This is a genomic window from Nocardia pseudovaccinii, assembly GCF_050942345.1.
Classification (GTDB): domain Bacteria; phylum Actinomycetota; class Actinomycetes; order Mycobacteriales; family Mycobacteriaceae; genus Nocardia; species Nocardia pseudovaccinii.
Genome location: NZ_CP192074.1, coordinates 4,007,843 through 4,064,947, shown reverse-complemented (window position 1 = coordinate 4,064,947; position 57,105 = coordinate 4,007,843). Strand labels below are relative to the sequence as shown.

Sequence of the window (57,105 nt, the reverse complement as noted above, 5' to 3'; positions counted from 1 at the left end):
GAAACCTGGACCCAGAGCGAATACGGCAAGGACGCGAAGGTAGACAAGATCTCCGGACTCGGCGACGAGGCGTACGTGATCACCGGTAAGCACAAGTCGGACGATCCGACGGCCGATGTCTCACTGGCCGTGCGCGACGGCTGGGCCACCTACCACATCAGCTGGTCGCAGTATTCGTCCAGTTCGTCGAAGTCGTCGGGCAAGATCCTCAGCGCGTCCGAGGTCACCGACCTGCTGAAGAAGACGGCCACCTCGACCATGAGCAAGCTGCGCAAATAGGCGGCGTCCGGTCGGTGCGGGACCGCCCGCGCCGGCCGGTCCGCATTCGAATGCGACAATGGCTGGGTCAACCTCCCAGTTCACGAAGGATAAATTCGCATTCCGATGGTCGAGAACACCGCGTCGACGTCTACCGCACCAGCGCCGAGCGGCACCGCCATCGACCCCGATGAGCTGGCAATCTGCCTGCGGGTGCTGGAGCAGGCCGGGCAGTTGGACAAGGACGATCCGGCGTCGGTCACGGTGCAGCGCGCCGTCGGCCATATGTTCAAGAAGTTGAAGCAGCGCAGGCGAACCGTGGCCAGGGATGCGGTCGCCGAGGCGGACCGGGCGGTGGTCGCGGCGACCGCGACCGGATCGCCGAATCGGATCGATGACGAAACCGCGGGCATTCCGCTGACCTCGAATGCGGCGGGTGCGAGCGCGGGCACGCTGCTGCGGCCGCGGCCCTGCTATATCTGCAAGCAGCGCTACACCCGGGTCGATGCGTTCTATCACCAGCTCTGCCCGGACTGCGCGGCAGGCAGCCACGCGAAACGAGACGCCCGTACCGATCTCACCGGACGGCGCGCCCTGCTGACCGGCGGTCGCGCCAAGATCGGCATGTATATCGCGCTGCGGCTACTGCGCGACGGCGCGCACACCACCATCACCACCCGGTTTCCGAACGATGCGATCCGCCGCTTCGCCGCCATGGACGACAGCGCCGACTGGCTGCACCGGCTGCGCATCGTCGGCATCGATCTACGGGATCCGGCCCAGGTCGTCGCGCTCGTCGATGATGTCGCGGCACAGGGACCGCTGGATATCCTGATCAACAATGCCGCCCAGACCGTGCGCCGCTCCCCCGGCGCGTACAGCGCGCTGGTCGAGGCCGAATCCGGTCCGCTGCCCGCGGGTGCGCTACCGGATGTGGTGACCTTCGGCAAGACCATGCAGGCGCACCCCACCGCACTCACCGCATCCCTGACCCCGACGTTGTCCTCGGCCGACGTGGCGGAGCTGGCACTGGTCGCGGGATCAGCCACGCCGGAACGCATTTCGCGCGGTATCGCCATCGACGCCGGTGGTCTGGTGCCGGATCTCGCCCACACCAACAGCTGGGTGCAGACCGTCGCCGAGGTGGACCCGACCGAGCTGCTCGAGGTCCAGCTGTGCAATTCGGTGGCGCCGTTCATTCTGGTTTCCCGGCTGCGCCCGGCCATGGCCGCTGCCGGGGCCCGCCGCAAATATGTTGTGAACGTCTCCGCGATGGAGGGCCAGTTCTCCCGTGCGTACAAGGGTGCGGGCCACCCCCATACGAATATGGCCAAGGCCGCGCTGAATATGTTGACCCGCACCAGTGCCCGCGAAATGTTCGAACAGGACGCCATCCTGATGACCGCCGTGGACACCGGCTGGATCACCGACGAGCGACCGCACTACACCAAACTCCGCCTCGCCGAAGAGGGCTTCCACGCGCCGCTGGACCTGGTGGACGGCGCGGCCCGCGTCTACGACCCGATCGTCCAAGGTGAAACCGGCACCGACCTCTACGGCTGCTTCCTCAAGGATTACCAACCCTCGCCCTGGTGATCCAACAGGCCGAGGCCGCACCCATCCAGCGCTACGCTGGGCATATGGTGTATCGGCTGCTGGCCGATGCCACCGCCGCGGTGCATTTCGTATTCGTGGCGTACGTGGTGGTCGGCGGGTTCGTGGCGTGGCGGTGGCCGCGCACCATCTGGCTGCATCTGATCGCATTCGGGTGGGGATTCAGCACGGTGCTGTTCGGATTCGATTGTCCGCTCACCTATTTGGAGAATTGGGCACGGCATCGGGCCGGGATGGCAGGGCTGCCGCCGAGCGGGTTCATCGACCATTATCTGACCGGGGTGATCTACCCACAGAGTGCGCTGGGATTGGTGCGCGGGCTGGTCGCGGTGTGCGTGGTGGTGTCGTGGGTGGGCTACGCGTGGAGGGTGCGGGCGATGAGGTCTGCGACCTCGGAGACCTTGTCGTCGAGGTAGAAGTGCCCGCCGGGGAAGACCGTGTGGTCGAACGAACCGGTGGTGTGTTCGCGCCATTCCTCGGCCTGCTCCGGCGTCATCGTCGGGTCCTCGGTGCTGACCAGGGCCGACACAGCGCAGGACAGCGGTGCGCCCTCGCGGTAGCGGTAGGTCTCGACGGCCTGGTAGTCGCCGCGCACCGCGGGCAAGACCAGTTCGGCGAGGCTCGGTTCGTCGCGCAGGATCTGGATGGACGCGGGATCGGTCGCCAAGCGCTCCAGATCACCGATCAGATCGTCGTCGGAGCCGAGATGCAGCCGACTCTGCTCGACGAAAGTCGGTGCGGGACGACCGGATACGAACAGCGCGATGAGCGGTTGCCCCTTGCGTTCCAGGCGGCGTGCGGTTTCGAAGGCAACGGTCGCACCCATGCTGTGACCGAACAGCGAAAGTTGTTCCACCGGGCCCTGATTCAGTACCTCGTCCACGATCCGGTCGACGAGGGTGTCCATATCGCCGATGGTGGGCTCACCGAGCCGGTCCTGCCGACCCGGGTACTGGACGGCGGCAACGGCAATGCCGTTGTCGAAGCGTTCGGCCAGTGCCCGATAAGCCGTGACCGCTCCCCCACCCGGCGGGAAACACAGCAGTTGATGGTTCGGCGCGAGATGTGCGCGCAACACCCGCAGCCAGTCCGTCGCCGCAATGGCCTTGCCCACGTCGCCCTCCTTCACCCGAGATACTCTCCGTACCAATCCAGGACCCGCTGCCACGCCTCCGCGGCGGCAGTCGGGTTGTAGCGCGGTCCGGTGTCGTTGAAGAAGGCGTGGTCCGCATTCGGTGCGACGTAGATCTCATGGGTGAGACCGGCCCGGTCCAGGGCCGCTTCCGCGGTGGGGCGCGAAGCGATCACCCGCTCGTCCTTGGCGGCGTAGATCCCCAGTACCGCCGCCTTCGAACCGGACAGATCCCCGTTCTCCGGGAATGGGCCGTAAAACGGTGTCGCCGCAGCGAGTGTCGGTGTACCCGTGGCAAGCAGCATCCACACCAGACCGCCGCCGAAGCAGAATCCGGTAGCGCCGATCTTCTTTCCCGGCACCCGCCGTTCCAACTCGGCGATACCGGCCTGCAGATCGCCGATGAACTGTTGCGGCGCGATCTTGCCGAGTTCGGCGGTGGCCGCCGCCGGGTCGGTGAAGGCGGCGGTGCCGCCGAGTTCGGACAGCAGGTCGACCGCGAGCGCGGAGTATCCGGCGCCCGCGAAACGTCCTGTCACCGAACGGATATGGTCGGTGAGCCCCTTGTTCTCATGGATGACCAGGACGCTACCGCGCGGCTGTAGCGCGGCCGCCCAAGCGGCTTGTAAGCGGCGACCGTCCGGTCCGGGAAAGGTGATCGCGGTGGCCGGGACCGCACCGTTGGTACCCGGCGGGGCCGACGACGCCGCGGGTTTCGAGCCCGTCGACGCGGTATTCGCCTGGTCGCCGCTATTGGAGCAGGCGGCGAGCAAGGCCACCGAGGCGGTGGCGCCGACCCCGAGCATTCCTAGTCGGCGCAGTGCTTCCCGGCGGCCGATCAATCCGTCGGCATGGTCGGTGGCTATCTCTTCGGCGATATAACGCTGCAGCGGCGTCATGGCCCCGACCCTACTACTGCGGCGCAACAACTACCCTCGATCTCGTGATTGCGCACGAACAGCTGGTCCGCGACTACGAGGCCGGAATCGGTGTACCGGCCTCCGGCACCATCCCCGCCGCAGATCCGGGCAGCTGTTTGGCTGCGACGCTGCCGGTTTGGGCGCTGGCCGCCGGATCGGTGGCCGCGGTGACGGCGGCGGCGAACCGAATCCGCGACGCACACCACCTGAATCCGGTGCTGCACCGGCTGGATCCGGTCCGGATCACCGCCGCCTTCTCCAGTGAACGCCTGCTGCGCGTCGGCGGAGCGCCCGCCAAGGTATTCGCCGATCTGTCGGGATTCTTTCCCACCTTCGACGGCTGGGTCCGCACCCACGCCAACTATCCGCATCATCGCGCGCGATTGCTCGCCTCGCTCGGACTGCCCGACGACGCCCCCGTCGATCTCGCGGTGGCGCAGATGGCGATGAGCCGGGCCCGCGATATCGAGGAACGTGCGGCCGCGCACGGCGCCATCGCGGTCCAGGTGCGGAGCGAGCAGGAGTGGGCGGACAGCCCACAGGGTGCGGCCGCCGCCTCCGGTCCGCTGGTGGCGATCGACACCCGGATCGACCGTGGCGAACTCGGCCTGCCGATCGGGGCCTCGCCATTGCAGCCGTTGCGCGGGGTCCGGGTACTCGATCTGACCCGGGTGATCGCCGGACCCGTCGCGACCAGAACCCTGGCGCTGCTCGGCGCCGAGGTGCTGCGGATCGACCCACCGCACCTACCCGAGATCCCATGGCAATACCACGACACCTGCCAGGGCAAGCGCTCCACACTGCTGGATCTGCACCGGCACCTGCCGCTGTTCAACGAGCTGCTCGCCGCCGCCGACGTACTGATCACCGGATATCGACCCGGCGTACTGGAAAACGCCGGGCTCACCGCCGCCCGTCGTCCCGGCCTCGTACACGGTCGGATATCGGCGTGGGGCGAATCCGGCCCGTGGGGTCGGCGGCGCGGTTTCGACAGCATCGTCCAGGCCGCGGCCGGTATTTCGATCGTCGAGGGCGCACCCGCGGTGCCAGGGACGCTGCCCGCGCAGGCGCTCGACCACGCCTCCGGCTATCTGCTCGCCGCCGGGGTGATCGATGCGCTGGTCGCCCGCGCACATGACGGTATCGGCCGCGATGTCCGAGTCGCGTTGGCGCGCACCGCATCCTGGCTCCTCGACGCGCCCGGACGCGCCCCGCGTCATCCGCAGGCCGCGCCGCCGAGTCCGATGGCGGCGGTCACCCACGGCAATGTCACCACCGCCGCACCGGTGCTCGCCGAGTATCCGGATTACGCGTGGCCCGCACCACGTTACGGCGCGGATCGACCGGTGTGGCCGCTGCACACCCGATAGCACGCACGCTGTTCGACGCGCTCAGGACTCACCGGCCAGGGCCGCAATCGCCTTGGCCAGTCGCGCGCCGTCGGGCAGGTTCTCGCCCCCGGTGATCGTCCACAGGATGCCGAGGCCCTGGGTCAGCACGAAATACAGCTCACCTATCGCCTGGGCGGTGTCCGCATCGAGGTCGGGACGGGATTCCCGGACCGCTCGACCGATGTCCTCGTATGCACCGTTGAGGCTTTCGTCCATGAACGTCCGCGATTCCGGTGTCCGCGCGACGCGCACCAGATTCTCCAGACTGGCCAGCATGCCGTCCCGGTTGTCCTCGAAGACCTGCGGCATCGCGTTCCACATCTGGGTGAACGCCTCGAGCGGCGACTGACCGCCGCCCGCGCGGATCAAAGCTTCCATCCGGTCGCCGATATCGTTGCCGAGCGCCTCTGCGAGCGCCTCGGTGATCAGCCGATCCTTCGACCCGAAGTGATAGCCGATCGCGGCCAGGCTGACACCCGCCGCCGCCGCGATATCGCGTGCGGTCGTCTTCGCCACGCCACGTTCGATGATGGCCTTACGCGCTCCCGCCAATAGGTCTTCTCGGTTTCCCATGATCCCAGCTTACACACGCCTGAGACATTTGTACTAGACATTCGTGCGAACTTCGTGTTAGACATACGTCTGACACATTCGTTCGAGAGATTGGCCCGGTCATGAGCACCACATCCCTCCACATCCTCATCAGCGGCGGCGGCATCGCAGGCAACGCACTCGCATTGCAATTGCTGCGGGCGGGCGTCCGAACCACCGTCGTCGAGCGCGCTCCGAAGCCACGCCCGGGTGGACAGGCCGTGGACCTGCGCGGCCCGAGCCGCGAGGTCGCCGAGCGGATGGGTCTCATGCCGGGCATCCGCAAGTACCAGCTCGACGAGCGCGGCATGGCCTACGTCGGCGAAAATGGCCGGGAGTTCGCCCGGATGCCCGCGGAGATGTTCGACGGCAAGGGCCCGGTGGCCGAAATCGAGATCACCCGAGGCGATTTGAATCAGGTACTGCTCACCGAACTGGCCAGCACGGCGGGCGAACTCGATTACCGCTACGGCGAGTGGATCGCGGCGTTGCGCCAGGACGATACGGGCGTCGAGGTCGACTTCGCATCGGGGCGGACCGAGCGGTTCGATCTGGTCGTCGGCGCGGACGGTGTGCATTCGGCGACCCGGCAGCTGGCCTTCGGACCGGAGGAGCAGTTCGTCACCTATCTCGGCGGCTACATGTCGTTCTTCACCATCCCGACACCCGCCGGAACCGAGCCGGGCTGGTTCAAGATGCATACGGTGCCCAGTGCCGCGGTCGCGATTCGACCCGATGCCGATCCGGCCACCTCGAAGGCGATCATCACCCTGCGCACCGAGGCCGATCCTGCACTGCGCCGCGATGTCGCCGCGCAGCAGCGGCTCATCCACGACATGCTGGCCGAGGCCGGATGGGAGGCCCCGGCCATCCTCGACGCGATGACCACCACCCCGGACTTCTACTTCGACATGCTGGCGCGCGTCGATATGCCGTCGCTGTCGACCGGACGGGTCACGCTGCTCGGCGACTCCGGCTTCTGTGGCTCCCCGATGACCGGTATGGGCACCGCGATGGCCATCGTCGGCGCCTACGTCTTGGCCGGTGAAATCGCCGTCGCCCCAAATGATCTCGCGACCGCACTGAACCGTTACGAGGAGATCGTCCAACCGTTCCTGGACAAGGCCAAGGAGCTGCCCGGTGGCGGCATCAAGATGATGCTGCCCACCTCGCGCCTCGGCACGCGGATGGCGCGCGCGAGTATGAAGGTGATGACCTCGCGGGTGATGCGCCCGGTCATGCTGCGGATGATGTCGAATACCGACGACTACGTGCTGCCCACCTACTGAGCCGCCCGGGGCCGCTCGCTAGGCTCGACTGGTGCGGCAGAAGATCGTCATGGATGTCGATACCGGGATCGATGATTCACTCGCGCTTCTCTACCTGCTCGCCTCCCCGGAGGCCGAGATCGTCGGAATCGCCGCCACCGCGGGCAACGTTCCCGCACCGCAGGTGGCGGCGAACAATCTCGCCTGGCTGGAGGTGTGCCGTGCACCCGATATCGAGGTCGCGCTCGGTGCCCCGGAACCGCTCGCGATCCCGCTGCGCACCACCGAGGACACGCATGGGCCGCAGGGTGTCGGATATGCGGAACTGCCGCAATCCGCGCAGCCGATCTCGGCCCGGTCGGCGGCCGAGATGTGGGTCGAGCTGGCGCGCGGGGCTCCCGGCGCGATCGTCGGGCTCTGCACGGGACCGCTGACGAATCTGGCGCTCGCCCTTCGCCTCGAACCACGGCTGCCGCTGCTGCTGCGGCGGCTGGTGATCATGGGCGGAGCCTTCAATCACCCGGGCAACACCACGCCGACCAACGAATGGAATGTGCATGTGGATCCGGAGGCGGCCAAGGAGGTCTTCGACGCCTTCTCCGCCGCCCCCGCCGATCGGCGGCCGATCGTGTGCGCGCTCGATATCACCGAGACCATCGAAATGCGGCCGAAGCATGTGGCGCAGCTCGCCGAACGCGCGGGGAGTCTGCCGGTGGAGCTCGTTTCGGAGACCGATCCGCCGGAGGCCAGGTCGGCGACGAGCAATCCGATCGTGCGTCACTTCACCGATGCGGTCCGGTTCTACTTCGATTTCCACAAACTCTACGACCAGGGCTATCTCGCGCATATGCACGATCCGTTCGCGGCGGCCGTCGCGCTGGATCCGACGCTCGCCGTAACGCGACCTGCCACAGTCGATGTCGAACTCGTCGGCGCCATCACCCGGGCCACCACGGTGGCGGACTGGGCGGGCATGTGGGGCCGAGAACCCAACGCCGACATCGTGGTCGGCACCGACCCCGATGTGTTCTTCGAGCGATTGATCACCCGGGTGGGCGACTTCGCGCGGTCGGTATACCCGCAGGAGGCTGCTCGATGATCGGTGACAGCGACGACAATACCTACCTGACCGCTTTCCACACCCGGCTGGAACTGCCCGGAATCATCGACGTCCATACGCATTTCATGCCGGAGCAGGTCATGGCCAAGGTGTGGGCGTACTTCGATTCGGCCGGTCCGCTGGTCGGCCGGGAGTGGCCGATCACCTACCGCGACGACGAACAGGTCCGTTTGAAGACTTTGCGCGGCTTCGGTGTTCGCGCGTTCACCTCGCTGGTGTATCCGCACAAGCCGGATATGGCGGCGTGGCTCAACGAATGGACCGCCGATTTCGCCGAACGCACCCCGGACTGCCTGCACACGGCGACGTTCTATCCCGAACATTACGCGGACAGTTATGTGGAGGCGGCGATCGAGCGCGGCGCCCGGGTGTTCAAGGTGCATGTGCAGGTCGGCGATTTTCATCCCGGTGATCCGTTGCTGAATCCGGTGTGGGGCATGATCGAGGACGCCGGGATACCGGTGCTGATCCACTGCGGCTCCGGACCCGCGCCCGGCGAGTACACCGGACCGGAACCCATTGCCGGTCTACTGCACCGCTATCCGCGCCTGCAGCTGATCATCGCGCATATGGGCACACCCGAGTACTCCGAATTCCTGGATCTGGCAGAGGAATACCCGGGTGTGCACCTGGACACGACGATGGTGTGGACCGATTTCACCGAGGCCACCGCACCCTTTCCGGCCGCCGAGCACGGCAGACTGCACTCGTTGCGTGACCGCATTCTGTTCGGTAGCGACTTTCCGAATATCCCTTACTCCTACGGGCATTCGATCAGTGCGCTGGAGCGCCTGGAGCTGGGTGATTCCTGGCTGCAGCAGGTCTGCTACCGAAATGCCGCACGGCTCTTCGACATCGCCTGACACTCACACCGATGCGACGGTGAATCTGGTTCGCCGGTGCGCGGGCCGCTCGGCCTCATCGAGTAGCGCTACCGCGAAATCCGCCATGGACATCGCCGAGACTCCGTCGGCATTCGTGAGCAGTTCGTCCGTGCCGAGCCGGTAGGCGCCGGTTCGCCGACCCGGCACCAGTTCGGCAGGCGGGCTCAGATACGTCCAGTCGGCGGCGGTTTCGGCACGGCAGATGGCGAGCTGGTCGGCGCAGGCGCGGGCGATGGCACGCAATTCGACCGGGAAATCCGGGCTTTCGTGCAACGTCAGCGCGTCGTCGCCGGGTATGAGCAGCGTGGCCGCGCCGCCGACCACCAGCAGCCGCACGCCGGTGCGCGCCGAGCCCGACAACAGCACCGAGGCGATGGCTGGCAGTTCGTGCTCGCGACCGGGTGCCGGGCGGGTCGCGGTGATCACGAGGTCCTGTCCGCCGCTCAGGGATATGACATCGTCGAGGTTCGCCGCATCACCCGAGCGCAACGTCGCCGCGGCGGCTACCGCACCGGCACGCGCGAGGTCGCGGACCACCGCGGTGACTTCGTGCCCACGGTCCAGTGCCTCGGCCACCACTCGGCTGCCCACGTCGCCCGCTGCTCCGAATACGGTGATACGCATGATGATTCGCCTTCCATCCGGATCTGGATCAATTACTCAGCCCTAGGAACATAGCTTAGCGTTAAGCAATTCCCGGCTATGAGATACCTCACTGCTGAGGTATTAGCTAGGCTGCGGGCGTGACAGATCATGTCGAACGGGTGCTCGATCAATGGCGCATACAGCGTCCCGACCTGGACGTCTCGCCGATGGCCGTCCTCGGCAGATTGACCAGGCTGTCCCAGGTGGTCGGCACCGAGCTACGCAAAACCTTCGCCGCGCACGGACTCGACGCCGCCTCCTTCGACGTGCTCGCCACCCTGCGTCGCAGCGATCCACCCCACCGCCTCACCCCCACCGAACTCATGCGTTCGGCGATGATCACCTCTGGAGGTGTCACCCAACGTCTGGACCGCCTGGAGGAACGCGGCCTCGTCACCCGCGCACGCAGCGAACACGATGGGCGCGGCGTGCACGTCACACTCACCGATGCTGGGCGCGAACTCATCGATGCGGCACTCCCCGACCACGTCGCCACCGAGGCCCGCCTGCTCGAACCCCTCACGCCCGCACAGCGCAAGCAACTCGCGACCGCTTTGCGCACCCTGCTCGAGGCCCACGGCGATTCGGTCTGACGCACTGGGCGACACCCCGCGGCGGGGTGTCACCACCTCAACTGTCGAAGGCGGCGAGGAGCTGCTCGGCGGCCAGTGCGGCGGTCGATGTTCCGTCGCGCACCTGCTTCTCCACTTGCGCGCGAATGGCTTTGACGTTCGGGTTCTCCGCGAGGCGGCGCAGCAGTTGGTCGTGCACCATGGTCCAGGTCCAGTCGACCTGTTGGCGGCGGCGCTTTTCGGCGAATTCACCGGCCTCGGTGAGCACCCGGCGGTGTTCGAGGACGGTGTCCCAGAACTTGTCCAGCCCATGGCCTTCCAGACCGCTCATGGTGAGCACCGGCGGGCGCCAGAGCGCGTCGTGCGGATGGATGAGGCGCAGCGCCCCGGCCAATTCGCGGGCGGCCGCCTTGGCCTCGATCTCGTGTTTGCCGTCGGCCTTGTTCACCGCGACCAAGTCGGCGAGTTCCAGGACACCTTTCTTGATGCCCTGCAACTGATCTCCGGTGCGGGCCAGGGTCAGAAAACAGAACACGTCGACCATATTGGCGACCGTCACCTCGGACTGGCCGACACCGACGGTCTCCACCAGGATCACGTCGTAGCCCGCGGCCTCGAGCACCACGATGGTCTCGCGGGTCGCCTTGGCGACACCGCCGAGGGTGCCCGCGGTCGGCGAGGGCCGGATATAGGCGTTGCGCTCCAACGACAGTCGTGCCATGCGGGTCTTGTCACCCAGGATGGAGCCGCCGGTGCGGGTGGAGGACGGGTCGACGGCCAGCACCGCGACCCGATGCCCCTTGCCGATCAGATCCATACCCAGCGCATCGATGAACGTCGACTTGCCGACGCCGGGAACACCGGTGATACCGACACGATTCGAGGTGACCGTATCGGTCGGCGGGGTCAGCTGCAGCAGTAGCTGCTGTGCGAGCTCCCGATGATCGGCCCTGGTCGACTCGACCAGGGTGATGGCCCGGGCAAGGGCGGCCCGCTCCTGAGAGCTGACCGCCTGCGCGAGTGCGTCGACATCTATGACGCGCTTCGCACCCGTCGCCCGACCACCACCGCTGCTCGAATCGCTGCGCGATGCTGGAGTCATTCGCCGCTGCCGCCGCCGATCTCGTGACCGAGTTCGCCCGCCAACTTCTTCAGCAGATCGATCGCGGCGTCCGCGATAACCGTGCCGGGCGGGAAGATCGCCGCCGCACCCGCCGCGTACAGCTCGTCGAAGTCACCGGGCGGGATGACGCCGCCGACGATGACCATGATGTCGGGTCGCCCGACATCGGCCAGTGCCTGCCGCAGGGCGGGCACCAGCGTGAGGTGGCCGGCCGCCAGCGAGGACACACCGACGACGTGCACGTCGTTATCGGCCGCCTGCTGCGCCACCTCTTCCGGGGTCTGGAACAGCGGGCCCACATCGACGTCGAAGCCCAGGTCGGCGAAGGCCGTGGCGATCACCTTCTGACCTCGGTCGTGCCCGTCCTGGCCCATCTTGGCGACCAGGATGCGCGGCCGACGGCCCTCCGCCTCGGCGAATTCCTCGACGAGTTCGATCGCCTTGCTGATATTTGTCACCTTCCCGGCCTCGTCGCGGTACACACCGGAGAGCGTACGGATCTCGGCCTGGTGGCGGCCGTACACCTTTTCCAGCGCATCGGAGATCTCACCGACGGTAGCCTTGGCGCGCGCGGCGTTGATGGCCAGCGCGAGCAGGTTGTTCTCCATGCCACCCTCGGAAGAGGCCGCCGCACGGGACAATTCGCCCAGCGCCCGTTCCACCTCGGCCGAATCGCGTTCGGCGCGAAGCCGGTTCAGTTTCTCGATCTGTTCGGCGCGCACCCGCGAATTCTCGACCTTGAGGACCTCGACCTGCTGGTCTTCTTCGACCTGGTACTTGTTCACACCGATCACGGGCTGCTGACCGGTATCGATGCGCGCCTGCGTGCGAGCGGCCGCCTCCTCGATGCGCAGCTTCGGGATGCCCTCACCGATCGCCTGCGCCATCCCGCCGTGCGCCTCGACCTCGGCGATATGCGCGCGGGCGCGGTTGGCCAGCTGGTGGGTGAGCCATTCCACGTAGTACGAACCACCCCAGGGGTCGATCGGGCGCGTGGTGTTGGACTCCTGCTGAATCAGCAGCTGGGTATTGCGGGCGATACGCGCGGAGAAGTCCGTCGGCAGGGCCAGCGCCTCGTCGAGAGCGTTGGTGTGCAGCGACTGGGTGTGGCCCTGGGTCGCGGCCATCGCCTCGATGCAGGTGCGCGCCACATTGTTGTAGGCGTCCTGCGCGGTCAGCGACCAACCCGAAGTCTGCGAATGCGTCCGCAACGAAAGCGATTTCGCGCTCTTTGGCTCGAACTTCGCGACCAGCTCACTCCAGAGCAGCCGTCCCGCACGGAGTTTGGCGACCTCCATGAAGAAGTTCATGCCGATGGCCCAGAAGAACGACAGTCGCGGCGCGAACTTGTCGACCTCCATGCCCGCGGCGATACCCGCGCGAATGTACTCGACACCGTCGGCGAGGGTGTAGGCCAATTCCAGATCGGCCGTGGCTCCGGCCTCCTGGATGTGGTAGCCGGAGATGGAGATCGAGTTGAACTTCGGCATCTTCGCGCTGGTGTAGGCGAAGATGTCGGAGATGATCCGCATCGAGGGCTTGGGCGGGTAGATGTAGGTATTGCGGACCATGAACTCTTTCAGAATGTCGTTCTGAATGGTTCCGGCCAGCTGTTCCGGTGCGACGCCCTGTTCCTCGGCCGCGACCACATAGAGCGCGAGGATCGGCAGCACCGCGCCGTTCATGGTCATCGACACCGAGACCTGATCCAGCGGGATGTGGTCGAAGAGCTGACGCATGTCGAGAATGGAATCGATGGCCACACCAGCCATCCCGACATCACCCTGGACGCGTGGGTGATCGGAGTCGTAGCCGCGGTGGGTGGCCAGGTCGAAGGCGACCGACAGACCCTTCTGGCCCGCCTGCAGATTGCGGCGATAGAAGGCATTCGAATCCGCGGCGGTGGAGAAGCCCGCGTACTGGCGAATGGTCCATGGCTGGTTCACGTACATCGTCGGGTACGGACCGCGCAGGAACGGCGCGATACCGGGCACGCTGTCGAGCGGATACCCTTCGGCCGCAATGGCATCGCGGTCGGCCTTGGTGAAAACCGGTGGCACGTCGATACCTTCGGGCGTCGACCACACCAACTGTTCGGGGGTGTAGTTGTTCGCCTCGGCGGCGGCGCGCACATAGGCGTCGACCTGTGCGGAGCCGACGTCGGCGGGTTCGGCCGGACGTTCGGACAGCGGCACCTCGGCGAAACTGCCGATACGGTGCTCGATGCCGCCCGGCTCGTCGATTTCGCCCGGCTTGTCGATATGACTCAATGTCATCAGGCTCCCACCTTCTCCAACAGGTCGGACAGTGCGGCCACCGCATCGATGCGGGCCGCGAGATAACCGTCGGGGCGCTGTGCGGCGCCGAGGTCGGCGACGGCCTTTTCCGCACCGGCCAGCAGCACCGTCTCGATACCGGCGGCACGCAACTGCTCGGCCGCCGGACCTGCCTGCTCTGAGTAACGCTTGTCCGAACCACACAATACGGCGATCGTGGCACCGGATTCGGTTGCCGCCGTACCGATTCCGGCCACATCCAGCGGACCGGGGTTGATCGACTCGATACCGCCCGAGGCCAGCAGGTTCGCAATGAAGGTGACCCGCACATTGTGCTCGGCCACCGTTCCCAGCGGCACCAGCAGCGCACGCGGTCGCGCACCCTTGGCGGCGAGGTAGGCATCCGAGCGATTGCGCAGCGCCTCGAAGGCGGCGCCGTAGCGAACTACCTGTCCGGGCCGGCGCGCGGCCTCGGACAGCGGCTGTTCGGCCAGGTTCGGGAATTCGTTGACACCGGTGACCGCCGTCTTGCGGTGTGCCACATCGGCGTCCCGGGCCGACCGGGTCGCGGCGATCCGCTCGGCGAGCAGGCCGGAGTCCAGTGCGGCCAGGTAACCGCCCGCGGCCTCGAGCTCCTGCATGAACTCCCATGCCTTGGCGGCGAGTGCGGCGGTGAGATCCTCGACGTACCAGGAACCGGCGCCCGGATCCTGCACATGACCGAGGTGCGACTCCTCGAGCAGCAGCAGCTGGGTATTGCGAGCCATGCGGTCGGCGAACGACTTCGAGACGCCGAGTTCGCCGGGCGGCAGTGCCGAATCGAAGGGCAGCACCGTGACCGCGTCCGCGCCACCGACTCCCGCGCCGAAGGCCGCGAGGGTGGTGCGCAGCATATTCACCCACGGGTCGCGCTGGGTCATCATCGCGGCGGAGGTCACCGCATGCTGCGGGGCGTCACCGAATGCGGGTGCGCCGCACACATGCGCGACGCGGGCCCAGAGCTGGCGGGCCGCACGGAATTTCGCGATGGTGGCGAACTGGTCGTCGGTCGCGGCGAAGCGGAACTCCAACTGCTCGAAGGCATCCGCGATGTCCTGACCGGCCTCGGCGAGTGCGCGCAGGTAGGCCAGACCGGCGGCCACCGCCGCACCGAGCTCCTGGGCGTCCGAAGCGCCCGCATCGTGAAAGACGGTGCCATCCACGGTGATAGCGCGCACGGTCTCCGGACGCTGCACCGCCTGACCGGCCAGGGCGATGGCCTCCGCCAGTTCGATATCGGCGGTTCCGGCGAAGCGACTGGTGAGCGGGGCCGCGCCCAATGCGACTCGAATTTCGGTCCGGTCCGCCACCTGGTAATCGTCGAGCTGCGCGAAGACCTGTTGTGCCGCTGCGGAAACCGCGTCCCCCGCGGCGAGTGTCAGCGGCGCCAGTTCGAACAGCAGACCCGACAGGGCCGCGGGCAGTTCGGCCACCGGCACACCGCGCTCGCCCGCGCCGAGCCACAGTGCACTGATCCCGTTCTCCAGTGCGGCCAGGATCTCGCGATTCGCCGCGGCGCCATCGGCCGCGCCGATGAAGGCGCTGACATACCAGCCGCGATGCACGTCCCTGGTGGCGTCGCGGCCACGGACGAACGGATATTCACCAGGCAGCGGCAGTTCGGGCCGCTCATCCCCGCGGGTGTACAGCGGGGCGATGGTCAGACCGTCGTAGGTCTGTTCCTCGAGCAGCTTTTCTGGCTCCTCCGGAAGTTCGGCGACGTCGACCCTGCGGGCCTTCGCCAGCACCCCCGCCACGCCCTTGCGCCATGCGGCGTAATCGGGCACCGGCTCTGAAGCAATCGGCATAGCTGCTGTTCCTCTTCTCCTCGGCGCACACCCTCGCGTGCGCCCGAAACCGTTGCATTCGCCCAGCTCAGCGAGCACATCGGTTAACGAGCATTCGTCCCGTTTCCTTCGATGCTAGCGGCAGCTCCACAGCCGGTTGACCGTGGCCGCCACTACCAACGGGTAACCTTGCGCGGTGCTCAGGCTCATCCGTGACCCACGCATCCTGACCCTGCTCGTCGGTGGCGTGGCGCTGTTCATCGCGGCCATGCTGGTCCCGCTACCGACACCGCAGCAGATGCAGGACTGGGCCACCTCGGTCGGCCCGATCTTCCCACTACTGTTCTTCGTGGTCCATGCGCTGGTCACGGTCGCTCCGATCCCACGGACCGTGCTGACGGTGAGCGCGGGCGTCCTGTTCGGCCCCGCGCTCGGCATCGTCCTGGCCGCCTCGGCGACCACCGTCAGCGCCGCACTGGCGATTCTGCTCGTCCGCGCGCTGGATCGCGATCGAGTGGCCGCCCACCTCACCCATCCGGCGGTCCGGTCCATCGATGAACGCCTCGAACGCCGCGGCTGGCTCGCCGTCGGCTCGCTGCGCCTGATCGCCTTCGCACCGTTCTCAGTGATCAACTACTGCTGCGCCCTCTCCTCGATCCGTTTCTGGCCATACCTGATCGCCACCGTCATCGGCATCCTTCCTGGGACCATCGGCACCGTCATCCTCGGCGATGCGCTCACCGGACGTACCCACCCCGGCATGCTCGTGGTCTCCGGGGCGCTCATCGCCATCGGCATCATCGGTCTGATCGTCGATGCACGCTGGTCACAAACCCGCGAACCGGATCTCGAGACCGCCCCGGTCACCGTGACCGACTGACGCCCGAGCGGCGTATGCAACGCCTTGCATCGATTCCGGTTTGCGGTTGCGCGCGGACGGCTAACCCGCAACAGCAACGACCGCTCGAAGGGAGGTGACGAACGATGGCGGTACACGCAGTCGAACCAGGGCCGAACGGCAACAACCACGACAACTGGAACCAAGACCCCCGCGAAGATCTAGCCGACGACGTCATCCGACCGTGGGGCCGATGACAACCTGAGCTATTCCACGGTCAACTCGATCGGGATGGCGAAGACATCGACCATCGCGCCATTGCGCAATACCGTCACCGGCATCGAGACCCCGATGGCGTCGCCGAAGAGTTGGCGTTGGATGCCCTGAGCGTCGGCCACTTCCGAGCGGGCGACGCTGAGCACGAGGTCGCCGCGGCGCAGCCCCGCGTGATCGGCGGGGCCGCCGCGGACGACTTCGACGATGCGGACACCGGCATGTTGGCCGGTCCGGGCGGCGACCGAGGCGGGCAATGGAGCCGGAACACCGACCAGGCCCAGGTAGGCGCGGCGCACCCGGCCGTCTTTCAGCAGGGTGCTGATGATGCGGCGAGTGGTGGCGTTGATCGGGATGGCCAGGCCGAGTCCGACGCCCGCGACCGCGGTATTGACACCGACCACCCGTCCCGATGAATCCGCAAGTGCGCCACCGGAATTGCCCGGATTCAGGGCGGCATCGGTTTGGATGACGTCCTCGATCACCCGACCGGCCCGGCGGGAAGCGACTGGAACAGCTCGCCCCAGCGCGCTCACCACGCCCGCGGTCACCGAACCCGCCAACCCCAGCGGACTCCCGACCGCCACCACCAATTGGCCGACCACCAGCTTGTCCGCATCGCCGAGCACCACCGCACCCGGTGCACCGGCGCGGGCGCGCAGCACCGCGAGATCGGAGAGCGGATCGATGCCGACGACGTCGATGCGCGATTCCACACCGTCCGCGAACACCACATCGCCGCTGCTCGCCGAGCCGACCACATGCGCGTTGGTCAGCAGGAATCCGTCATCGGTGAAGACCACCGCGGATCCACTCCCCCGCCGGGTTCGCACACTCGCCACATGCGGGGTGACCGACGCCGCGACGGCGATGACCGACCGCGAGTACGCGTCCATCGCCGAATCATCCAGATCCCGTTGCCGTGTGGTGTCTTCCGGACCCGGCAACGGGACCGACTCGTCGTCCACGCTGACCACCATCCTGCTCATCGGGCGCGCACTCGATATCTAGGCCGCCCTCTCCAGCATCCTCCGCGGCATCGTCCGCTGCAGCGTGTTCGCCACAGGCGCAACCGGATTCATCCGACGTTCACCAACGCCCGCCGAGGCAGCGCGGCCGCGCACAACCTTTACCCAAACCGTCTCAGACGGCATCGAGTGCGGGCGTCCGGGGCGCGACGGAGCGGGGGGTGCCAGTTGGTCGTCACCGCCACCTGCCCGAGGAAGCCCGCGATGCCACCGCGCCCGCACCTGCTCCGAGCGGCCGAGCGTCATCAGCCGCGCCCCGCCGCCGTGCAGCACCTGCCCGGCCCTCGCCGGCCGAGCTGATGCGCGCGAACCACGCGGTTGGTGGAGATTCGTTCGACTACGCGCCGGGCACGCGATCCAGGAAGCCGTGCACGCCGATGATCCGGCCGTCCTCGGCGAGAGTGATCACATCCGTCCCGGCGACCGGCGCGCTCCCGTCGGCCGAAACCAGCTCCCAGGAGAACCGGGCGGTGCTGTGGTGTCCGTCGACCGCACCGAGCTGCCGGAATTCGAATCCGGGGAACTGCTGGTGCACGCCCCCGATGGCCGCGGTCAGTTGCTCGTGTCCGGCGACATCGGCCAGCGGATCGGTGTAGAAACCGTCCTCGCGCCAGGCCGCGGCCACCGCCACGGCGCGCACCTCGTCATCGGCGGCATTCCATGCCGTGAAGTAGCGCCGCACCGCATCCTCGTACTGAGACATAGCGAATCATCCTCTGCTGGAAGGTATTTCGGTCCCGCCGGAAAGCTCCGGCGGATACCTCAACCTTGCCCGCTGCCGATCACGGAGTCGATTACGCGCGAGGTAAGGATCAGCGCGCGAACCACCGCGGCCACTGATGGCCGCGCTCCCACACCGTGTCTCCGGCGACCACGACCAGATCGCAGATCTCGGTGACCGCGCGCCGCGACGCCCAGATGTGTTCTCTGCTCGGCACGATGACCGCACGCGCACCGCAGCGCACGATGGCTGCGAGCAGCCGTGCGACCGGATCGCCCTGCGGCCCCACCTTCATCGAGACCAACTCGTACCCCATTCGAGCCGCGCAGCAGCGGGTCGCCCGCACATCGTGATCCACCATCGATCCCGAAATATCCCACCGCACGAACCCGATCGCCCACGGTTTGGTCGACACCCCGTTACCGAGTGCCCCCGTTTCGCTTGCCAACCGCCCGACAACCTCCCATGATTCCGACCCGCTCATGTCACCACACCTGTCTGCCAGCACCAACCAGAACGGTAGAAAAGCGGCCGGGCGCGGCACCATGGTTTTGCGGGGATTTGCGGAAGTTGTTGACCCATTTGACGCTGACCGGCGACGATGGTGAGCAGCCAGCGCAATACCCACGCGAGACGAGGCCACTCTGATGCGTATACAACTGCTCGGCGGACCCACCAACAACACCGGCTCGCCCCGGCTGTGGATCGATGAGGATCGACATCTATATCTCGTGCAGGGCTACCGGGTAGCCCATGACGCGAACCGCGTCGAAATACCGCATATGCTGCTCGGCTGGCTGCAGCCCGGCACCTACATCGGCGCTCCGCTGCTCGATTCCGGGCACGGTTCCTTCACCCTCGCCGGACAGCCGATCACCGATCCGGATGCCTTGGCGCACATGCGGATTCCCGAGCACGAAACCGCGGTCGCGGTCCCGGTCGGACAGAGCCCGTGGGAATGGTAATGCAATGCTCTTCTTCACCATCGAGGAAACCAACGATCTCATACGCGAGACCCGAAGCGACGCTTTCCATCTCGAGGTGTCCGATGATCACTCCCAGGTCTCCGACGAGACCGAACCGATGCGCCGCGTGCTCGCGGGCCTGCCGCCGTTCGAGGAGGACTCCTATCCGCCGTCGTGGCGGGCCTGGGAGGAGCTCACCAGCGAGGTCGCCGGACGCGGTGTGCCGATGCGGCGCGTTCGGGTGGTCTCGGAGCCGCTCACCGACTACGTGCGATTCCTGCACGCGCTCACCGATCGCAATCAGCGCTACGGCGAGGACATCCGCTGGCTGCCAAGGCATCTCGCCGATCCCTCGGAATACACCGATGACGAATGGTGGCTGCTCGACGAGACGGTCGCCTTTACGATCTTCACCAAGACCGGCGATCTGGCGGGGGCCGCGGTGACCACCGACCCCGTGCTGGTCGCACGCTGCACGACAGTACGAGATACACTGTGGAACAAAGCAATTCCGCACCACGACTATATGCCCGGCGGGCGGAGTGGATGACCGGTGTCGAGCAGTCCCGGCAAGCCTTCGGGGCACGCTTACGCGAACTGCGCAAGGCCGCACATCTGACCGGCGTGCAGCTCGCCGCCGACGCGGGCTGGCATTCGGCCAAGGTGTCGCGCATCGAACACGGTAAACAGACGCCGAGCGATAGCGATCTGGCCGAGTGGTGCCGGCTGTGCGGTGCCGAACTGCTGCTGCCGGATCTGCGTGCGGCACTGGCGAATATCGAGGCGCTCTGGCAGGAGTGGCGGCGCATCGCCGCGACCGGACATGCCCAGCAGCAGCGCCGCCGCATCGAGTTGGAGGCGCGCGCCACCACCATCCGCAATTTCGAGAACGCGGTCGTCCCGGGCTTGTTGCAGACCGAACCCTATGCCAGGGCCGTGCTGGAGACCTGTATCGATTTCGTCGGCGGTATCGACGATATCGATCGCGCGGTAGCGGCCCGGATCGCGCGCCAGCGGATTCTGCACCACGGCACCCATCGGATCAGCATCCTGCTGGCCGAACAGGCGCTCTACACCACGGTCGGCGACAACGAGGTGATGGCCGGTCAGCTCGAACGTCTCATCGATGTGATGCCGCTGCCCCGGCTCGCACTCGGCATCATTCCGCGGACGGCGGACTTCCTTTACACCACAACATGTTTCGTACTGCTCGATAAACGCATCGCGGAGGTCGAGACGATCTCGGCGGGTCTCACCATCACCCAGCCACGCGAACTCGCGTACTACGAGAAGACCTGGGCAGCGCTGCACCGGCAGGCCCGGTACGGCGAAGCCGCCCGAGCCATTATCACCGATGCGCTGAAGCTGCGGTTGACGCAGCTGTAGTTACAGTGCCGCACGGAGTTTCGCGGCATTCTCGTAATCGCGCTGCCACTCCGGGCCGGTCGGGGCGAGGATGACGCGTTCGACGCCGACGTCCCGGTGGGCGGCGAGCGATTCGACAGCGGCCGTATGATCAGCGGGCAATGCAGGCGCGACCACGGTAACCGCAGGCACCGGACGATCGAATTCTGTGGCCAGCGCCCGCAATTCGTCGAACCCTGCAGCCAACTGGTCCAGGCCCGGCTGCAGGGTGATCCAGCCCTCGGCGTATTCGGCCGCGCGCCGCCGCGCCCGAGTCCCATTGCCTGCCACCAGGACCGGCGGCATCGCCGATCCGGGTGCCAGCGCGACGTCGACGCCGTTGACGGTTGTGGTCGAGCCGGTGACGAGATCGGGCAGCACCCGCAGTGCCTCATCGGTGCGCCGCCCGCGGTTGTCGAATGTCGTACCGGCCGCGCGCCAACCGATATCGCCGTGCGCCGGATTTCCGGTCCCGACACCGAGCAGCAATCGGTTCTCCGAGACGTACTGCAGTGTGCTGATCTGCTTGGCCGCCCACGCCACCGGGCGCAGTGCGAGCAGCATGACGTTGTAGCCGATCCGGATCCGGTCGGTGACGGCCGCCGCGGTCGCGAGCGTTACGGTGCTGTCCAGCATGGGCGCGCTAGCGACGAGATGGTCGGTGGACCATACCGATTCGAGGTCGAGTTGTTCGGCGAGGCGGGCGGCGGCCCGCACATCGCCGAGGATCGGATGTGCCGGATCGGGAGTGGAGGTCGGGAGGATCACGCCGATATCGAAGGTCATGAGCACAACGTTAGGAATGAATCGTGAGCGTTCCAATGGCTCGATCGCTCATTCCCATGCCTGCAACGCTCACTCCGTCGCGGCCGCCTGCTCGGCGGGTTTGCGGTGCAAGCCCTTTCGGTCGTAATACTGGGTCACCACGGCACCGACGACCAGGCCGATACCCAGACCCAGCACCGCCATCCAGCCACCGCGCGCGAGTCCGGCGGCACCGTTGGCGTTGAAGTAGAGGATGGCACGCAACCCGAGGAAGACCTGATGCATGGGTTCGAAGGTGGCCAGCCACTCGAAATACGTCGGCGTCGCTTCGATGGGCACGCTACCGCCCGAGGAGGGCAGGCCGAGCACGATGAACAGGATCAGATTGACCAGCAGACCCGCGGTGCCGAGCGCGGCCAGCACCGACAGCGCGGTCACCCCGACCGCGATGATCGCCAGCACGCAGTACAGGAACAGCGCGAGCGGATGATCGAGCGGCACGTCCAATGCCGCTGCGACACCGAGGAATACCGCTGAGACGATCGGTGCGGTGACGATCAGGATCGCCCATTTCAACAGCAGGGTGCGGAAGCGGGAGATCGGTGCGGCCGGATAGTGCACGTACCACGGGCCGTATTCGGTAGGCGCGAAACCGAGGGCGGAATCGGTCATCGCGTGGATGATCATCGCACCGGTGAATCCGGCGAGCAGCACCATGATCGTGTAGAAGAACGCGGACAAACCCTGTCCGGTGCCCTCGGGCAGCGGCCGATACGGATCGACCACCACCTGGATCGGATGAGCGAGCATCAATTGGCTGGCACCGGCAAGCTGCGGCGCCGGGCCACCCCCGGCGGGCTGCAGCTGGGTCTGCACAGTGTCGGTGAGTTGTTTCCCGACTGTCTCGTCGACGCGAGTCAGCGCCTGATCGGCAATGCGCTGCATGACCCCGGTGGCGAAACTGCCCGCCCGAGGGTTCGTGTGCACCGTGATGATCGGCTGTTCGACCTTGCCCGGGACCACACCGGCCGCGCCGAGAATGGCCAGCCGCTTGGTGAAGTCACTGGGGATGACGATCGCACCGTAGACCTTGCCCTGGCTCAGTTGCCGTTGCGCCTCGGCGAATCCGACGACCCGCAGGTCGATCTTGTCGGTGGGCAGGCTCGCGACGAGTGCGTCGGTGATCTGATCGCCGACATTTGCGGGCTTGCCGCCCAGGGTATCGCCATCGTCCTGATTGACCAGTGCGACAGGGAAATCGTGCAGGTTCTTGGTCGGATCGACCACGTACGCCAGATACATCGTGCCCAGCAGTGACATGAGCAGGGTGACCACGGCGAGCGGGGCGATCCAAGCCCGTAGCCGCAGATGGCGGGCGGCCGTTCCGGCAATCGTCATGGGCGCACGGTAATCCGTCGCGGCGGTGTTGCGGTACCGATCCGGCGCGTATCGGTGGCTGCTCACACCCCGGCACCGACACCCATCACCGAGACCGCGATCACAGCCTCAGCGCAGCCAGCCCTTGCGCTTGATGTAGACCAGCGGGATCACCGCCGCCACCAGGGTCATCAGCGTGGTGGCGAGAAAGCCGTGCTCCCATTCCAATTCGGGCATCCAGGTGAAGTTCATGCCGTAGAAGGTCGCGATGAGGGTCGGGGGCAGGAATACCGCGGTGATGATGGTGAACACCTTGACGATCTGGTTCTGCTTCACGTCGAGCCAGGTCATCACCGACTGCTGCAGATAACGCACCTTGTCGTGTTCGAAGCCCGCGTGCTGTTTCACGCCATCGATATCGGCGATCAGGATGGCGATCAAGCTCTCGAGATCGCCGGTAGGCGTATCGGCCATGAGATGTCGTGCGGCGCGGGCCAATTGGAGTTGGGTCTCCTGCACCCGCGAGACGATCTCCTCGGCGGCGTTCATCCGCGACATGGTGCCGCGCATATCCGCGACGCCGATTTCGCGGCCGCGGCGGTCGTAGCCATTGGTGGCCATCTCGATATCGTCGTTCATCGCCTCCAGCGCGTCGCTGGCGCAGTGGATGACCCGCTCCGATGCCTCGTTCAACGCCCAGAGCAGCGCGTACATCACCCCGTGCGAGGATACGGTGAGACCCGGATTGCGGCGCATCTTCGCGACGGCCTTGTCGAACGGCGTGAAATGCGCATCCGGTTGCAGGGTGACGAGGAAATCGCTGCCCAGTGCGAAGACGATGGTGTCGCGTTCGATGGCGTCGCCGCGTTTGTAGGTCAGGACAACAGGCAGATAAATGAAGCTGTCGGTCTCGAAGACCCGATTCCGCGCGGCGGCGAAGTCGACGCCGAGGCGTTCGCGCAGCACCGCGGCCGCATCGGCGTCGCTCGTCGCGAGCGGAATCCAGTGCTGCTGTAGTACTTCGGTATCGAAGCGATCGGCCGCGGCGGCGGTGACCGTGGTCATCGGCTACTGCCCGTAGGACGAATGCGCCGGCGATACCGACGACGAACCGACCGGTTGCTGCGGATGAGCATAGTGCATCGTCAGTAGTCCCGCGCTGATCAACAGGTACAAACCAATGGTGAACCAGATCGCTTGTCGCTCGAGATTCGGTGCGCGGTGCGGAGATTCGACCTTGTTGAACAGTGTCGCCATGGCAGGCTCCAATGCTTCCGTACGTCCAGTGGCCGCGCTCGCCACGATGCACTGGCGAACGCCATTGGCGGGGCACCCCGCTTCATCGGTTGATCTCGGCGCACGAATTGCGCCATCAATCATTAGAAACCCGCCGCAGCAGTCCGTCAATCAGTTGCGCAAGTATGCGCAATCGGCGATATCGGGTGACCGAGCCTGGTCACATACGCTCGGGTGCGGCGATGCCGAGTAGCCCGAGTCCGTGCGCGAGCGTCCGTGCGGTCGAATCGCACAGTGCGAGACGGTTTTCCCGTACCCGATCGGGCGCGGTGAGGACCGGGCAGGTCTCGTAGAAGGCCGTGAAGTCGCGCGCGAGGTCGTAGAGGTATCCGCACAGTCGATGGGGTTCGAGGGTAGCGGCGACCTCGGTTACCACGGTGCTGTAGGCGTCGAGTTCGAGTGCCAGGGCCCGTTCGGCGGGTTCGAGTGCGATCGCCGGATCGATTCGCACGGCGCGATCTCGAGCTTTGCGCATGATGGAACGGATTCTGGCGTGCGCGTATTGCAGATAGACGCTGGTGTTGCCGTTCAAGGCGACCATGCGGTCCAGATCGAAGGTGTAGTCCTTGACCCGAGAGGTGGACAGGTCGGCGTATTTGACCGCACCGATCCCGGTCGGTTCGGCGATCGCGTCGAGTTCGGCGGCGGCCAGGTCCGGATTCCGTTCGGCGACAACGGCTCTGGCCTTCGTGACAGCGTCGTTCAGCAGGTCCGTCAGTCGGACTGTACCGCCCGCCCGGGTTTTGAAGGGCCGCCCATCCGGGCCGAGTACGGTGCCGTAGGCGATGTGTTCGGCCTCGATGACATCGGTCGACCAACCGGCCCGCCGGGCGGCTTCGAAGACGAGCCGAAAGTGCAGGGCCTGACGGGAATCGGTGACATACAGCAGCCGCTCGGCGCGCAGGGTCCGCACCCGGTACCGGATGGTGGCCAAATCCGTTGTGTCGTAACCGTATCCGCCGTCGCGCTTGCGCACCATCAGCGGGACCGGTTGGCCGTCAGGGCCATCGACCTCTCGAGAGAAGACGACCAGGGCGCCGTCGCTCTCGACGGCGATCCCCTTGTCGACCAACTCGGCGATGGTGTCGGCCAGCATCGGGTTGTAGAACGACTCGCCGACATAATCGTCGGCCGTCAGCAGCACACCGAGCCGATCGTAGATTTCACCGAACGCCCGCTCCGATTCGGCGACGATCTCCCGCCACCGCCGCAGGGTGGGCGCATCGCCGGATTGCAGCGCCACCACCCGAGCCCTGGCCCGCTGCGCGAACGCCGGATCACCGTCGAATTCCGTCCGCGCCGCCCTGTACAAGCCATCCAATGCCGAAACCACCGACGCATCGCCGCTCAGCTCATTGTGCCGCCAGAGCAGCCCCGGATGCTCATCCAGATATTGGATCAGCATCCCGAACTGAGTCCCCCAGTCCCCCAAGTGATTCTGCCGAATCACCGCGGCCCCGAGAAAGGCCAGCACCCGTGCGATGCAGTCGCCGATGATCGTTGTCCGCAGATGCCCGACATGCATTTCCTTGGCGATATTGGGTGCCGAATAGTCGATCACGGTCCGGCGCCCACGCTCGAAATCCGGTACACCCAACCGATCATCAGCGAGTCGAGCCGAAACCTGTTCCCACACAGCATGATCCGAGACCGCAATGTTGAGGAATCCCGGACCCGAAACCGTCACCGCGTCGAACAGGCCATCGCCCGTATCCAATGCCGTGACCAATTCCGCGGCGAACTCAGCGGGCCGCACCCCCACCCGCTTCGCGACCGCAAGCGCGACATTCGACTGGAAATCGGCACGCTCTGAGCGTCGCACCACCGGATCCGCGCCCACCAGGTCCGGACGAGCCCGACCGATCGCGGCGTCTACGGCCACGGCAACCCTATCGAGCAACGGCAATACCCCGGAATCAGCCACGCGCAATCCCTCCTGTCCTTGTGGACCGTGAGTATTGCAGCGCACCCGATGCCAGGCCGAACCATTTTCCGCGCGGCGCTGACAAGGTCACAGCGCCGAGACCGCCCTGTCCGCGGACCGGCCGGTAGCCTCGACGGGTGGCCAGGGCTCGGTGTTCGAGGAAGGGAGCGGCTGTGACCGCATTCCGTGTGCGTAGCGGACTGGCCGTGCTCGCGGCCACCGGACTGCTGACCGGCTGTTCAGATAAGGCCGCGCCGGACGCCCATCCCACCGCCACCCCGACTGCCAACTCGTTGGCGAACTGCGCGCCGCTGACCGAAGAGCAGATCAGCCGTACCGCGCAGGCCGACACCCTCACCACCCGCCACCGCCCGCCGGTCTGCGTCTGGCAGGCGCAACGCGGCGCTGACGAATCCGACCTGACTTTCACCTTCACCGACCGCGAATCGCTCCAGCAGACATGGCAGCGGGCCGAGAACGACGGGTTCCAGACCGAACATCTGACGATCACCGAACAGATCTTCGGCGCGACCGTCACCGCGACCGGTTTCTACATCCGCAATCCGCAGGATCCCGGTGACTGCGCGGTCGCAGCCGCGGACAACGGCACCATCGTCTGGCGCGTCCGAAACCATTCCCACACGACAACACCCGACCCCTGCGCCATCGCACTCCAATTGGCAACGCTGACCATCGATCTCGCGCCCTAGGCATCGAACAAAGCACCCCGGACCTCGCCGAGATCCGGGGTGCCTGTGGTCTTACCGACTACTGCGACGGCGGCTGCCAGGGCTGCCCCTGCGGCCCGTCCGGGCGGTACGGCGGCTGATGCGGCGGAATCTGCTTGGGCGGGGGCTCCTGCTGCGCGGGCATGACCGGCTGGTGCGGGGACGGTTGGGTCCGGGTCACCGGGGTCGCCACGCCCTCCACCGAAGCGCGGGCGTCGGCCTCCGCGGCGCGAACCGCCTGTTCGATGGCCGGATCCCGGGCCGTATCGAACCAGCCCTCGACATCGGAATCGTCCTCCGGCTTGCTCTCCACATCGTCGACCGGGGTGGGTTCGTAGCGGAATACGCCGTCCTCGCCCTTGGTCGCGAAGTTCTGGGCGAAGCCCTCGAGCGCCTTGCCGAAATCGCTCGGGACCAGCCACACCTTGTTCGCGTCACCGCGGGCGACCATCGGCAGCGTCTGCATGTATTGGTAGGCGAGCAGTTCCGGCGTCGGCTTACCGGATTTGATTGCGGCGAACACCTTTTCGATGGCCTTTGCCTGGCCCTGCGCCTGCAGGTAGGCCGCGGCCCGTTCACCCTGGGCGCGCAGAATCCGGCTCTGCCGTTCACCTTCGGCCGCCAGAATCGAGGACTGCTTGGCGCCCTCGGCGGAGAGAATCTGCGCCTGCTTGGCGCCCTCGGCCGTCTTGATCTGCGATTCGCGGGTGCCCTCCGCGGTGAGGATCATGGCGCGCTTCTCGCGGTCGGCCTTCATCTGCTTCTCCATCGACTCCTGGATCGATGGCGGCGGATCAATGCTCTTGAGTTCGACTCGCGCGACGCGCAGCCCCCAGCGGCCCGTGGCCTCGTCGAGCACCCCGCGTAGCTGACCGTTGATCTGGTCGCGGGAGGTCAGCGTCTGCTCCAGGGTCATGCCGCCGACCACATTGCGCAGGGTGGTCACGGTGAGTTGCTCGACGGCCGCGATGTAGTTGCTGATCTCGTACACCGCCGCCTGTGGGCTCGTCACCTGGAAGTACACGACGGTGTCGATGTGCAGAGTCAGGTTGTCCTCGGTGATCACCGGCTGGGGCGGGAAGGACACCACCCGCTCGCGCAGATCGACCTTCGCGCGGATCCGGTCGGCGAAGGGCACCAGGAACGTCAGCTGGCCCGAGACTGTGCGCGAATATCGGCCTAATCGCTCGATAACGGCCGCCTCCGCCTGTGGCACCAGGGCGATCGATTTGAAGACCACTACCACGACCAACAGCACCAGCACGGCGGCAACGATGAGCACAGCCATTTACGGCTCCTTCCAGACGACGGCGGTCGCGCCATCGATCTTCATGACGTACACCGTGGTTCCCTTCGGATACTCGACCGTCGAATCGAACGGCCGCGCGGTCCACTCTTCGCCACCGATTTTGACCAGGCCGCTGTGTTCGGCGACCGACTCCAGCACCAGCGCCTGCTTACCGGGCAGCGCGTCGACATTCGTCGGGATCGGCGGCGGAGTTCCGAAGCGGCGCCGCAGAACTGGCCGCACCCCGAGCAGCAGCACCAGCGCCAGCACCGCGAAGATAACGGCGTCGGCGACCAGCCCGGTATCGGCCACCGCACCGACTCCTGCGGTGCCGAGCGCGGCGACGCCCAACATCAGCAGCGTGAGGTCCCCGGTGAGCATCTCCGCCGCCGCGAGCAGCAGGCCCGCGACCAGCCAAACGATTGCGGCCACAGCCCCACTGTAGTGGCCCGAACCACTTCTGTGGCGCGACAAACCCGAGATCATCGACGGCGGTTCGACGCGCCCCATGCCGTACTGCTCAGCCATCGAAACCGAAACGACTGTGCGCCTATTGATTTCGATCGAAACGGGGCGCGGCGGCGATCCCCTGAACCAATCCGGTTCCGCATCCGTAATCGCAACAACATCGCGTACGAAGGACGAGGAACCTGGCATGTTTCGGAGATCACGCACCGTCATTTCGGCTGCCTGCATCGCGGTAGTCGGTCTGCTGGCCGGGTGCGGCATCGCCGGTATACCGGTCGCGGCCGAACCCGATGTTCGCAAGTTGGAGATCGGCGACTATCCGGTCGACAAATACCACTACGACCAGGACGCGCACGGCAACGGCGCACTGCTGGAAGGCATTCGGATGGCCGAGGCGGTGGTACCGACGAACCGTATCGATCCGAAATTGACCTTCGGTGTGCTCGGTGGCGTCGTATCCGATAACCAGGAGGCGGCCGACTATTACACCGGCAGCGCGTCGATACCGGTGCTCGAGCGCCACAAAATGCTGGCGGCCTACGGCGCTGTCGGTGCCGACCGCCCCTATGAGCCGTTCCAGATCGATCAGCGCGGCCCCGGCCCAGACGTCACCATCATCTCGCAGCTGCTGATGCGCTTCCCGAACGCGACCGAGGCCGAACAGGCGGCACGCGATCTCGAAGCCGCCGATTTCGCGGTCGCACCCGATCAGAACAAGCGGCTCGAGCTGGACAAATATCCCAATGCCCACACGCACTGGCGGTCCGATGTCGCCAATATCGGGTCCTTCATCGCCGATAAGGAATTCGTCCTGCAGGTATTCATCCAGCGGCCCAGGGCCGATGAACGCGATCTGCTGGGCTGGCTCGGCAACACCTTCGACGCCGAACTCGCCGTCGTCGACAAATTCCGGGCCACCCCCGTGGACCAGCTCGACGACTTGAAGGTCGATCCGGATGGGCTGCTGGCCCGGGCTGTCGTCCGCGACCGCCGCAACCACACGCTCGACCTGCGCGAATTCAGTGTGTACGGCCCGGCCATCGTCGTGCACACCGCCACGAATCAGGCCACCTCGCAGCGGATGATCGACGAAACCGGGCTGGACGCCTGGGCGATCGCGGACGACACCATCGTCTATCGAGTGCGCGACGAGGCCTCGGGGCCGCGTCTGGTCAACGAGCTCATCGCGCGTTCCGGTGACGAATACGATCCGATCGATGCGCCCAAGGATGTGCCCGGCGCGATCTGCCAGCGACTCAATCGGCGCGGCGATACCGATAAGCAGTACAAGCACAGCTGCTACGTCACCTATAAGCGCTATGTCGCGAACGTCAACGGCGATAACGAAGCCGACGTTCGCCAGAAAGTGGCGGCGCAATACGCGCTGTTCGCCAATAGTCTGTGACCGGCACACCAACTCGCTTGCGCCGCAACCCGAACCGGCGGTGCTATTTTCGGGCGGGTGAGCGGGCGTGACATGTATGGCGGCGACATCTTCTCCGGGCATTCGCGATCGAAGAAGCGGACCGTGCCGACGGTCGTCGCCGACCGCGACCTCGTGGTGGAGGATGCGGCGACCGGATTCTGCGGTGCCGTGGTCGGATTCGACCGCAGCTACGACGGCGAATTCGTCAAGTTGGAAGATGCGCGCGGTGCCGTGCGGCTGTTCGCATTGCGCGAGGCCGCATTCCTGATCGATGGTGCGCCCGTCACGCTGGTCCGGCCCAAGGCCGCGGCCCCGAAGAAGCCGACCCGGTCGGCATCCGGTTCGACCCGGGTGGAGGGGCTGCGCGCACAGGTCGCGAAGACGAGCCGGATCTGGGTGGAGGGCGTCCACGATGCCGCATTGGTGGAGCGGGTCTGGGGACACGATCTGCGGGTCGAAGGCGTGGTCGTCGAACATCTCGAGGGTTTGGACAATCTGGCCGAGCGGCTGACCGAATTCGCGCCCGGACCGGGTCGGCGGGTCGGTGTGCTGGTCGACCATCTGGTCACCGGTTCCAAGGAAACCCGGCTGACCACCGGCCTCGGTAAGTATGTGCTGGTCACCGGGCATCCCTATATCGATGTCTGGCAGGCTGTGCGTCCTGCGGCGGTCGGTATCGCGGCGTGGCCGCAGGTGCCCCACGGCGAGGATTGGAAGACCGGCATCTGCCGTCGGCTCGGCTGGGGCACACCGCAGGAGGGGTGGCGGCGGGTCTACAACGCGGTCGAATCCTTCCGCGATCTGGAATCCCCCCTGATCGGCGCGGTGGAGCGGCTCATCGACTTCGTCACCGAGCCGGAGTGACCTCTATATCGGGTCCATTCGCTGAAATCATGTCCCACTCCGCGGAATTCGGCCCGCGCGCCGACGGCGGCCGCGCGCCCGCCGTTGTGGTACTCGCGGTACCGGACGGCGGATCGATGCGCGCAGCTCACCGGGGTATCCGGCATGGACGCCCCCGAGTCGCGACCCTCCTTTATGCTCGATAATTATGTGCTCTCCTAGTGCCACGCTGACGGTGTGGGCCGGCTCCTGGCTGGCCGGTTGCAGCGCGCCCGACGACATCCTCGAGGCGCTGTACGCCTGGGCGCCGCGGCACACCATCGCCGCGGGCGATCCGTTGACCGGCGGCCGCGACGACCTGCCGTGGTCTTCTCGCGACAATCTGTCCGGCACCGGAGTCATGGCGCTGCTCAAGGTGATTCGCGAGGCGATGGCACAACCCGGTGCACAGCTGCGCTTGGTGCTGCCGGTGCCCGGCGATGTGCGCGGACTGCCGACCGGAACGGCCTTCGCCGCTGATGCGATCGAGGCGGGCGAGGGAATGTTGTTCGGGGTGCCGGGCGAGGAGGGCACCGGATTGATCCCGCAGTGGCCCGATGACGACACGCTGCAGTGGACCGTCTACAGCACCCCGATTCCGGCCGCGCCGGGCCAGGATATGTCGCTCGGCGAGGCGGAATACACGATGCGTGAAGCGGTACGCGATGCCGCCGACGCCCTGATGCGCCTGCACACCACCGCCGCGGGCGCGACCGTCGACTCCGACCCCCGCGAACTCATCGAGGCCGAGCTCGCGGATTACTCCCGCCACGACTATCCGGATTCGATCCCGTTGCGCGCCAGGCGAATTCTCGACAGCGCCGATCATGTCGCCGCCATCCTCACTGTCGCACAACGCGAACCGGCCTCCTCCCCGACTTCCGCCACCGCCATCGGCGCGCAGGAAGACCTCCTACGCCCACTGTGGGACGCGATCCGCGCAGCGCGGTTGGTGGCGGTACACGCCGCGGCTCGCGGCAATTCGTAAGGCACCGGCGCAAGGCGGCCACCGGTCCCGTAGGCGCGAGAACACCGGCATCCTCTGGTTGAATAGACCGAGCGATCGCCTGAATCATCCGGGAGGCGGCATGTTTCGCATATCTCGCATTGCCGCGGCGGTAACCGCCGCATTCATCGTCGCTCTCGGCGCCCCTGCCGTTCCCGCCACGGCGATCGTGGGTGGAAATACCACCGAGGCGAGCGCCTACTCGTGGCTCGCCGCCGTCGGCAGCCCGTTTTTCGTCTTCCGACCATCCGGGCAGTTCTGCGGCGGTGCGCTCATCGCACCCGATCGGGTTGTGACAGCTGCGCACTGCGTCGATGTGGCGCGGCTGCTGCCGCAGGCGATCACCGTCACCTTCGGCCGCGCCGACCTGCGCTCGCACGACGGAGTCACCGTGGGAGTCAAGGAGATTCGCATCCACCCGGATTTCCGGGAATCCGATTTCGAGGGCGAGACCGTGCACCACAATGATCTCGCGATCCTCATCCTCGACGAGCCGAGACCAGGCCAGTTCCTGGAAATCGCCGCGCCACAGGGTGATCCGCGCGCATACGGCGACACCGGCACCATCGTCGGCTGGGGCGCGACCTCCGAGAGCGACACCTCGAATACGCTCCTGCGCTCCGCACCCGTCCCGATCGTCTCCAACGCCACGTGCGCTGCCGCCTATGGCTCCGCCTTCGACCCCGCCGATATGCTCTGCGCCGGATCCCCCGACGCCGATACCGCCGAATACGACAGCGGCGATCCACTTCTCGTCGCGGGCCGCCTGCTCGGCCTCACCTCTTGGGGCAAGGGCAGCGCCCGCCCGGGGTTCCCCGGTGTCTACGCCTACCTCACGACCCTCAGCTTCTGATCGACAACACCGCGACGGGACTGGTCTGACGGGTCCCGACGTCAGGCTGGACCGCCATGTACATCGGGGTATTTGTGCTGACGGGTTGCTGACGGCCGGAATTGCGAGGTAGCCGAACATTGCCGGGACACCGCGGACCAGTCGTATACTCGCGTCATGGCGGATGACCAGTCCTCCATCGGATCCCCCGAGACGCCGGTTCTTGTGGTGCAGACTCGGGAACGCGTCTATCGGCTACGCGCTGGGACGGTATACAACGTCGGTCGCGATCCGACATCCGACATTATCGTGACCGATCCGCGCGCATCTTCGGTGCACGCCGTGCTGGAGCGGGGTGCGGACGGTTGGGAAATCGAGGACGCGGGCAGCCTCAACGGCACCTTTTTCGAAGGTCACCGCGTCGAACGGATGCTGATCGACCATGACGAGACGTTCCAGCTCGGTCACGCCGTGGATGGCGAGCAGTTGGCCTGTTCCCTAGAGGGGCAAGAAGGACAAACCGGCCAAAAGTCCGATGACGATATCGGGGTAGACACGATGATCGTCTCCGATCCGGGCTACGACCTCGCGGATGAGGCAACGATCACGAGGTTCCACGCGGGTCGGTCCAGGCGAGTTTCGCGAACGTCACCTTCGGTGGCACGCCCCAGCGCGATCGTCCAGATCACCTCGCCCACGCTTCGGATCGGACGCGCGGCAGACAACGACATCGTCGCGCACGACCTCATGCTCTCCCGCCATCACGCGGAGCTGCGCACGATCGGCGACGGCAGATACCGGATCGTCGACCTCGACAGCCACAACGGCACCTACGTCAACGGCCATCGGATCGACGCCGCGGACCTGTCCGAATCCGATCTGATCGGTATGGGCCACACCACGTTCCGGCTGGTGGGCAACGAACTGCGCGAGTTCGTCGACACTGGTGACGTATCGGTCTCGGTGCAGAGCCTCACTGTGCGGACTCCCGAGGGCAAGGTGCTCCTCGACGGGGTCAGCTTCCCCATTCCGCAACGCTCACTTGTCGGGGTCATCGGGCCAAGTGGAGCGGGCAAGTCGACACTGCTCGGCGCGGTCACCGGGTTGCGGCCCGCGACGGAGGGGACGGTCCGCTACGACGGACGCGACCTGTACACCGACTACGACGAACTCCGGCACCGCATCGGACTCGTCCCGCAGGAGGACATCCTGCACAACCAGCTTCCGACCCGGCGCGCACTGCTTTACGCGGCCGAGCTGCGCTTCCCCGGCGATACGCGCGCCGAGGAGCGCGAACAGCGGGTCGACGAGGTCCTCGACGAGCTCGGTTTGACGCGGCACGCCGATACTCGCATCGATCGGCTCTCGGGCGGGCAGCGCAAACGGGTCAGCGTGGCACTGGAGTTGCTGACCAAACCGTCCCTGTTGTTCCTCGACGAACCGACCTCCGGCCTCGACCCGGGCCTGGACAAGACGGTCATGGAAATGCTGTCGGAACTGGCCCACGACGGACGGACCGTCATCGTCGTCACCCACAGCGTGGCGAATCTCGGTTCCTGCGACCGCCTGCTGGTCCTGGTGCCCGGCGGTCGGCTGGCCTATTACGGGCCGCCCGCCGAGGGGCTGCAGCAGTTCGCGCAGCGCAGCTGGGCCGAGGTGTTCCAGGCGTTCGACCGCGAGGAAGACCGCGACTGGGCAGATGAGTTCCGTACTTCGCCACGCTTCGAGAACTACGTGGCGGTCGGGCTGACCGGCGACGTCGGCCCAACGGAAGTACACACACCCGCGCCGCCGCCCGCGCAGCAGTCCAAGTTCAGCCAGCTCAGCACCCTGTGCCGGCGATATCTGGCAGTGATCGCCTCGGACCGCAGCTATCTGGCCCTCCTTGGGGTGATGCCCCTGCTACTCGGTGGCTTGATCGCTGCGATCCCGTCGGGCCAGGGATTCGCCGGGGCGCCGGGATCCAATATCGATGCCGCGACCAAGCTGATGGTTTTGGCATTCGGTGCGTGCTTCGTCGGCACCGGCAACTCGATTCGCGAGATCGTCAAGGAACAGACGATCTACCGCAGAGAACGCGCGGCAGGCCTGTCGGCCGGAGTCTATTTGATGTCGAAACTGCTGGTCCTGGGCGTGATCACCGCCTTGCAGTCGGCGGTGCTCGTACTGATCGGCCTCATCGGTGTGGATATGCCGTCCAAGGGGCTCTTCACATCTGTCGAGCTGGAGCTGATCCTGGCGATGGCGCTGCTCGGCATCGCATCGCTGGCATTGGGCTTGCTGGTGTCGGTCTCGGTGAACACCTCGGAGAAGACACTGCCGCTGCTGATTGTGCTGTCGATGGCACAGCTGGTGCTCACCGGCGGGCTGGTGCGGCTACCCGGCACCTTCGGCCTGGAGCAACTGGCCTACCTAGCGCCGGCCCGATGGGGGTTCGCCGCCGGAGCCGCCACCATCGACCTGGACACCCTCTCACCGCACTCGGGCGCGGCCGACCCGCTGTGGAAACACAGCATCGGCACGTGGCTGCTCGATATGGGAGTCGTCGCCGGACTGGGGGCAGTCTTCCTAGCGCTGGCCTGGTACCGCCTGTATCAGCTGCGTCCACGGCGCCGCGGTGCGCGTCGCGCGAGGATTTGACGGCGGACGCCCACTTCGAAAGCTACGTTGCCGCGGCAGGGCGTCGCGGTGGCGTGCAGCAGTCGATTGCGCAGGGGGCACCGTTCACGGTGCACCCATAACCCGGAATGTCGCCGAGACGGCGCGGCGGGATACCGGTCAGGCGCTCGTTGATCAGTTCGACGACCAACTGGGCGAAGCGGGGATCGGTGCCGGGGGTGGCGGCCCTGGCGAACGCCATGCCGAGTTCCCGCGCCTTCTCCCTTGCTTCGTTGTCCAGATCCCAGATGACCTCGAGGTGATCGGAGACGAATCCGACCGGGCAGACCACGACCGCATCCACACCTTTGCCGGACAGATCCTCGAGATGATCGACGATATCGGGGTCCAGCCAAGGAATCTGCGGCGGACCGGAACGGGACTGCCACACCACGTCGTAATCGGTGAATCCGGTTGCGGCGGAACACAATCGCGCGGCCTCGGCGACCTGACGGCTGTACAGCCGACCACCGTCCGCGGGCGGTCCGGCGGAAATATCGGCCGACACCGGTATCGAGTGCGCGGTGAAAACCAGCCGAGCACCATCGCGGCGCTCGGCCGGAAGCGCATCCACCGCGGCGCGAATCGCCGCCGCGAACGCCTCGATCAGCAACGGATGGTCGAAGTACTGCCGCAACTTCACCAGTTCCGGCGCATCCGCCCCGAAAGCCGAACGCGCTCTTGCGATGTCCTCGTCGTACTGCAGACAGCCGGAGTATCCACCCCACGCCGAGGTCGGGAATACCAGGGCCGACCGCACACCGTTGGCGGCCATGCGCGCGACGGTGTCCTCGACCATGGGATCCCAGTTGCGGTTACCGAAGTACACCGGCAATTCAGTTCCGGCACCGGCCAATTCGCGCTCCACCGCGGCGATGATGTCGCGGTTGAGCGCATTGATCGGGGAGACACCGCCGAAGTGCAGGTAATGCTGCGCGACCTCCTCGAGGCGTTCGCGCGGCACACCCCGTCCCCGGGTGACGTTCTCCAGGAACGGCATGACGTCCTCGGGGCGTTCCGGGCCACCGAAGGACAGCAGTAGCAGCGCATCCACTTTTCCGGCAGTGGCATCCGCAGCCACGGCTCCTCCTCCGGCTTCAGTTGGCGGCGAACCCGTTTTCCGGGAACCAAGTGTTGTGGCTGGCGCCGCCGTCCACGTAGATGATCGAACCGGTGGTGCCGGGCAGCCAGTCCGACAGCAGCGCCACGATGGACTTGGCGACCACGGTCGGGTCGTCGACATCCCAGCCGATCGGGGAGGCGCCGTCCCAGTACTCGTTGAGCATGTTCAGCTGCTTGGCGTCATCGGTGGCGGTGCCCGCGATGGCCTTGGCGGCGAGGGTCTTGATCGGGCCTGCGGCGATCAGATTCGACCGAACCTTCTTGGCGTTGCCGACTTCCCGCGCCACATAGCGGTTCACCGATTCGAGGGCCGCCTTGGCCACACCCATCCAGTTGTAGTAGGGCATGGCGGTGCGGGGGTCGAAATCCATACCCACGATGGAGCCGCCCTCGTTCATGACCGGGAGCACGGCACGGGCCAGCGAGGCGTAGGACCACGCCGAGATCTCGAAGGCCTTGGCGGCATCGGGGCCGGGGCCGTCCAGGAAGGCCACCGCGTCCGGGCCCATCAGGGTCTTGGGTGCGAAAGCGATGGAGTGCAGAACCCCGTCGATGCCCTCGGGGGCGAGTTCGCGCACCTTCTCGGGCAGGGACGCCAGATTCTCCTCGCTGGTGACATCCAGGCCGATGGCCGGGGCGACCTCTTGCGGCAGCCGCTTGGCGATCCGATCGATCAACCGCAGCCGCTCCGGAATGCCGGTGATGATCACCTTCGCGCCCTGCTCCTGCGCGACCGCCGCCGCGTGGAACGCGATCGAGGAATCGGTGATGATGCCGGTGATCAGGATGGTCTTGCCTTCGAGCAATCCGCCCATGGGTTTTCGGTTCTCCTGTAGTCGAAGTTCAACTGGTTACGCGACGGCCGAACACACCGGCTGTCGGTTGGGTCAGTGGCCCATGCCCATGCCGCCGTCGACCGGGATCACCGCGCCGGACACGTAGGCCGAATCATCGGAGGCCAGGAAGCTGATCACGGCGGCGACGTCTTCCGGCTGGCCCAGGCGCTGCAGCGGAATGAACTTCTTCGCAGTGTCACGCAGATCGTCGGGCAGTTCGGCGGTCATATCGGTCTCGATGAAGCCCGGCGCGACCACATTCGCGGTGATCGAGCGCGAGCCGAGCTCACGGGTGATGGAACGCGCCAGGCCGATGACACCGGCCTTCGACGAGGCGTAGTTGATCTGGCCGGGCCCGCCGCCGAGGCCGACGACCGAGCCGAGGAAGATCATCCGACCCCAACGTGCCCGCAGCATGGCGCGGTTCGCGCGCTTGGCGCAGCGGAACGCACCGGTCAGGTTCGCATCGATGACCTTGGTGAACTGCTCCTCGCTCATCCGCATCAGCAGGGTGTCGTCGGTGATGCCCGCATTGGCGACCAACACCTCGACCGGCCCCTGATGCTGCTCCACCTCGGCGAAGGCGGCATCGACCGAATCACTGTCCGTCACATCGCATTTCACACCGAACAGACCGTCCGGAACCCCTGATCCACGATGCGTGACGGCCACCTTGTGCCCATCGGCAAGCAGACGCTGCGCGACCGCGAGTCCGATACCGCGGTTGCCACCGGTCACCAGGACCGACCGGGATGTGATGTTCGACATGAGGACCAACCTATCTGTTCGGGTTCGTGCGCCACGCCCGGGCCACACATAGTGCTCTATGTAGAACCGGGCGCGTCGCGACGACAGGCGTTGACGACTACGGCAGGCGTTGACGATAGAGCAAGCCGGTAACCACACCGGCAGCGACAACGAGCATGCCGAGCAAAAGCCAAGGCCTGCTGGCATCGCCCCTGGTCATCTCGTAACCGATCTGCTCTTCGAGCGTGTCGTAGACCGCGGTCAACTCGGTCAGGCTCGAGGCGGTATAGAAATCGCCGCCGGAGAGTTTGGCGATCTCGCGCAGCGCATCGTCGTCGACAGGCACCTTGACGCGCTGGGCGCCCTTCCCGTCCTGATCCGGAATCTCCACCGTGCCCCATGACGTGCCGAACGAAATCGTCGACACCGGAACGCTTTTGTTCTTGGCGAGGCGGGCCGCGGTGAAACCGTGCCGTGGGTTGTCGACATCCTTGTCGTCGGGCACCGTCTGCTTACCGTCGGACATCAGCACGATACGCGCGGGCGGCGGCGTTTCCGCACCACCGAGCACCGTGGCGATGGTGTCGATCGACTGCAGCGCGGTGAGAATGCCCTCACCGGTGGCGGTGCGCTCCGCGAGTTTGATGTTGTCGATGGCCGCCTTGACGGCCTCGCGGTTCGTCGTCGGCGGCACCATCACCGATGCGGTACCCGCGAAGGTGACGAAGCCGAGATTGATACCTGGCGGCAGCCCGTCGACGAATTCCTTACCGGCCTTCTGTGCCACCTTCAGTCGCGACGGCGGCACATCGGTCGCCTCCATGGACAGTGAAACGTCCATCACCAGAACGACTGTCGCGCGATTGCGCGGCACCTTCTTGACGGCGGTCGGCCCCGCGGCCGCGATGGTCAGGAACACCAGACCGACCAGCATCAGTGCGATCGGCACATGCCGCATCGGACTCGGCCGCGACGGGGCGACCTTCTCCAGCAGCTCCATATTGGTGAACTGCAGCATGTGCCGGTGGCGGCTGCGCTGAACGAGGATGTAGCCCAACGCGATCAGCACGACCACGGCGAGGAAACCGAGCCAGACCAGCGCGGTGAAATGCGAAATACTCACTGGCGCGGCGCCCGTCCGCTCGGGGCGCCGAATGCGTGGCGCCGGGTGGACACGAACCGGACCACGTCGGAGATCCAGTCCCGATCGGTCTGCAGGGTGAGCACCGGTGCGCCGCAACTGCGCAGGGCCTGTTCGACCTGAACGCGATGGCGTTCGGCGGCGGCCGCGAAATCGGCACGCAGCGAAGGCGTCACGCTGAATTCACGGGTGCGCCCGGTCTCGGGATCGTGCAGCACCACATCACCCACATCGGGCAGCGACAGGTCGCGCGGATCGAGGACCTCCACCGCGAGCAGATCGTGGCGCGCGGAGATGGCGCGCAGTGAGCGCTGCCAGTTGATATCACCGAGGAAGTCGCTGATGACCACCGCGAGTCCGCGCTTGCGTTGCGGGCGGCGCAGCGATTCGATCGCCTCGCGCAGATCGCCGCGCACACCGTCGCGGGCGTGCGGCGTCGTCGCGATCTCGCGCAGCATCGACTGCGCGTGCACCCTGCCGCTGCGCGCAGGAATGCGGGTCAACTGCTCACCGGTCGCGACGACCGCGCCGATCCGATTGCCACCGCCACTGGTGAGGTGGGTGATCGCCGCGGCGGCCGCGACGGCCAGATCGCGCTTCTGACACAGCGCGGTACCGAAGTCGAGGCTGGCCGACAGATCGACCACCATCCAGGTCTCGAGTTCCCGGTCCGCGATCATCTGCCGCACATGCGGATGGGTGGTGCGGGCGGTGACCGACCAATCCATTTGGCGCACATCGTCGCCCGGCTGATAGGTCCTGGCCTCGCCCGGCTCCGAGCCGGGGCCCGGAATCAAGCCGAGGTGATCTCCGTGCAGCACACCGTCGAGTCGGCGACGGACGGTCAGTTCCAGCGTTCTGAGCGCCGCCGTCAGCTTGGGGTCGGACAGTTCGCCCGATCGGAACGACGGTGGTGCATGTGGGGACATCGGCACTGGTGGAACCCCGTCTTGTGGAAAATCAGGCACAGCCGATGCCGAGGTCACTTCGGCTGGTTATTGCCGGCGGCCGGAGACATCTGCGCGACCGGCGGCTGCGGCACCGCGTCCTGGGGGGCGGGCGGCTGCGGGATCGGCGGCTGCGCGCCGTGCGGACCCATGGCGGGCGACGCGGCCGGAACAGGTGCGGCCTGCGCCCCGGCTCCTTGGGGTGCGACCGCCTGCGGTGCGACCTGCGGCAGGCCGACGGTCTGCAGCACGCGCTTGATCACATCGTCCGGGCTGATCTCATCGGCGAGCGCGTCGTAGGACAGCACCAGACGGTGGCGCAGCACATCCGGAATCACCTCGACGACATCCTGCGGCACCACATAGTCGCGGCCGCGGATCAGCGCGACGGCGCGGGCCGCTGCGATGATGCCGAGGCTGGCGCGCGGCGAGGCGCCGTAGGCGATCCAGCTCGCCACATCCTGCATACCGAAATCACCGGGCTTGCGGGTCGCCGCGATCACCCGGACCACGTAGTCGACCAGCGCGTGGTGCACGAACGTATTCGCGGCCACCTTCTGCAAGCGGATCAGCTCGGACGGCTCGAGGATCGGCTTGGCCTCCGGCGGGGTGACTCCCATCCGGTAGATGATCTCGCGCTCTTCCTCCACCGACGGGTAGTCGACGACCACCTTGAACAGGAAGCGGTCGCGCTGCGCCTCGGGCAGCGGGTACACGCCCTCGCTCTCGATCGGGTTCTGGGTCGCCATGACCAGGAACGGATCGGGCATCGGGTAGGTCTTGCCGCCGATCGACACATGCCGCTCGGCCATCACCTCGAGCAATGCGGACTGCACCTTGGCCGGCGCGCGGTTGATCTCGTCGGCGAGCACGAAATTCGCGACGACCGGGCCGAGTTCGGTATCGAATTCCTCACGGCCCTGGCGGTAGATGCGGGTACCGATCAGGTCGGTGGGCACCAGGTCGGGGGTGAACTGGACGCGGGCGAACGAACCGCCGACCACCCTGGCGAAGGTCTCCACCGCAAGGGTTTTGGCGATACCCGGCACACCCTCGAGCAGTACGTGGCCGCGTGCGAGCACCCCGACGAGCAGCCGTTCGACGAGCCGATCCTGGCCGACGATAACGCGCTTGACCTCGTATATCGCCTTCTCCAGGGTCTGGACGTCACGCTCCAGGGTGCTGGGTGCGGGAGCAGCGGCCTCTTTCGCCAAACTTGCCCCGCTCACACCGTCCGTCGAAGTCACCAACATCCCCGCTTTCGCTTTGGTCCTGTGCGTGCTGCCACAACTATTCCAGGTAATGGCCGCATATGCCGCAACCGGACCCGAGATCACGGCAAATCAACAGGTTCACGGTCGGGTTCGCGGAGTGCGGCCCAGCCTGGGGTTACCAGACGAGCCTAGGGGTTACGAGACGATCCGCACCGCGTACGGCATGATGCCGCCCTCGCGCACCGGAGACACCCGTACCACCTCGCCGGATTGCGGCGCCTCGACCATCTTGCCGTTTCCGAGGTAGAGCGCAACATGTTCGCTGCCGTTCGGCCCCCAGAACAACATGTCGCCACGGCTGCGCTCGGCGACGGGCACTCTGGTGCCCGCGTTGTATTGATAGCCGCTGTAGTGCGGCAGTGAGACGCCGATACCGGCGAAGGCGTAGATCATGAGACCCGAGCAGTCGAAGCCGACCTTGTTGTAATCGCCGTAGCTGTCGGCGACACCGCCGTCGCGAATGCCGAGGGTCGGCCCGTCCTCGTCGCCACCGCCCCACGCATAGACGACGCCCAGCTGCGACATGGCCCGATCGACCACGGTTTCGATCGCCTCGGAGCCGCCGATGGACGGCATGGTCGGCCCGGTGGCGCGCGGGCGGGTCTGGCGTGGCGGCGGCGAATCCTCCAATTGGATATGCGGCCGCTTACCCGCGCCCGCCTGTGCCGCGCGATCTCTGGCGGCCTGGTCCTGGGCCGCACGTGCGGCGGCGGCCGCGGCAGCCGCGCGGATGGCGGCCTCCTCGGCCTTGCGCTGTTCGTCCCAGGACAGATAGGCCTCACGTTGCCCTTGCAGCCCGGCCACATTCGCGCGTGCCTGGTCGAGGCGGCCCTGCGCCACCGCGCGCTCGCGGAGTAGGCCCTCCCGCTGCGCCGCCTGCTGATCCTGTTCGGCCTGCACGGCGGCGACGGCGTTCTCGGCGTCGGTCTTCTTCTGCTCGGCCACCGCGGCGGCCGCGTCGGCGGCCGACTTCGCTTGGCGCGCACTGGCATTCCTATTGCCCTGTTCGATCTGGGCGCGACGCAGCGAGTCGAGCACCGACTGCTGATTCTTCGATACCAGCGTGAACACCTGGGCGCGGCTGAGGGCGACATCCGGGGTGGCCGAGGACAGATAGGTGACCATCGAGGTCGCGGCGGGCCGGGTGTACGCCTGCACCGCGAACTGGTCGAAGTTGCGTCTGGCCTGGTCGACCTGGGTTCCGGCGTCGCTCAGTTCGCGCTGGGTCTGCACCACCGCGGCGACAGCCGCGTCGGCGGCGTCGCGGGCATCCTGCAGATCGACGAGGGCCTTGTTCACCTCTTCGCGCCTCTGAGCGATCGCGCCGTCGAGTTCCCGCAGCTTCTGATCCGTCACCGCGACCTGGTTGATCAGCGCGCCGACCTCGGTCACTCTGGCGTCGACTTGCGCTCCGGCGTCGGCGATCTGGCTATCGCTCGGGTTGGGCGGGGCAGGCGGCACCGCTGCGACCGGTCCGGCCGTGACGAGCACAGCGGCAGTGACCAGCAACCCCAGAGCGACCCACAGCGGACGCCGAGAACCGGCAACGCCGTTGTTGCGCATCGCACCTCCCAAAGGACCCGACCAGGCTTAACCTCACGAGCCCCCTGCGAACCATCACACTCAGTGGTGCACAGATAGCTCTCTGAACACTCTTTCCCCATCAGTCATCATTCGAACCGTACGACACATCATTCACCAAAGAAACTCTGGCAACAGAACTACAGCCGCGTAATTTGGTCGTTGCCGAGAAATAGCCGCACAGGCGCGAGGATTCGGTCGGCAAAAACAAACCGACCGATAGGAAAAGTAACTGAGCGGATGCTCGCTACGAGGTGAGATCCCTGTCGTCGCCGGGACCCGAAACCCCTACCGACACAGCCCGCCCGGCAGAACGGCGAGACTTCACCCAGTAGAGGCCGCCGACCACCGCCAACGTGCCGACAAGCAACACACTGGTGATCGCGGTCCAGGAGAACGTCTCCGGACGCTCCAGCTGATCAACGAAAAGCTGCGCCGCCTGCGCCGAATGCCCCTGAGTGCTCTTGGAAAGGTCCTCAGCCCGCTCCAGCTTCACCCGGCTGATCGAATCGCTGTAGGTGCCGACCCAGTCGTCGCTGAACACCGCGACGGTTCCGTGTTCGGTCTTGCCGACCTCGGTGGCCAGGTCACGTAGATTGGAGTCGTGGCCTGGATTACCGGGAATCACCACGATGCTGAGCTCGATGCCGTGGGCGCGAGCATCGGCGACGACCGCCTCGAGTGCGTCCTGATCCCTCCCCTTCGGCGTGGCCACATGATTGTCGACCACATCCTCCTTGATCTGGGTCAACGTCTTTTCGTCGATACCAGGGGGGAGTTCGGCGCGCATGGGCATGAACACCGAGGTGTGCGAGACGGTCATCTTCCATCCGGTCTGTCGAGCCGCATCGGCATGCGAGGCGACGGGCATCCAACACTGCAGGGTGAACCGGTGCAGGCCCACCGGTCACTCCGAACAACTCGAAAGCACAGTACGCGACGGAGTGTCGGCTCACCTTCGGACGGCGCGTTCAACGGCACCCGCGCGTTTCACAGGACAAGCGTACTGTTAGGCTCGAAGCCGCGAGGAGCCAGTACGTTCCAGCGCTGGGACCCTCCGAACACGTAACCGTAGCGACTGCCTGCAAGTCGCTCGAAAAAACCAGCCGCGGGCACAGCCCCGCCCGCGGCCACCCTCACAGACGAGTGGAGCTGACGTGACGACAAGTATCGATACTTTCGGCGCCAAGGGCACCCTCGAGGTCGGAAGCAACTCCTACGAGATCTTCCGTCTCTCGGCCGTGCCCGGCACCGAAAAACTCCCCTACGCACTGAAGGTCCTCGCGGAGAATCTGCTCCGCACCGAGGACGGCGCCAACATCACCGCCGATCACATCCGCGCCATCGCGAGCTGGGATCCGTCGGCTCAGCCGAACACCGAGATCCAGTTCACCCCGGCCCGCGTGATCATGCAGGACTTCACCGGTGTGCCCTGCATCGTCGACCTGGCCACCATGCGCGAGGCCGTCGCCACCCTCGGCGGCGACCCGGACAAGGTCAACCCGCTCGCCCCCGCCGAGATGGTCATCGACCACTCCGTCATCATCGACGTATTCGGCCGTGAGGACGCCTTCGAGCGCAACGTCGACATCGAATACCAGCGCAACGGTGAGCGCTACCAGTTCCTGCGTTGGGGCCAAACGGCTTTCGACGATTTCAAGGTCGTCCCGCCGAGCACCGGCATCGTGCACCAGGTCAATATCGAGCACCTGGCGCGCGTCGTCATGGTCCGCAACGGCCAGGCCTACCCGGACACCTGCGTCGGCACCGACTCGCACACCACGATGGTCAACGGCCTCGGCGTATTGGGTTGGGGCGTCGGCGGTATCGAGGCCGAGGCGGCCATGCTGGGCCAGCCGGTCTCCATGCTCATCCCGCGCGTCGTCGGCTTCAAGCTGACCGGTGAGATCAACCCGGGCGTCACCGCCACCGATGTGGTGCTCACCGTCACCGATATGCTGCGCAAGCACGGTGTGGTCGGCAAGTTCGTCGAGTTCTACGGCAAGGGCGTCTCCGAGGTGCCGCTGGCCAACCGCGCCACCCTGGGCAATATGAGCCCCGAATTCGGTTCCACCGCAGCGATCTTCCCGATCGACGAGGTGACCGTCGACTACCTGAAGCTGACCGGTCGCTCCGATGAGCAGGTCGCGCTGGTCGAGGCCTACGCCAAGGAACAGGGCCTCTGGCACGACGCCGACAAGGAGCCCGCCTACTCGGAGTACCTGGAGCTGGACCTGAGCACCGTGGTGCCGTCCATCGCCGGTCCGAAGCGTCCGCAGGACCGAATCCTGCTGTCGGAGAGCAAGACCGCCTTCCGCAAGGACATCCACAACTACACGAGCGACGCGGAGACCGGTCCGGCCGCCACCACCCCGCACACCCACCTGGACGAAGCCATCGAGGAGTCCTTCCCGGCCAGCGATCCGGCGGTGCTTTCCTTCGCCGAGGACGACGCGGTGCTGCCGTCGGCCGCGAACGGTGCGGTGGGCCGCCCGTCCAAGCCGGTCAAGGTCTCCACCGAGGAGTACGGCGACTTCGTGCTGGACCACGGCGCGGTCGTGGTCGCCTCGATCACCTCCTGCACCAACACCTCCAACCCGTCGGTCATGCTGGGCGCGGCCCTGCTGGCTCGCAACGCGGTGGACAAGGGCCTGACCCGCAAGCCGTGGGTGAAGACCTCGATGGCCCCGGGTTCGCAGGTCGTCAACGGCTACTACGAGAAGGCCGGCCTGTGGCCGTACCTGGACAAGCTGGGCTTCAACCTGGTCGCGTTCGGCTGCGCCACCTGCATCGGCAACACCGGTCCGCTGCCGGAGGAAATCTCCAAGGCGGTCAACGACAACGACTTGACCGTCACCGCGGTGCTTTCCGGTAACCGCAACTTCGAGGGCCGCATCTCCCCCGACGTGAAGATGAACTACCTGGCCTCCCCGCCGCTGGTCATCGCCTACGCGCTCGCGGGCACCATGGACTTCGACTTCGAGAACGACGCGCTCGGCAAGGACACCGACGGCAACGATGTGTTCCTGAAGGACATCTGGCCCTCGCCGCAGGAAATCCAGGACACCATCGACCGGGTCATCTCCCGCGACATGTTCCTCGAGGACTACAAGGACGTCTTCAAGGGCGACGAGCGCTGGCGTTCGCTGCCGACCCCGGAGGGCAAGACCTTCGACTGGGCCGAGGAGTCGACCTACGTCCGCAAGCCTCCGTACTTCGAGGGCATGCCGCAGACGCCGGAGCCGGTCACCGACATCAAGGGCGCGCGCGTGCTCGCACTGCTGGGCGACTCGGTCACCACCGACCACATCTCCCCCGCGGGCAACATCAAGCCGGGCACCCCGGCCGCGCAGTACCTGGAGGCCAACGGCGTCGAGCGCAAGGATTACAACTCCTACGGCTCGCGTCGCGGTAACCACGAGGTGATGATCCGCGGCACCTTCGCCAACATCCGGCTGCGCAACCAGCTGCTCGACGATGTCTCGGGCGGTTACACCCGCGACTTCACCCAGGACGGCGGCCCGCAGGCGTTCATCTACGACGCCTCGCAGAACTACCAGGCCGCAGGCATTCCGCTGGTCGTGCTCGGCGGTAAGGAGTACGGTTCGGGCTCCTCGCGTGACTGGGCCGCCAAGGGCACCTCGCTGCTGGGTGTGAAGGCCGTCATCACCGAGTCCTTCGAGCGCATCCACCGCTCGAACCTCATTGGTATGGGCGTCATTCCGCTGCAGTTCCCGGCCGGTGAGTCGGCCGCGTCGCTGAAGCTGGACGGCACCGAGACCTTCGATATCGAGGGCATCACCAAGCTGAACGAGGGTGCGACTCCGAAGACCCTGAAGGTCACCGCTACCAAGGAGAACGGTGATGTCGTCACCTTCGACGCGGTGGTCCGGATCGACACCCCCGGTGAGGCCGACTACTACCGCAACGGTGGCATCCTGCAGTACGTGCTGCGCAACATGATTCGCGGCTGAACGACTGTGCTGTAGTAGGTCCGCGCACCGCATTACCCGCGGTGCGCGGACCTCTTCACATCGCATTGCCCGCTTCGCTCGGAGGAGCCCGCCGAAATGCCCAAAGTCAGTGATGATCACCTCGCCGCCCGGCGTAGTCAGATTCTGGACGGGGCGCGGGCCTGTTTCGCCGAGTACGGGTACGACGGCGCGACCGTGCGCCGCCTGGAAGAGGCCATCGGCCTGTCTCGCGGCGCGATCTTCCACCACTTCCGGGACAAGGACGCCCTGTTCCTCGCGCTGGCCCAAGAAGATGCCGACCGCATGGCCGATGTCGCGGCCAATCAGGGTCTGGTACAGGTTATGCGCGATATGCTCGCCCACCCGGAACAATTCAATTGGCTCGGAACCCGTCTGGAGATCGCGCGCCGCCTGCGCACCGATCCGGAATTCCGCGCCAGCTGGACCCAGCGCTCCGCCGAACTGACCGCCGCCACCCTCGCCCGCCTGGAACGCCGCAAGGCCGCAGGCGCCCTCCGCGACGACGTCCCGACCGACGTGCTCCTCGGCTACCTGGATCTGGTGCTGGACGGACTGATCGCCCGCATAGCCTCCGGCCACACCAACGAAAACCTTTCCGCCGTACTGGATCTCGTAGAAGCATCGGTCCGCCGCAAGGAGTGAGTCAGCCGCTGCATCCCCCGCGCGGACCATCCAGGTCACGACGACACCGGGCAACCACGGATGCGTCACGGAATGCGGAATCTCGACAATAATCGTCGACATGGAACTGAACGGAGCACGAGTCCTTATCACCGGCGCGACGGGCGGGATCGGGGTCGCGATCGCCGCCGCGGTCACCGCCCGGGGCGCGAACGTAGTGCTGTCCGGACGGCGAGCCGAAGCACTCGACCAGGTCGCGACCCGGTTCGGCGCGCGGGCGGTGGTCGCGGACCTCGCCGTGCCCGGTGGTGCCGAGAAGCTGCTCGAGGAGGCCGGTGACCTCGATGTCGTCGTCGCCAATGCCGCATTGCCCGGTTCTGGCGACCTGCTCGACTATTCGCCGACCGAGATCGATCGGGCGCTGGAGGTCAATCTGCGCGCCCCCATCGTGCTTGCCCGCCTCGCCGGTGCGCAGATGGCCGAACGCGGCAAAGGACACCTGGTCTTCATCAACTCCCTGTCCGGCAAGGCCGCGTCCGGCAAGGCGGCGATGTACAACGCGACCAAATTCGGACTGCGCGGCTTCGCCTTGGCCTTGCGCGCCGACCTGCAGAGCCGCGGTATCGGTGTCTCCTCGATCTACCCCGGATTCGTCAGGGACGCGGGCATGTTCGTCAAATCCGGCGCGGCCGTACCACCCGGCGTCGGCACCCGAAGCCCGGAAGACGTCGCGAACGCCGTGGTCCGAGCGATCGAACGGAACATCGCCGAAACCGACGTGGCCCCCCTCCCGGTCCGCCTCGGCGCGACATTGGCCCTGATCGCCCCCAATCTCTCGAGCCGCGTCCAGCGTCTCTTCGGCGCCGACAAGGTAATGACCGAACTAGCCGCTGGTCACCGCAATATGCGTTGAGCCCTACGACGGGATGCGACGCATTCCCGCAATACACCGTCGCCTCGATCTTCGTCGGCTGCGCATACGAGCCGGTCAGTGGTGCGACAAGCGACCGAATACGATGCTGGCGCCGGTGAATCCGAGGGTGCCGAGCATGGCGCACCAGAGGAGGGCGAGGGGGGCGTTGTGACCGGTGTCGAAAGAGTTCAGGAGTCCGCGCACGGTTTCGATGACGGGGGTGGCGGGTTGGTAGTCGGCGAAGCCGCGCAGCCAGTGAGGCATGGTGGTGGTTTGGACGAAGGCGCTGCTGATGTAGGGGATGAACATGATGGCGTAGGTGAGGCCGCCGGCGGCTTCCGGATTCTTGGCGACCAGGCCGAGGGCGACGGCGATCCAGGAGATGGCGGTGACGAACAGGATGATTACTGCGAGGGCCGCCAGCCAGCCGAGTGGGCCCGCCTGGGGACGGTAGCCGAGTGCGAGTGCCACCGCGACCGCGATCGCGATGGCCGCGAGATTGCGGACAACGCCCTCGGCGACGTGGCCGGCGAGCACAGCCTGACGGAACATCGGCAGGGTGCGGAAGCGGTCGATGCTGCCCCCGGTCATATCGGTGGAGACGGCGGTGGCGGTGATCGATGAGCCGAAACCCGTGCACAGCAACATGATTCCGGGCACCACATAGTCGAGATAAGGTCCGCCGACATCGATGGCGCCGCCGAAGACGTAGGTGAACAACAACATCACCAGAATCGGCATGAGCAGCGAAATGATCAGGGTGTCGCGGCTGCGCAGGGTGTGCCGGGCACAGCGGCGGAACATGACCAGGGTGTCTGCGAAGACGTCGGTCACCGGGCGGCGGCTTCGATGATGTCGGCCGTGCGGGCAGCGGCGTCCTCGGTGCCCAGCGTCTTCACGAATTCCGATGCGCGGGAGCGGCGTTCGGGCGTCAGCAGCGACGCGACGCCTTGTTCCAGCCGAGCTTCGCTCAGTCGCGTGAACGGCAGATGCGCACCCACACCGAGTCGCTCGACCTGCCCGCCCCACATCGGCTGTTCGAACGACACCGAGCACACCAGCGTCGGCAATCCGGCGCGCAGACTCTCGAACAGCGTCCCGATACCGCCGTGATGCACCGCCGCGGCACAGTACGGAAACACCAGATCGTGCGCGAACGGACCGACAACTTTCACATTCGGCCCTGCCTGCGCATCGGCGATATCCAGATCACTCCATCCCGCGCTGACCAAAGCACGCACACCCAAACGAGCAGACACCTCGACAACCATCGCCAGCACCGAGGCCGTATCCCGAATGGGCATACTGCCGAACCCGAAGAACACCGGCGGCTCCCCCGCCTCGATCCACGACAGAATGCCCGCGTGGTCGCCGGCCAGATCACCGACGGCCTCGCGGGCAGCGTGATCGAGCGTCAGAAATCCGGTGAACGGCCTGCGCTCATCCCATTGTTCGGGCAGTCCGGGAACCAACGCCGGATCGTAGATCTGCACCTCGGGAACATGCGCACGCGCCAATACCGCTGCGGTGCTCGCCCGCGACTTCGGCAGCCCGAGCGTCGCGCGTAGATCATTCAGATAACGCATGAACACCACCCGGCGCAGATTCTCCGCCACCGCCCACGTCGCACGATTCACGGCCGCAGGCGGATTCCAGCGGGGCGGAAGCGCACCTGGAAACGGATATGCGCCATTACTCCGGCAGGGGAAATAATGCAGGCTGACCAGTGGAACCCCCATTGCCTCCGCAACCGAACTCGCCCGATCCTCGGTGACGGTGCTCGCCACGATCAGATCCGCACCCGTGCAAACGTCGATGACTTCTCGATTCATCTGCTGGGCATAATCGGCCATCTGCCGGGCTACCAATTGCATGAGCCGCAAGGTGTTGCCCGCAGCCAGCGCCCGCTGCCCGGCGTCCGAACTGTAGAGCTGTTGCACATCCGGTCCACAGGCGACCGCGGCAAGCCCGGTGGCCGTGGCGAATTCGACCAGATTCGGCGGCGCCCCGAGCAGCACATCATGGCCGCGACGGCGCAGCTCGAGTCCCAGCGCCACGACGGGCTGGACATCACCGCGGGTTCCGGTGAGCGGAATCGCTATTTTCACGGCTGCTCTTTCGGTATCGGGTCCCCTGACAACGCCGACCGGATATTCCACAGAATTAAGGGCTCCGCACGGCGGCGATGTGTCAGTACAGTGCCATTGTGCACATAGCGATGTTCATGGACTACCACCCGGCCACCCTCGGTGGAGTCCAGACCGCGGTCGCTTCACTGTGCCGAGGACTCGAACGCGCAGGTCACCGCGTCACCCTGTTCGTCGCGCCGCAGCCGGGCGCCGACCGGCTCCCAAATGTGGTGCCGCTGCGCGCCGCCAGTGGTCTCGCGGTGAACGGATTCCCAGTTGTGCTGCCGACCAAGCACAATGCCGAACTCATCGACGCCACCTTCGCCGCGCGCGGCCCGATCGACCTCGTACATACCCACACCACCTACGGTGTCGCCATCGCTGGCATGAAAGCCGCACGGCGACACCGGATTCCGCTGATCCACACGGCCCAGAGCCGCGACGACGCGTTCATCGAGAACACCTCGCCCGCACCCTATCCGGCGGCCTTGGCCCTGCGCGCCCTGCACGGCCGGTTCGTACCGCACGATCAGCACATGCCGCACCGCGCCGAAAGCCGTGCGGCGCGCCATGCCTGGTGGACGATCGTCGGTCAGGCCCAGGCCGCGGATCGGGTCATCGCGCCGACCCAGCATTTCGCCGACCAACTGCTCGCCCACGGTCTGACCCGGCCGCTTCGGGTGGTATCCAACGGTGTCGATGACGAGCTCGTCGAAAACCTCGGCGGCACACCGGTTGTCGAACGCGCGATCGACGCGCCATTGCGGCTGATCTGGTGCGGGCGGCTGTCGGCCGAGAAGCGGCTGCTCGCCGCGATCGAGGCAGTGCGGCATCTCGACGACTGCACACTCGACATCTATGGCGACGGTGACCTGCAGGCCCAGGCGGCCGCTGTCATCACCGAGAATCGGCTCGCGGACCGAATCCGCTTGCACGGCAGGGCCACTCAGGCCGAATGTCTCGCTGCCATGTCCGAAGGCGACGCACTGCTGTTCCCCTCCAACGGTTTCGACACGCAGGGCATGGTCCTGTTGGAGGCAGTGGCGGTCGGCCTGCCGATCATCTACTGCGATCCCGATCTCGACGAGTCGGTGCCTGCCGGGGGCGGCATTCGCACCGCCGATCCGTCGCCGGTCGCGATCGCCGGCACCGTCGCCGAGCTGAACGCCGATCGCTCCGTGCTCGCGGAAATGCGCCAGATTCTAGGCAAATACAGCGACTCGGTGCGCCAGTCACAGCACATCGGTACCGTGCTCGAATTCTATCGACAGGCCAGGGCCGAGTCCGCGCGCAGCCCGGAACTGGTCATGCCGCAATCACTTTCGGAAGTACCAACCGCGCCTGGTGGATTGCCACTGGTCGGCCACAGTCTGCAGGCCCTGCGCGACGCTCCGGGCTTCGTCACCGCGCTGGCCGATCTCGGCCCGATCGTGCGCCTGCGGTTCGGCCAGAAAACCGGATATCTGCTCACCACACCTGATCTCGTCCGCGAGGTCGGGCTCGGCGATGCCGAACTCAATCGGGACGATCTGCGGGAGGCCATCGAGGATGTCGCGGGCGGATCCGTCAATGTTCTGCGCGGTGAAGAACACAAGCTGCGGCGGCGCATGATCTCGCCCGCGCTGCGGCAGAGCCGGCTCACCGAATACACGCGTTCGGCGGCCGATATCGCCGAAACCTGGTCGGCAAGACTGCCTTCGGGCGGACGCGTGAATCTCATGGACGAGGCGCACGGCCTGATTCTCGACACGGTCTCCTCGACGCTGTTCACCGCCGAGTTCAGCGATCACGCACGTCGCGAGATCCGGGACAGCGTCCCATGGCTGCTCAGTCAGGTCATTCTGCGCACCGCGCTGCCCCCGCAGGTGCGCCGACTGCGGCTCATCTCGAACTGGCGCTGGCGTACCAAGGCTCGCCACCTGCGCGCGGCCATCGGCGCTGTCATCGCCGAATACCGCCGCCGCGACGAGGATTTCAACGATGTGGTCTCGGCGCTCATCCGGCACACCGACAGCGAGACCGGCGCGACGCTGTCCGATGAGCACATCATCGACGAAGCGATCCTCATGCTGGCCGGTGGCGTCGGCTCGATGGCATCGCTGACCGGCTGGCTCTGGCACGAGGTCATGCGTCGCCCGCACATCGCCGAGCGGTTGTATGCCGAACTCGATTCAGTCGTCGGAACGGGCCCGGTCCGCGCCGATCATCTCGGCGCACTTCCCTATCTGAAACAGGTTGTGGCAGAGACACTTCGGTTTTGGGGCCCGTGGATCAGCGCGGGCACCGCCGACGGCGACGTCACCATCGGCGGACTCACCGTTCCGGACGGCACGGCAATCATGTTCTCCCCCTATCTGGTTCAGCACAACAAGCGCTACTACGCCGATCCGGAAGCATTCGACCCGGATCGCTGGTCGCCCGAGCGCGCAGCCGATATCGACAAGAAGGCCAACCTCTCGTTCGGCGTCGGCCGTCGCCGCTGCCTCGGCGACCATTTCGCCATGATCGAGATCGGCCTCGCCGCCGCCGCGCTGCTCGCCCGCTGGCGCCCGACACCCGACCCGAACTACACGGTGCGCGCCTCCAATCGAGACTTCGTCCTGTCTCCCTCAGCGCTGCCGGTTACGCTGCGACCGCGATAAATACTTGCTTGGAGTGCACTCCAGGTCACTAGCGTGGGTCACATGACCAAAGTTTGGTTCATCACCGGAGTCTCACGAGGATTCGGCCGTGAATGGGCACTCGCCGCATTGGAGCGCGGCGATCGAGTGGCCGGCACGGCCCGCGATACCAGCACACTCGACGATCTCGTCGCCAAGTATCCGGACACATTCCTTCCGCTGCGGTTGGACGTCACCGACCGGGACGGCGATTTCGCCGCGGTACAGCAGGCCGCCGAACGATTCGGGCGACTCGATATCGTGATCAACAATGCCGGCTACGGTCAGTTCGGCATGATCGAGGAACTCAGCGAGGACGAGTTCCGCGCCCAATTGGAAACCAACGTCTTCGGCGCACTGTGGGTCACCCAGGCGGCACTGCCGATCCTGCGGGCCCAGGGCAGCGGTCACATCATCCAGGTATCGAGCATCGGCGGCATCTCCGCCTTCCAGAATCTCGGTGCGTACCACGCGTCGAAGTGGGCGCTGGAGGGCTTCTCCCAAGCGCTCGCTCAGGAGGTCGCCCCCTTCGGCATTCACGTCACCCTGATCGAACCGGGCGGATTCGGCACCGACTGGGGCGGCCCCTCGGCGCAGCATGCCACCCCGCTCCCGGCCTACGATACGGCCAGGGCGGCCCGAGCCGCCCAACGCTCGGCGGTAAGCCAGGGCGATCCGGCCGCCACCAGCGCCGCCATCCTCGCGGTCGTCGATGCGCCCGAGCCGCCGCTGCGCATTTTCCTCGGCGAGGTCCCGCTGACCATCGCCACCGCGGATTACGAATCCCGTCTGGCGCTCTGGCGCGAGTGGCAGCCCATCTCCGCTGCCGCACAGGGAGATTGAGCCGCCACCTCTGGTGCGCCGCCGCCGGGGAAAGTGGAGATGATGGTGGACCCATCCCCGGCGGAAGCCGCCCGAGGCGGGTCAGTAGTTGGCGTTCAGATAGTCGGCGGCATGGGTCGTCCACAGGACATTCGTGCCGGGCATATTGTGTCCGGAGTAGAGAACGTGCTGACCGTCCGGCCACGGCGTCAGATAGCCGATGACACCGTTGACCGCGGCCGCATAGCGATCGAGATTGCCGATCGGATCGGTCATCAGGAACCGCAGCAATTCGGCGAAGATCATCGGGGCCACATTTCCGATGCGGGCGCCTTCGACGAACGAGAACGGCGAGATGCCGACATCGATGACCCGCAACGGCGAGTCGCCCGGCGACGCGGTGATGATATCGCCCGGATTCGCATACTCCTTGACATCGAGCGCGGGCCAGGCGCCGCGTTCCCCGTGCAGGCCGAAAGTCGTTGCCGGACATAGATTGCCGACCGACTGGCCGCGTTTGCGCAGCGGGTTCGCGATATTGACGGCGAAGGCGATTTCCAGGGGCGAGCCGTCGGTGTTCTTGTACTTACCCGACCGCACTCCCTCCAGAATCTTGCTCGCACAGATACTTCCGAGCGAATAGCTCAGCAGCCCGCAGACATTCGGCGAGTCCTGAATGGCCCGCACGCCCGCCGCGACACCGAGCCGGATCGAGGTATCCAGCGAAGGGCCCCACAGATCCGGGCTCGGCCCGACCGAGGCGGGCCAATCCGGCTCGAAGGCGGTGAAACGGCCGGGATCGAGCAGTTTCGTGACATCGCGCAGCATGCCGGCGGGCGTCCCATTGGTATTCCGCGGTTCACCCGTGCCGCGGAGGGTGATGATGTCGATCATCACCCCATGGTGAACCCATGACCAGCCCAGCACCCGAGTAGCGAACTACCCTATTTCGGGCCACCCTCGAGGCTGCCGAGCAGTATCCGGGCGATCCGATCCAGGTCGCGGCGATCCTTCGCCGAAAGCACCGACAACATCCTGGTTTCGTTCTCGGTATGCGCGGTGACGACCTTGTCGATCAGCGTGCGACCCGCCTCGGTGAGCGCCACCCTGATGGCGCGGCGATCCGCCGCGTCCGCGATGCGACGGACCAACCCCGCCGACTCCAGACGGTCGAGCCGACCGGTCATTCCGGCGCGTGACAGCATCAGCGTGTCGGCCAGCACCGACGGGTTCAATTCGAACGGCTCACCCGAACGACGCAGTGCGGCAAGCACATCGAACTCGCCGCGCTGCAGCCCGTGCGCGCTGAAGACCGCCTCGATATCCCGCTGCGCGACCACGAGCAGCCGACCCAGCCGCCCGATCACGCCCATCGCCTCCAACTCGAGGTCCGGCCGCTCCCGCCGCCACTGCTCGACGATCGCATCCACCGGATCCCGTTCGATCTCACCCATGGACAAGATTCTATTCGCTGCTATATAGTTCGGTAGCGAATTATCAATCACCGAATCAATCGGAGAGCATCATGAACGCCACCACCGATCGCACCTTCGCCATCCGCCAGCCGCAGGATGCCGAGACCCTGGTGACCCCCTCGGTCACCATGCGCCTGCTCATCGACTCGAACGAAGCGGGCGGCGCGGTCAGCCACCTGGAGGTCGATATGGCCAAGGGCGCAGACGGCGCGGCACCGCACTACCACACCAAGTCGGACGAGTTGTTCTACGTCGCCGACGGTGAACTGCAGGTACTGGCCGGGGACAAGATCGTCACTGTCGGAGCGGGCGGGTCGATCGTCGTCCCCAAGCTGATGCCGCACGCCTTCGGCGCCGCGCCGGACAGCTCCGCGCGGATCCTGATCGCCCTGATGCCCGCGGTGGAGCGCTTCGGCTACTTCCGCCTGCTCGACCGGCTGGTCAAGGGCGAGGCCACCTTCGAAGAACTGGCGGCATCGCAGGAGGAATACGACAACTGGTTCGTCGAGTCGCCCGAATGGTGGGCCGAGCGCAACGCGAACCGGCAGTGACGTTCGCCCCGGAACAACGGATGCGGATGAATGACGACGGGGTATGCGCGCCGCCTACCGACTGTGGCGCAGCCATCAGCCGGAAACGGGAACAATCCTCGCGCGCGCGAGGGTTCGACCGGCTATGACCTTCAGCGTTCCCGTCGTCGTCCGCGGCTATGAACTCGATACCCTCGGCCATCTGAATCAGGCCGTGTATCTGCAGTACGCCGAGCACGCCCGCTGGGAACTGCTGCGGGCGGCCGGAATCGGCGGCGACAAGCTGATCTCCGGCGGCATCGGCCCGGTCGTGCTGGAAACCAATATCAAGTATCGGCGCGAACTGCGCGGCGGCGACGAGGTCGCGGTCACCTGCGAATTCCAGTGGGACGGCGGCAAGATCTTCCGAATCCGCCAGGAGATGCGCAAGATCGACGGTACTGTCACAGCAGAGGTCGAGGTGGTACTCGGCATCATGGATCTCACCGCACGCAAACTGGTCACCGATCCCGGCGAACGCTTGCGCGCCATCGCCGAACAACCGGATCTGCTCGGACTCTGAACCGCGGCGGGCAGATCCGCGCCAACGGATGCACAGCCGCCAATCCTGGGCAATATCGATCGCGCAGAACCGTTCAGAAGTAGCTCAATGATTGCCAGAGCCTATTCGGCCGCACACCGAAAATCTTTCGGCGCTAGCGCATCCCGATCCGAAATCTAGTTTGCCAGCGGCGGTGAAATCTCGCGATACGGACCGTGCGAGACCCCTTGCGCGATATGATCCAGTTCCCGCTCGGGGGTCCTGGCAAATCG

54 protein-coding genes (1 of these 54 running past the window's edge) are annotated in these 57,105 nt (G+C 66.2%); 25 read left to right on the top strand and 29 right to left on the bottom strand.

Annotation, left to right across the window (positions count from 1 at the left end):
* The 3 genes from ACQPZ2_RS18365 to ACQPZ2_RS18355 form a co-directional block, all read left to right on the top strand.
* On the top strand, positions 1-279 hold the 3' end of the coding sequence (locus ACQPZ2_RS18365) for a hypothetical protein (protein ID WP_433526642.1). 1,056 nt of this gene lie to the left of the window's left edge; the window shows 279 of its 1,335 coding nt (coding positions 1,057-1,335); its start codon lies off the left edge, out of view; it ends in the stop codon at positions 277-279.
* 105 nt (positions 280-384) lie between these two features.
* Entirely contained in the window at positions 385-1,854 is a 1,470-nt protein-coding gene (locus ACQPZ2_RS18360; RefSeq protein ID WP_433526641.1) for an SDR family NAD(P)-dependent oxidoreductase, read from the top strand.
* A gap of 44 nt (positions 1,855-1,898) precedes the next feature.
* On the top strand, positions 1,899-2,288 hold the full coding sequence (locus tag ACQPZ2_RS18355; RefSeq protein WP_433527461.1) for a DUF2784 domain-containing protein: 390 nt from the start codon (positions 1,899-1,901) through the stop codon (positions 2,286-2,288).
* Here the strand turns inward: ACQPZ2_RS18355 and ACQPZ2_RS18350 are convergent.
* Positions 2,228-3,001, bottom strand: coding sequence for a thioesterase II family protein (locus ACQPZ2_RS18350; protein WP_433526640.1), 774 nt, complete (start codon positions 2,999-3,001; stop codon positions 2,228-2,230). The genes ACQPZ2_RS18355 and ACQPZ2_RS18350 overlap by 61 nt on opposite strands.
* On the bottom strand, positions 2,998-3,903 hold the full coding sequence (locus tag ACQPZ2_RS18345) for a dienelactone hydrolase family protein (protein WP_433526639.1): 906 nt from the start codon (positions 3,901-3,903) through the stop codon (positions 2,998-3,000). The genes ACQPZ2_RS18350 and ACQPZ2_RS18345 overlap by 4 nt, the downstream gene beginning before the upstream one ends.
* Positions 3,904-3,947: 44 nt before the next feature.
* Here ACQPZ2_RS18345 and ACQPZ2_RS18340 point away from each other — a divergent pair, with 44 nt between their 5' ends.
* Complete coding sequence (locus tag ACQPZ2_RS18340; protein ID WP_433526638.1) at positions 3,948-5,294, top strand: CoA transferase; 1,347 nt, start codon at positions 3,948-3,950, stop codon at positions 5,292-5,294.
* Between the two features lie 21 nt (positions 5,295-5,315).
* Here ACQPZ2_RS18340 and ACQPZ2_RS18335 read toward each other — a convergent pair whose 3' ends face one another.
* A complete protein-coding gene (locus ACQPZ2_RS18335; RefSeq protein WP_433526637.1) occupies positions 5,316-5,888 on the bottom strand; it encodes a TetR family transcriptional regulator in 573 nt (190 codons plus the stop codon).
* Between the two features lie 101 nt (positions 5,889-5,989).
* Between ACQPZ2_RS18335 and ACQPZ2_RS18330 the strand changes: the two genes are divergently transcribed.
* The 3 genes from ACQPZ2_RS18330 to ACQPZ2_RS18320 are packed head-to-tail and all read left to right on the top strand — an operon-like array spanning position 5,990 to position 9,157.
* Positions 5,990-7,195, top strand: coding sequence for an FAD-dependent monooxygenase (locus ACQPZ2_RS18330; protein WP_433526636.1), 1,206 nt, complete (start codon positions 5,990-5,992; stop codon positions 7,193-7,195).
* Between the two features lie 49 nt (positions 7,196-7,244).
* Positions 7,245-8,273: a nucleoside hydrolase gene (locus tag ACQPZ2_RS18325; protein WP_433527460.1), complete on the top strand. Its 1,029-nt coding sequence runs from the start codon at positions 7,245-7,247 to the stop codon at positions 8,271-8,273.
* Positions 8,270-9,157, top strand: coding sequence for an amidohydrolase family protein (locus ACQPZ2_RS18320; protein ID WP_433526635.1), 888 nt, complete (start codon positions 8,270-8,272; stop codon positions 9,155-9,157). Before ACQPZ2_RS18325 ends, ACQPZ2_RS18320 begins: the two co-directional genes overlap by 4 nt.
* A gap of 3 nt (positions 9,158-9,160) precedes the next feature.
* Here ACQPZ2_RS18320 and ACQPZ2_RS18315 read toward each other — a convergent pair whose 3' ends face one another.
* Positions 9,161-9,802 carry an NAD(P)-dependent oxidoreductase gene (locus ACQPZ2_RS18315; protein ID WP_433526634.1) on the bottom strand — a complete coding sequence of 214 codons (642 nt, stop codon included), beginning with the start codon at positions 9,800-9,802 and terminating at the stop codon, positions 9,161-9,163.
* Positions 9,803-9,921: 119 nt separating this feature from the next.
* Between ACQPZ2_RS18315 and ACQPZ2_RS18310 the strand changes: the two genes are divergently transcribed.
* Complete coding sequence (locus ACQPZ2_RS18310) at positions 9,922-10,416, top strand: MarR family winged helix-turn-helix transcriptional regulator (RefSeq protein WP_433526633.1); 495 nt, start codon at positions 9,922-9,924, stop codon at positions 10,414-10,416.
* A 37-nt stretch (positions 10,417-10,453) separates the two neighbouring features.
* On the opposite strand, the gene meaB is transcribed toward ACQPZ2_RS18310, so the two are convergent.
* Genes meaB through ACQPZ2_RS18295 form a run of 3 tightly spaced genes read right to left on the bottom strand, consistent with a single transcriptional unit; the run spans position 10,454 to position 15,641 of the window.
* Positions 10,454-11,497 (bottom strand): methylmalonyl Co-A mutase-associated GTPase MeaB, encoded by a 1,044-nt coding sequence (gene meaB / locus ACQPZ2_RS18305; protein ID WP_433526632.1) that lies wholly within the window; start codon positions 11,495-11,497, stop codon positions 10,454-10,456.
* The gene (scpA, locus tag ACQPZ2_RS18300; protein WP_433526631.1) at positions 11,494-13,794 is read right to left on the bottom strand and encodes a methylmalonyl-CoA mutase; all 2,301 of its coding nucleotides are present in this window, start codon (positions 13,792-13,794) and stop codon (positions 11,494-11,496) included. The genes meaB and scpA overlap by 4 nt, the downstream gene beginning before the upstream one ends.
* Positions 13,794-15,641 carry a methylmalonyl-CoA mutase family protein gene (locus ACQPZ2_RS18295; protein ID WP_433526630.1) on the bottom strand — a complete coding sequence of 616 codons (1,848 nt, stop codon included), beginning with the start codon at positions 15,639-15,641 and terminating at the stop codon, positions 13,794-13,796. The genes scpA and ACQPZ2_RS18295 overlap by 1 nt, the downstream gene beginning before the upstream one ends.
* Positions 15,642-15,816: 175 nt before the next feature.
* Here ACQPZ2_RS18295 and ACQPZ2_RS18290 point away from each other — a divergent pair, with 175 nt between their 5' ends.
* Positions 15,817-16,500, top strand: coding sequence for a TVP38/TMEM64 family protein (locus ACQPZ2_RS18290; RefSeq protein ID WP_433526629.1), 684 nt, complete (start codon positions 15,817-15,819; stop codon positions 16,498-16,500).
* 224 nt (positions 16,501-16,724) lie between these two features.
* Here the strand turns inward: ACQPZ2_RS18290 and ACQPZ2_RS18285 are convergent, their stop codons facing one another.
* From ACQPZ2_RS18285 to ACQPZ2_RS18275, 3 genes are all read right to left on the bottom strand, one after another.
* Complete coding sequence (locus ACQPZ2_RS18285) at positions 16,725-17,627, bottom strand: S1C family serine protease (protein WP_433527459.1); 903 nt, start codon at positions 17,625-17,627, stop codon at positions 16,725-16,727.
* A gap of 469 nt (positions 17,628-18,096) precedes the next feature.
* Positions 18,097-18,462 carry a nuclear transport factor 2 family protein gene (locus tag ACQPZ2_RS18280; RefSeq protein WP_433526628.1) on the bottom strand — a complete coding sequence of 122 codons (366 nt, stop codon included), beginning with the start codon at positions 18,460-18,462 and terminating at the stop codon, positions 18,097-18,099.
* 109 nt (positions 18,463-18,571) lie between these two features.
* Complete coding sequence (locus ACQPZ2_RS18275; RefSeq protein ID WP_433526627.1) at positions 18,572-18,964, bottom strand: hypothetical protein; 393 nt, start codon at positions 18,962-18,964, stop codon at positions 18,572-18,574.
* Between the two features lie 163 nt (positions 18,965-19,127).
* On the opposite strand from ACQPZ2_RS18275, the gene ACQPZ2_RS18270 reads away from it, so the two are divergent.
* From ACQPZ2_RS18270 to ACQPZ2_RS18260, 3 genes are read left to right on the top strand one after another with little or no spacing between them, the layout of a single operon-like run.
* Positions 19,128-19,445 carry a hypothetical protein gene (locus ACQPZ2_RS18270; protein WP_040691888.1) on the top strand — a complete coding sequence of 106 codons (318 nt, stop codon included), beginning with the start codon at positions 19,128-19,130 and terminating at the stop codon, positions 19,443-19,445.
* A gap of 4 nt (positions 19,446-19,449) precedes the next feature.
* Positions 19,450-19,995, top strand: a complete 546-nt coding sequence (locus ACQPZ2_RS18265; RefSeq protein WP_433526626.1) for a DUF6879 family protein — start codon at positions 19,450-19,452, stop codon at positions 19,993-19,995.
* Positions 19,992-20,831 carry a helix-turn-helix domain-containing protein gene (locus ACQPZ2_RS18260; protein WP_327099808.1) on the top strand — a complete coding sequence of 280 codons (840 nt, stop codon included), beginning with the start codon at positions 19,992-19,994 and terminating at the stop codon, positions 20,829-20,831. Before ACQPZ2_RS18265 ends, ACQPZ2_RS18260 begins: the two co-directional genes overlap by 4 nt.
* Here the strand turns inward: ACQPZ2_RS18260 and ACQPZ2_RS18255 are convergent, their stop codons facing one another.
* The 5 genes from ACQPZ2_RS18255 to argS all read right to left on the bottom strand — a co-directional run bounded on the left by ACQPZ2_RS18255 (position 20,832) and on the right by argS (position 26,211).
* Complete coding sequence (locus ACQPZ2_RS18255; RefSeq protein ID WP_433526625.1) at positions 20,832-21,635, bottom strand: LLM class flavin-dependent oxidoreductase; 804 nt, start codon at positions 21,633-21,635, stop codon at positions 20,832-20,834.
* A 69-nt stretch (positions 21,636-21,704) separates the two neighbouring features.
* Positions 21,705-23,012 carry a YhgE/Pip domain-containing protein gene (locus tag ACQPZ2_RS18250; RefSeq protein WP_433526624.1) on the bottom strand — a complete coding sequence of 436 codons (1,308 nt, stop codon included), beginning with the start codon at positions 23,010-23,012 and terminating at the stop codon, positions 21,705-21,707.
* 108 nt (positions 23,013-23,120) lie between these two features.
* Positions 23,121-24,056 (bottom strand): CorA family divalent cation transporter, encoded by a 936-nt coding sequence (locus ACQPZ2_RS18245; protein WP_433526623.1) that lies wholly within the window; start codon positions 24,054-24,056, stop codon positions 23,121-23,123.
* 3 nt (positions 24,057-24,059) lie between these two features.
* Positions 24,060-24,248 (bottom strand): hypothetical protein, encoded by a 189-nt coding sequence (locus ACQPZ2_RS18240; protein WP_063040332.1) that lies wholly within the window; start codon positions 24,246-24,248, stop codon positions 24,060-24,062.
* Positions 24,249-24,447: 199 nt separating this feature from the next.
* Positions 24,448-26,211 (bottom strand): arginine--tRNA ligase, encoded by a 1,764-nt coding sequence (gene argS, locus ACQPZ2_RS18235; RefSeq protein WP_433526622.1) that lies wholly within the window; start codon positions 26,209-26,211, stop codon positions 24,448-24,450.
* A gap of 173 nt (positions 26,212-26,384) precedes the next feature.
* Here argS and ACQPZ2_RS18230 point away from each other — a divergent pair, with 173 nt between their 5' ends.
* Positions 26,385-26,921 (top strand): DUF3558 family protein, encoded by a 537-nt coding sequence (locus ACQPZ2_RS18230; protein ID WP_433526621.1) that lies wholly within the window; start codon positions 26,385-26,387, stop codon positions 26,919-26,921.
* A gap of 58 nt (positions 26,922-26,979) precedes the next feature.
* Here the strand turns inward: ACQPZ2_RS18230 and ACQPZ2_RS18225 are convergent, their stop codons facing one another.
* Together ACQPZ2_RS18225 and ACQPZ2_RS18220 are read right to left on the bottom strand one after the other, a co-directional pair.
* Positions 26,980-28,227 carry an SPFH domain-containing protein gene (locus ACQPZ2_RS18225; RefSeq protein WP_433526620.1) on the bottom strand — a complete coding sequence of 416 codons (1,248 nt, stop codon included), beginning with the start codon at positions 28,225-28,227 and terminating at the stop codon, positions 26,980-26,982.
* Positions 28,228-28,659 (bottom strand): NfeD family protein, encoded by a 432-nt coding sequence (locus ACQPZ2_RS18220; RefSeq protein ID WP_387284346.1) that lies wholly within the window; start codon positions 28,657-28,659, stop codon positions 28,228-28,230.
* Positions 28,660-28,882: 223 nt separating this feature from the next.
* Between ACQPZ2_RS18220 and ACQPZ2_RS18215 the strand changes: the two genes are divergently transcribed.
* The 5 genes from ACQPZ2_RS18215 (at position 28,883) to ACQPZ2_RS18195 (ending at position 35,481) form a co-directional block, all read left to right on the top strand.
* Positions 28,883-30,100: a DUF7373 family lipoprotein gene (locus tag ACQPZ2_RS18215; RefSeq protein ID WP_433526619.1), complete on the top strand. Its 1,218-nt coding sequence runs from the start codon at positions 28,883-28,885 to the stop codon at positions 30,098-30,100.
* Positions 30,101-30,172: 72 nt separating this feature from the next.
* Positions 30,173-30,985, top strand: a complete 813-nt coding sequence (locus ACQPZ2_RS18210) for a DUF3097 domain-containing protein (RefSeq protein WP_433527458.1) — start codon at positions 30,173-30,175, stop codon at positions 30,983-30,985.
* Between the two features lie 187 nt (positions 30,986-31,172).
* Positions 31,173-31,991 (top strand): hypothetical protein, encoded by an 819-nt coding sequence (locus tag ACQPZ2_RS18205; RefSeq protein WP_063040343.1) that lies wholly within the window; start codon positions 31,173-31,175, stop codon positions 31,989-31,991.
* A gap of 100 nt (positions 31,992-32,091) precedes the next feature.
* Positions 32,092-32,862: a S1 family peptidase gene (locus tag ACQPZ2_RS18200; protein ID WP_433526618.1), complete on the top strand. Its 771-nt coding sequence runs from the start codon at positions 32,092-32,094 to the stop codon at positions 32,860-32,862.
* A gap of 156 nt (positions 32,863-33,018) precedes the next feature.
* Complete coding sequence (locus ACQPZ2_RS18195; RefSeq protein WP_433526617.1) at positions 33,019-35,481, top strand: FHA domain-containing protein; 2,463 nt, start codon at positions 33,019-33,021, stop codon at positions 35,479-35,481.
* 22 nt (positions 35,482-35,503) lie between these two features.
* Here the strand turns inward: ACQPZ2_RS18195 and ACQPZ2_RS18190 are convergent, their stop codons facing one another.
* From ACQPZ2_RS18190 to ACQPZ2_RS18155, 8 genes are all read right to left on the bottom strand, one after another.
* On the bottom strand, positions 35,504-36,580 hold the full coding sequence (locus ACQPZ2_RS18190; protein WP_433526616.1) for a ferrochelatase: 1,077 nt from the start codon (positions 36,578-36,580) through the stop codon (positions 35,504-35,506).
* Positions 36,581-36,596: 16 nt separating this feature from the next.
* Entirely contained in the window at positions 36,597-37,436 is an 840-nt protein-coding gene (inhA, locus tag ACQPZ2_RS18185; RefSeq protein ID WP_433526615.1) for an NADH-dependent enoyl-ACP reductase InhA, read from the bottom strand.
* Positions 37,437-37,508: 72 nt separating this feature from the next.
* On the bottom strand, positions 37,509-38,225 hold the full coding sequence (fabG1, locus tag ACQPZ2_RS18180) for a 3-oxoacyl-ACP reductase FabG1 (protein ID WP_433526614.1): 717 nt from the start codon (positions 38,223-38,225) through the stop codon (positions 37,509-37,511).
* 97 nt (positions 38,226-38,322) lie between these two features.
* Positions 38,323-39,327, bottom strand: coding sequence for a VWA domain-containing protein (locus ACQPZ2_RS18175; RefSeq protein WP_433526613.1), 1,005 nt, complete (start codon positions 39,325-39,327; stop codon positions 38,323-38,325).
* A complete protein-coding gene (locus ACQPZ2_RS18170) occupies positions 39,324-40,274 on the bottom strand; it encodes a DUF58 domain-containing protein (RefSeq protein ID WP_063040353.1) in 951 nt (316 codons plus the stop codon). The genes ACQPZ2_RS18175 and ACQPZ2_RS18170 overlap by 4 nt, the downstream gene beginning before the upstream one ends.
* 53 nt (positions 40,275-40,327) lie before the next feature.
* Positions 40,328-41,545, bottom strand: coding sequence for an AAA family ATPase (locus tag ACQPZ2_RS18165; RefSeq protein WP_433526612.1), 1,218 nt, complete (start codon positions 41,543-41,545; stop codon positions 40,328-40,330).
* A gap of 156 nt (positions 41,546-41,701) precedes the next feature.
* Positions 41,702-43,129, bottom strand: coding sequence for an NlpC/P60 family protein (locus tag ACQPZ2_RS18160; RefSeq protein ID WP_433526611.1), 1,428 nt, complete (start codon positions 43,127-43,129; stop codon positions 41,702-41,704).
* A 265-nt stretch (positions 43,130-43,394) separates the two neighbouring features.
* Entirely contained in the window at positions 43,395-44,018 is a 624-nt protein-coding gene (locus tag ACQPZ2_RS18155) for an Rv1476 family membrane protein (RefSeq protein WP_433526610.1), read from the bottom strand.
* Positions 44,019-44,316: 298 nt separating this feature from the next.
* Between ACQPZ2_RS18155 and ACQPZ2_RS18150 the strand changes: the two genes are divergently transcribed.
* The 3 genes from ACQPZ2_RS18150 (at position 44,317) to ACQPZ2_RS18140 (ending at position 48,676) form a co-directional block, all read left to right on the top strand.
* Entirely contained in the window at positions 44,317-47,121 is a 2,805-nt protein-coding gene (locus ACQPZ2_RS18150) for an aconitate hydratase (RefSeq protein ID WP_433527457.1), read from the top strand.
* A gap of 96 nt (positions 47,122-47,217) precedes the next feature.
* Entirely contained in the window at positions 47,218-47,784 is a 567-nt protein-coding gene (locus ACQPZ2_RS18145; RefSeq protein WP_040691943.1) for a TetR/AcrR family transcriptional regulator, read from the top strand.
* Positions 47,785-47,884: 100 nt separating this feature from the next.
* Positions 47,885-48,676 (top strand): SDR family NAD(P)-dependent oxidoreductase, encoded by a 792-nt coding sequence (locus tag ACQPZ2_RS18140; RefSeq protein WP_433526609.1) that lies wholly within the window; start codon positions 47,885-47,887, stop codon positions 48,674-48,676.
* Positions 48,677-48,751: 75 nt separating this feature from the next.
* On the opposite strand, the gene ACQPZ2_RS18135 is transcribed toward ACQPZ2_RS18140, so the two are convergent.
* Both ACQPZ2_RS18135 and ACQPZ2_RS18130 read right to left on the bottom strand, forming a co-directional pair.
* A complete protein-coding gene (locus ACQPZ2_RS18135) occupies positions 48,752-49,480 on the bottom strand; it encodes an ABC transporter permease (RefSeq protein ID WP_433527456.1) in 729 nt (242 codons plus the stop codon).
* A 26-nt stretch (positions 49,481-49,506) separates the two neighbouring features.
* The gene (locus ACQPZ2_RS18130; RefSeq protein ID WP_433526608.1) at positions 49,507-50,784 is read right to left on the bottom strand and encodes a glycosyltransferase; all 1,278 of its coding nucleotides are present in this window, start codon (positions 50,782-50,784) and stop codon (positions 49,507-49,509) included.
* A gap of 98 nt (positions 50,785-50,882) precedes the next feature.
* Here ACQPZ2_RS18130 and ACQPZ2_RS18125 point away from each other — a divergent pair, with 98 nt between their 5' ends.
* Both ACQPZ2_RS18125 and ACQPZ2_RS18120 read left to right on the top strand, forming a co-directional pair.
* On the top strand, positions 50,883-53,447 hold the full coding sequence (locus ACQPZ2_RS18125) for a cytochrome P450 (RefSeq protein ID WP_433526607.1): 2,565 nt from the start codon (positions 50,883-50,885) through the stop codon (positions 53,445-53,447).
* A 42-nt stretch (positions 53,448-53,489) separates the two neighbouring features.
* Positions 53,490-54,308: an SDR family oxidoreductase gene (locus tag ACQPZ2_RS18120; protein WP_433526606.1), complete on the top strand. Its 819-nt coding sequence runs from the start codon at positions 53,490-53,492 to the stop codon at positions 54,306-54,308.
* An 81-nt stretch (positions 54,309-54,389) separates the two neighbouring features.
* Here ACQPZ2_RS18120 and ACQPZ2_RS18115 read toward each other — a convergent pair whose 3' ends face one another.
* Together ACQPZ2_RS18115 and ACQPZ2_RS18110 are read right to left on the bottom strand one after the other, a co-directional pair.
* Positions 54,390-55,181, bottom strand: a complete 792-nt coding sequence (locus tag ACQPZ2_RS18115; protein WP_063043287.1) for a hypothetical protein — start codon at positions 55,179-55,181, stop codon at positions 54,390-54,392.
* 50 nt (positions 55,182-55,231) lie between these two features.
* Positions 55,232-55,741 carry a MarR family winged helix-turn-helix transcriptional regulator gene (locus ACQPZ2_RS18110; protein ID WP_433526605.1) on the bottom strand — a complete coding sequence of 170 codons (510 nt, stop codon included), beginning with the start codon at positions 55,739-55,741 and terminating at the stop codon, positions 55,232-55,234.
* A gap of 149 nt (positions 55,742-55,890) precedes the next feature.
* On the opposite strand from ACQPZ2_RS18110, the gene ACQPZ2_RS18105 reads away from it, so the two are divergent.
* Both ACQPZ2_RS18105 and ACQPZ2_RS18100 read left to right on the top strand, forming a co-directional pair.
* Positions 55,891-56,313 carry a cupin domain-containing protein gene (locus ACQPZ2_RS18105; protein ID WP_433527455.1) on the top strand — a complete coding sequence of 141 codons (423 nt, stop codon included), beginning with the start codon at positions 55,891-55,893 and terminating at the stop codon, positions 56,311-56,313.
* A gap of 124 nt (positions 56,314-56,437) precedes the next feature.
* On the top strand, positions 56,438-56,854 hold the full coding sequence (locus ACQPZ2_RS18100) for an acyl-CoA thioesterase (RefSeq protein ID WP_433526604.1): 417 nt from the start codon (positions 56,438-56,440) through the stop codon (positions 56,852-56,854).
* Positions 56,855-57,105 lie beyond the last annotated feature (251 nt).

Coding starts and splice junctions, on each gene's coding strand:
- ACQPZ2_RS18325 (WP_433527460.1), top strand. CDS start 7,245: ATGGATGTCGATACCGGGATCGATGATTCACTCGCGCTTCTCTACCTG.
- ACQPZ2_RS18110 (WP_433526605.1), bottom strand. CDS start 55,741: ATGGGTGAGATCGAACGGGATCCGGTGGATGCGATCGTCGAGCAGTGG.
- ACQPZ2_RS18315 (WP_433526634.1), bottom strand. CDS start 9,802: ATGCGTATCACCGTATTCGGAGCAGCGGGCGACGTGGGCAGCCGAGTG.
- ACQPZ2_RS18345 (WP_433526639.1), bottom strand. CDS start 3,903: ATGACGCCGCTGCAGCGTTATATCGCCGAAGAGATAGCCACCGACCAT.
- ACQPZ2_RS18195 (WP_433526617.1), top strand. CDS start 33,019: ATGGCGGATGACCAGTCCTCCATCGGATCCCCCGAGACGCCGGTTCTT.
- ACQPZ2_RS18155 (WP_433526610.1), bottom strand. CDS start 44,018: ATGCCCGTCGCCTCGCATGCCGATGCGGCTCGACAGACCGGATGGAAG.
- ACQPZ2_RS18225 (WP_433526620.1), bottom strand. CDS start 28,227: ATGGCTGTGCTCATCGTTGCCGCCGTGCTGGTGCTGTTGGTCGTGGTA.
- ACQPZ2_RS18275 (WP_433526627.1), bottom strand. CDS start 18,964: ATGAGCGGGTCGGAATCATGGGAGGTTGTCGGGCGGTTGGCAAGCGAA.
- ACQPZ2_RS18205 (WP_063040343.1), top strand. CDS start 31,173: ATGTGCTCTCCTAGTGCCACGCTGACGGTGTGGGCCGGCTCCTGGCTG.
- ACQPZ2_RS18105 (WP_433527455.1), top strand. CDS start 55,891: ATGCGCCTGCTCATCGACTCGAACGAAGCGGGCGGCGCGGTCAGCCAC.
- ACQPZ2_RS18260 (WP_327099808.1), top strand. CDS start 19,992: ATGACCGGTGTCGAGCAGTCCCGGCAAGCCTTCGGGGCACGCTTACGC.
- ACQPZ2_RS18165 (WP_433526612.1), bottom strand. CDS start 41,545: ATGTTGGTGACTTCGACGGACGGTGTGAGCGGGGCAAGTTTGGCGAAA.
- ACQPZ2_RS18145 (WP_040691943.1), top strand. CDS start 47,218: ATGCCCAAAGTCAGTGATGATCACCTCGCCGCCCGGCGTAGTCAGATT.
- ACQPZ2_RS18245 (WP_433526623.1), bottom strand. CDS start 24,056: ATGACCACGGTCACCGCCGCCGCGGCCGATCGCTTCGATACCGAAGTA.
- ACQPZ2_RS18250 (WP_433526624.1), bottom strand. CDS start 23,012: ATGACGATTGCCGGAACGGCCGCCCGCCATCTGCGGCTACGGGCTTGG.
- ACQPZ2_RS18210 (WP_433527458.1), top strand. CDS start 30,173: ATGTATGGCGGCGACATCTTCTCCGGGCATTCGCGATCGAAGAAGCGG.
- ACQPZ2_RS18285 (WP_433527459.1), bottom strand. CDS start 17,627: ATGGACGCGTACTCGCGGTCGGTCATCGCCGTCGCGGCGTCGGTCACC.
- ACQPZ2_RS18360 (WP_433526641.1), top strand. CDS start 385: ATGGTCGAGAACACCGCGTCGACGTCTACCGCACCAGCGCCGAGCGGC.
- ACQPZ2_RS18320 (WP_433526635.1), top strand. CDS start 8,270: ATGATCGGTGACAGCGACGACAATACCTACCTGACCGCTTTCCACACC.
- ACQPZ2_RS18200 (WP_433526618.1), top strand. CDS start 32,092: ATGTTTCGCATATCTCGCATTGCCGCGGCGGTAACCGCCGCATTCATC.
- ACQPZ2_RS18170 (WP_063040353.1), bottom strand. CDS start 40,274: ATGTCCCCACATGCACCACCGTCGTTCCGATCGGGCGAACTGTCCGAC.
- ACQPZ2_RS18115 (WP_063043287.1), bottom strand. CDS start 55,181: ATGATCGACATCATCACCCTCCGCGGCACGGGTGAACCGCGGAATACC.
- ACQPZ2_RS18120 (WP_433526606.1), top strand. CDS start 53,490: ATGACCAAAGTTTGGTTCATCACCGGAGTCTCACGAGGATTCGGCCGT.
- ACQPZ2_RS18160 (WP_433526611.1), bottom strand. CDS start 43,129: ATGCGCAACAACGGCGTTGCCGGTTCTCGGCGTCCGCTGTGGGTCGCT.
- ACQPZ2_RS18265 (WP_433526626.1), top strand. CDS start 19,450: ATGCTCTTCTTCACCATCGAGGAAACCAACGATCTCATACGCGAGACC.
- ACQPZ2_RS18355 (WP_433527461.1), top strand. CDS start 1,899: ATGGTGTATCGGCTGCTGGCCGATGCCACCGCCGCGGTGCATTTCGTA.
- scpA (WP_433526631.1), bottom strand. CDS start 13,794: ATGACATTGAGTCATATCGACAAGCCGGGCGAAATCGACGAGCCGGGC.
- ACQPZ2_RS18135 (WP_433527456.1), bottom strand. CDS start 49,480: ATGTTCCGCCGCTGTGCCCGGCACACCCTGCGCAGCCGCGACACCCTG.
- inhA (WP_433526615.1), bottom strand. CDS start 37,436: ATGGGCGGATTGCTCGAAGGCAAGACCATCCTGATCACCGGCATCATC.
- ACQPZ2_RS18215 (WP_433526619.1), top strand. CDS start 28,883: ATGTTTCGGAGATCACGCACCGTCATTTCGGCTGCCTGCATCGCGGTA.
- ACQPZ2_RS18270 (WP_040691888.1), top strand. CDS start 19,128: ATGCGTATACAACTGCTCGGCGGACCCACCAACAACACCGGCTCGCCC.
- ACQPZ2_RS18100 (WP_433526604.1), top strand. CDS start 56,438: ATGACCTTCAGCGTTCCCGTCGTCGTCCGCGGCTATGAACTCGATACC.
- ACQPZ2_RS18295 (WP_433526630.1), bottom strand. CDS start 15,641: ATGCCGATTGCTTCAGAGCCGGTGCCCGATTACGCCGCATGGCGCAAG.
- meaB (WP_433526632.1), bottom strand. CDS start 11,497: ATGACTCCAGCATCGCGCAGCGATTCGAGCAGCGGTGGTGGTCGGGCG.
- ACQPZ2_RS18335 (WP_433526637.1), bottom strand. CDS start 5,888: ATGGGAAACCGAGAAGACCTATTGGCGGGAGCGCGTAAGGCCATCATC.
- ACQPZ2_RS18280 (WP_433526628.1), bottom strand. CDS start 18,462: ATGTCTCAGTACGAGGATGCGGTGCGGCGCTACTTCACGGCATGGAAT.
- ACQPZ2_RS18255 (WP_433526625.1), bottom strand. CDS start 21,635: ATGACCTTCGATATCGGCGTGATCCTCCCGACCTCCACTCCCGATCCG.
- fabG1 (WP_433526614.1), bottom strand. CDS start 38,225: ATGTCGAACATCACATCCCGGTCGGTCCTGGTGACCGGTGGCAACCGC.
- ACQPZ2_RS18240 (WP_063040332.1), bottom strand. CDS start 24,248: ATGGCGACACTGTTCAACAAGGTCGAATCTCCGCACCGCGCACCGAAT.
- ACQPZ2_RS18140 (WP_433526609.1), top strand. CDS start 47,885: ATGGAACTGAACGGAGCACGAGTCCTTATCACCGGCGCGACGGGCGGG.
- ACQPZ2_RS18330 (WP_433526636.1), top strand. CDS start 5,990: ATGAGCACCACATCCCTCCACATCCTCATCAGCGGCGGCGGCATCGCA.